Source organism: Magnetospirillum sp. UT-4 (genome assembly GCF_902729435.1).
GTDB lineage: Bacteria > Pseudomonadota > Alphaproteobacteria > Rhodospirillales > Magnetospirillaceae > Magnetospirillum.
Genome location: NZ_CACVCG010000038.1, coordinates 1 through 55,884, shown reverse-complemented (window position 1 = coordinate 55,884; position 55,884 = coordinate 1). Strand labels below are relative to the sequence as shown.

Annotated in this window: 50 protein-coding genes (1 of these 50 only partly in view); 30 read left to right on the top strand and 20 right to left on the bottom strand. The window is 71.1% G+C overall.

Annotated elements, in window-relative coordinates:
- The 7 genes from pstB to tsaD form a co-directional block, all read right to left on the bottom strand.
- Positions 1–496, bottom strand: the 5' portion of a protein-coding gene (pstB, locus tag MTBUT4_RS04180) for a phosphate ABC transporter ATP-binding protein PstB (RefSeq protein ID WP_173978406.1). 308 nt of this gene lie to the left of the window's left edge; the window shows 496 of its 804 coding nt (coding positions 1–496); the start codon lies at positions 494–496; its stop codon lies off the left edge, out of view.
- 73 nt (positions 497–569) lie between these two features.
- Positions 570–4,334, bottom strand: a complete 3,765-nt coding sequence (gene cobN, locus MTBUT4_RS04175; RefSeq protein ID WP_173978405.1) for a cobaltochelatase subunit CobN — start codon at positions 4,332–4,334, stop codon at positions 570–572.
- A gap of 187 nt (positions 4,335–4,521) precedes the next feature.
- Positions 4,522–5,532 (bottom strand): cobalamin biosynthesis protein CobW, encoded by a 1,011-nt coding sequence (cobW, locus tag MTBUT4_RS04170; RefSeq protein WP_173978404.1) that lies wholly within the window; start codon positions 5,530–5,532, stop codon positions 4,522–4,524.
- Positions 5,529–6,041 carry a bifunctional adenosylcobinamide kinase/adenosylcobinamide-phosphate guanylyltransferase gene (gene cobU / locus MTBUT4_RS04165; RefSeq protein ID WP_173978403.1) on the bottom strand — a complete coding sequence of 171 codons (513 nt, stop codon included), beginning with the start codon at positions 6,039–6,041 and terminating at the stop codon, positions 5,529–5,531. Before cobU ends, cobW begins: the two co-directional genes overlap by 4 nt.
- Entirely contained in the window at positions 6,041–7,198 is a 1,158-nt protein-coding gene (locus MTBUT4_RS04160) for an iron-containing alcohol dehydrogenase (protein WP_173978402.1), read from the bottom strand. The genes cobU and MTBUT4_RS04160 overlap by 1 nt, the downstream gene beginning before the upstream one ends.
- 10 nt (positions 7,199–7,208) lie before the next feature.
- Complete coding sequence (locus MTBUT4_RS04155) at positions 7,209–7,469, bottom strand: hypothetical protein (protein ID WP_173978401.1); 261 nt, start codon at positions 7,467–7,469, stop codon at positions 7,209–7,211.
- A gap of 4 nt (positions 7,470–7,473) precedes the next feature.
- Positions 7,474–8,529 (bottom strand): tRNA (adenosine(37)-N6)-threonylcarbamoyltransferase complex transferase subunit TsaD, encoded by a 1,056-nt coding sequence (gene tsaD / locus MTBUT4_RS04150; RefSeq protein ID WP_173978400.1) that lies wholly within the window; start codon positions 8,527–8,529, stop codon positions 7,474–7,476.
- A gap of 50 nt (positions 8,530–8,579) precedes the next feature.
- On the opposite strand from tsaD, the gene hemC reads away from it, so the two are divergent.
- From hemC to MTBUT4_RS04120, 6 genes are read left to right on the top strand one after another with little or no spacing between them, the layout of a single operon-like run.
- Entirely contained in the window at positions 8,580–9,521 is a 942-nt protein-coding gene (gene hemC, locus MTBUT4_RS04145) for a hydroxymethylbilane synthase (protein ID WP_173978399.1), read from the top strand.
- A gap of 6 nt (positions 9,522–9,527) precedes the next feature.
- The gene (locus MTBUT4_RS04140) at positions 9,528–10,259 is read left to right on the top strand and encodes a uroporphyrinogen-III synthase (RefSeq protein WP_173978398.1); all 732 of its coding nucleotides are present in this window, start codon (positions 9,528–9,530) and stop codon (positions 10,257–10,259) included.
- A gap of 9 nt (positions 10,260–10,268) precedes the next feature.
- A complete protein-coding gene (locus MTBUT4_RS04135; RefSeq protein ID WP_173978397.1) occupies positions 10,269–11,339 on the top strand; it encodes a mitofilin family membrane protein in 1,071 nt (356 codons plus the stop codon).
- Positions 11,336–12,649, top strand: coding sequence for a heme biosynthesis protein HemY (locus tag MTBUT4_RS04130; RefSeq protein ID WP_173978396.1), 1,314 nt, complete (start codon positions 11,336–11,338; stop codon positions 12,647–12,649). Before MTBUT4_RS04135 ends, MTBUT4_RS04130 begins: the two co-directional genes overlap by 4 nt.
- Complete coding sequence (locus MTBUT4_RS04125) at positions 12,646–13,362, top strand: M48 family metallopeptidase (protein WP_254434731.1); 717 nt, start codon at positions 12,646–12,648, stop codon at positions 13,360–13,362. The genes MTBUT4_RS04130 and MTBUT4_RS04125 overlap by 4 nt, the downstream gene beginning before the upstream one ends.
- On the top strand, positions 13,359–14,558 hold the full coding sequence (locus tag MTBUT4_RS04120; protein ID WP_173978395.1) for a multidrug effflux MFS transporter: 1,200 nt from the start codon (positions 13,359–13,361) through the stop codon (positions 14,556–14,558). The genes MTBUT4_RS04125 and MTBUT4_RS04120 overlap by 4 nt, the downstream gene beginning before the upstream one ends.
- Here the strand turns inward: MTBUT4_RS04120 and MTBUT4_RS04115 are convergent, their stop codons facing one another.
- Complete coding sequence (locus MTBUT4_RS04115; RefSeq protein WP_173978394.1) at positions 14,559–15,191, bottom strand: NYN domain-containing protein; 633 nt, start codon at positions 15,189–15,191, stop codon at positions 14,559–14,561. It abuts the gene before it with no gap.
- A 314-nt stretch (positions 15,192–15,505) separates the two neighbouring features.
- Positions 15,506–17,629 (bottom strand): transglycosylase domain-containing protein, encoded by a 2,124-nt coding sequence (locus tag MTBUT4_RS04110; RefSeq protein ID WP_173978393.1) that lies wholly within the window; start codon positions 17,627–17,629, stop codon positions 15,506–15,508.
- Between the two features lie 104 nt (positions 17,630–17,733).
- Here MTBUT4_RS04110 and MTBUT4_RS04105 point away from each other — a divergent pair, with 104 nt between their 5' ends.
- A complete protein-coding gene (locus tag MTBUT4_RS04105) occupies positions 17,734–17,934 on the top strand; it encodes an Arc family DNA-binding protein (RefSeq protein WP_173978392.1) in 201 nt (66 codons plus the stop codon).
- Between the two features lie 31 nt (positions 17,935–17,965).
- Here MTBUT4_RS04105 and MTBUT4_RS04100 read toward each other — a convergent pair whose 3' ends face one another.
- On the bottom strand, positions 17,966–18,724 hold the full coding sequence (locus MTBUT4_RS04100) for a serine/threonine protein phosphatase (RefSeq protein WP_173978391.1): 759 nt from the start codon (positions 18,722–18,724) through the stop codon (positions 17,966–17,968).
- Positions 18,725–18,790: 66 nt separating this feature from the next.
- Positions 18,791–19,246, bottom strand: coding sequence for a xanthine phosphoribosyltransferase (gpt, locus tag MTBUT4_RS04095; protein WP_173978390.1), 456 nt, complete (start codon positions 19,244–19,246; stop codon positions 18,791–18,793).
- 154 nt (positions 19,247–19,400) lie between these two features.
- Here gpt and MTBUT4_RS04090 point away from each other — a divergent pair, with 154 nt between their 5' ends.
- The gene (locus tag MTBUT4_RS04090; RefSeq protein WP_173978389.1) at positions 19,401–20,984 is read left to right on the top strand and encodes a gamma-glutamyltransferase; all 1,584 of its coding nucleotides are present in this window, start codon (positions 19,401–19,403) and stop codon (positions 20,982–20,984) included.
- A 22-nt stretch (positions 20,985–21,006) separates the two neighbouring features.
- On the top strand, positions 21,007–21,225 hold the full coding sequence (locus MTBUT4_RS04085) for a hypothetical protein (RefSeq protein WP_173978388.1): 219 nt from the start codon (positions 21,007–21,009) through the stop codon (positions 21,223–21,225).
- Here the strand turns inward: MTBUT4_RS04085 and MTBUT4_RS04080 are convergent.
- The 3 genes from MTBUT4_RS04080 to MTBUT4_RS04070 are packed head-to-tail and all read right to left on the bottom strand — an operon-like array spanning position 21,201 to position 25,488.
- On the bottom strand, positions 21,201–22,643 hold the full coding sequence (locus MTBUT4_RS04080; protein ID WP_173978387.1) for an ATP-binding protein: 1,443 nt from the start codon (positions 22,641–22,643) through the stop codon (positions 21,201–21,203). The genes MTBUT4_RS04085 and MTBUT4_RS04080 overlap by 25 nt on opposite strands.
- Before the next feature lie 14 nt (positions 22,644–22,657).
- Positions 22,658–24,955, bottom strand: a complete 2,298-nt coding sequence (locus MTBUT4_RS04075) for an NADP-dependent malic enzyme (RefSeq protein WP_173978386.1) — start codon at positions 24,953–24,955, stop codon at positions 22,658–22,660.
- A gap of 14 nt (positions 24,956–24,969) precedes the next feature.
- Positions 24,970–25,488 carry a hypothetical protein gene (locus MTBUT4_RS04070; RefSeq protein ID WP_173978385.1) on the bottom strand — a complete coding sequence of 173 codons (519 nt, stop codon included), beginning with the start codon at positions 25,486–25,488 and terminating at the stop codon, positions 24,970–24,972.
- A gap of 174 nt (positions 25,489–25,662) precedes the next feature.
- Here MTBUT4_RS04070 and mutS point away from each other — a divergent pair, with 174 nt between their 5' ends.
- From mutS to MTBUT4_RS04020, 10 genes are all read left to right on the top strand, one after another.
- Positions 25,663–28,275: a DNA mismatch repair protein MutS gene (gene mutS / locus MTBUT4_RS04065; protein ID WP_173978428.1), complete on the top strand. Its 2,613-nt coding sequence runs from the start codon at positions 25,663–25,665 to the stop codon at positions 28,273–28,275.
- A gap of 267 nt (positions 28,276–28,542) precedes the next feature.
- Positions 28,543–31,308, top strand: coding sequence for a [protein-PII] uridylyltransferase (locus tag MTBUT4_RS04060; protein ID WP_173978384.1), 2,766 nt, complete (start codon positions 28,543–28,545; stop codon positions 31,306–31,308).
- A 46-nt stretch (positions 31,309–31,354) separates the two neighbouring features.
- Positions 31,355–32,902, top strand: coding sequence for a murein biosynthesis integral membrane protein MurJ (gene murJ, locus MTBUT4_RS04055; protein WP_173978383.1), 1,548 nt, complete (start codon positions 31,355–31,357; stop codon positions 32,900–32,902).
- Positions 32,903–32,971: 69 nt separating this feature from the next.
- A complete protein-coding gene (trpS, locus tag MTBUT4_RS04050) occupies positions 32,972–33,970 on the top strand; it encodes a tryptophan--tRNA ligase (RefSeq protein ID WP_173978382.1) in 999 nt (332 codons plus the stop codon).
- Positions 33,971–33,981: 11 nt separating this feature from the next.
- Positions 33,982–34,929, top strand: a complete 948-nt coding sequence (locus MTBUT4_RS04045) for a DUF2333 family protein (protein ID WP_173978381.1) — start codon at positions 33,982–33,984, stop codon at positions 34,927–34,929.
- Positions 34,930–34,986: 57 nt separating this feature from the next.
- A complete protein-coding gene (locus MTBUT4_RS04040) occupies positions 34,987–35,718 on the top strand; it encodes a TIGR02186 family protein (RefSeq protein ID WP_254434730.1) in 732 nt (243 codons plus the stop codon).
- 5 nt (positions 35,719–35,723) lie between these two features.
- Positions 35,724–36,206: a universal stress protein gene (locus MTBUT4_RS04035; RefSeq protein ID WP_173978379.1), complete on the top strand. Its 483-nt coding sequence runs from the start codon at positions 35,724–35,726 to the stop codon at positions 36,204–36,206.
- A 112-nt stretch (positions 36,207–36,318) separates the two neighbouring features.
- Positions 36,319–36,864 carry a NifU family protein gene (locus MTBUT4_RS04030; RefSeq protein WP_173978378.1) on the top strand — a complete coding sequence of 182 codons (546 nt, stop codon included), beginning with the start codon at positions 36,319–36,321 and terminating at the stop codon, positions 36,862–36,864.
- A 529-nt stretch (positions 36,865–37,393) separates the two neighbouring features.
- Positions 37,394–38,065, top strand: a complete 672-nt coding sequence (locus MTBUT4_RS04025; RefSeq protein ID WP_173978377.1) for a lipid-binding SYLF domain-containing protein — start codon at positions 37,394–37,396, stop codon at positions 38,063–38,065.
- Between the two features lie 19 nt (positions 38,066–38,084).
- Complete coding sequence (locus MTBUT4_RS04020; protein ID WP_173978427.1) at positions 38,085–39,524, top strand: cobyric acid synthase; 1,440 nt, start codon at positions 38,085–38,087, stop codon at positions 39,522–39,524.
- Positions 39,525–39,637: 113 nt separating this feature from the next.
- Here MTBUT4_RS04020 and MTBUT4_RS04015 read toward each other — a convergent pair whose 3' ends face one another.
- Positions 39,638–40,810, bottom strand: a complete 1,173-nt coding sequence (locus MTBUT4_RS04015; RefSeq protein ID WP_254434729.1) for a penicillin-binding protein activator — start codon at positions 40,808–40,810, stop codon at positions 39,638–39,640.
- 131 nt (positions 40,811–40,941) lie between these two features.
- Here MTBUT4_RS04015 and rsmI point away from each other — a divergent pair, with 131 nt between their 5' ends.
- The 8 genes from rsmI to MTBUT4_RS03975 all read left to right on the top strand — a co-directional run bounded on the left by rsmI (position 40,942) and on the right by MTBUT4_RS03975 (position 48,271).
- A complete protein-coding gene (gene rsmI / locus MTBUT4_RS04010) occupies positions 40,942–41,892 on the top strand; it encodes a 16S rRNA (cytidine(1402)-2'-O)-methyltransferase (protein ID WP_173978375.1) in 951 nt (316 codons plus the stop codon).
- The gene (locus MTBUT4_RS04005; protein WP_173978374.1) at positions 41,889–42,272 is read left to right on the top strand and encodes a YraN family protein; all 384 of its coding nucleotides are present in this window, start codon (positions 41,889–41,891) and stop codon (positions 42,270–42,272) included. Before rsmI ends, MTBUT4_RS04005 begins: the two co-directional genes overlap by 4 nt.
- Positions 42,273–42,333: 61 nt before the next feature.
- Positions 42,334–42,936 carry a BON domain-containing protein gene (locus MTBUT4_RS04000; protein WP_254434728.1) on the top strand — a complete coding sequence of 201 codons (603 nt, stop codon included), beginning with the start codon at positions 42,334–42,336 and terminating at the stop codon, positions 42,934–42,936.
- 4 nt (positions 42,937–42,940) lie between these two features.
- Positions 42,941–43,753, top strand: coding sequence for a tetratricopeptide repeat protein (locus MTBUT4_RS03995; RefSeq protein WP_173978372.1), 813 nt, complete (start codon positions 42,941–42,943; stop codon positions 43,751–43,753).
- 17 nt (positions 43,754–43,770) lie between these two features.
- Complete coding sequence (gene gshB / locus MTBUT4_RS03990) at positions 43,771–44,736, top strand: glutathione synthase (RefSeq protein ID WP_173978371.1); 966 nt, start codon at positions 43,771–43,773, stop codon at positions 44,734–44,736.
- Between the two features lie 221 nt (positions 44,737–44,957).
- A complete protein-coding gene (locus tag MTBUT4_RS03985) occupies positions 44,958–46,481 on the top strand; it encodes a YifB family Mg chelatase-like AAA ATPase (RefSeq protein ID WP_173978370.1) in 1,524 nt (507 codons plus the stop codon).
- A 104-nt stretch (positions 46,482–46,585) separates the two neighbouring features.
- On the top strand, positions 46,586–47,902 hold the full coding sequence (locus tag MTBUT4_RS03980) for an NAD(P)/FAD-dependent oxidoreductase (RefSeq protein ID WP_173978369.1): 1,317 nt from the start codon (positions 46,586–46,588) through the stop codon (positions 47,900–47,902).
- A 15-nt stretch (positions 47,903–47,917) separates the two neighbouring features.
- A complete protein-coding gene (locus tag MTBUT4_RS03975) occupies positions 47,918–48,271 on the top strand; it encodes a DUF5368 domain-containing protein (RefSeq protein ID WP_173978368.1) in 354 nt (117 codons plus the stop codon).
- Between the two features lie 7 nt (positions 48,272–48,278).
- Here the strand turns inward: MTBUT4_RS03975 and dapB are convergent, their stop codons facing one another.
- Genes dapB through MTBUT4_RS03960 form a run of 3 tightly spaced genes read right to left on the bottom strand, consistent with a single transcriptional unit; the run spans position 48,279 to position 49,635 of the window.
- On the bottom strand, positions 48,279–49,076 hold the full coding sequence (gene dapB, locus MTBUT4_RS03970; protein WP_173978367.1) for a 4-hydroxy-tetrahydrodipicolinate reductase: 798 nt from the start codon (positions 49,074–49,076) through the stop codon (positions 48,279–48,281).
- Positions 49,077–49,093: 17 nt separating this feature from the next.
- On the bottom strand, positions 49,094–49,390 hold the full coding sequence (locus MTBUT4_RS03965; protein ID WP_173978366.1) for a CcdB family protein: 297 nt from the start codon (positions 49,388–49,390) through the stop codon (positions 49,094–49,096).
- The gene (locus MTBUT4_RS03960) at positions 49,390–49,635 is read right to left on the bottom strand and encodes a type II toxin-antitoxin system CcdA family antitoxin (protein WP_173978365.1); all 246 of its coding nucleotides are present in this window, start codon (positions 49,633–49,635) and stop codon (positions 49,390–49,392) included. The genes MTBUT4_RS03965 and MTBUT4_RS03960 overlap by 1 nt, the downstream gene beginning before the upstream one ends.
- A 231-nt stretch (positions 49,636–49,866) precedes the next feature.
- On the opposite strand from MTBUT4_RS03960, the gene MTBUT4_RS03955 reads away from it, so the two are divergent.
- Both MTBUT4_RS03955 and MTBUT4_RS03950 read left to right on the top strand, forming a co-directional pair.
- Positions 49,867–50,046, top strand: a complete 180-nt coding sequence (locus MTBUT4_RS03955; protein ID WP_173978364.1) for a hypothetical protein — start codon at positions 49,867–49,869, stop codon at positions 50,044–50,046.
- A 15-nt stretch (positions 50,047–50,061) separates the two neighbouring features.
- Positions 50,062–51,603 (top strand): hypothetical protein, encoded by a 1,542-nt coding sequence (locus MTBUT4_RS03950; RefSeq protein ID WP_173978363.1) that lies wholly within the window; start codon positions 50,062–50,064, stop codon positions 51,601–51,603.
- Between the two features lie 9 nt (positions 51,604–51,612).
- Here the strand turns inward: MTBUT4_RS03950 and dnaJ are convergent, their stop codons facing one another.
- Positions 51,613–52,749 (bottom strand): molecular chaperone DnaJ, encoded by a 1,137-nt coding sequence (gene dnaJ, locus MTBUT4_RS03945; RefSeq protein ID WP_173978362.1) that lies wholly within the window; start codon positions 52,747–52,749, stop codon positions 51,613–51,615.
- A 96-nt stretch (positions 52,750–52,845) separates the two neighbouring features.
- Positions 52,846–54,765, bottom strand: a complete 1,920-nt coding sequence (dnaK, locus tag MTBUT4_RS03940) for a molecular chaperone DnaK (protein ID WP_173978361.1) — start codon at positions 54,763–54,765, stop codon at positions 52,846–52,848.
- Positions 54,766–54,945: 180 nt separating this feature from the next.
- Between dnaK and MTBUT4_RS03935 the strand changes: the two genes are divergently transcribed.
- The gene (locus MTBUT4_RS03935; RefSeq protein ID WP_173978360.1) at positions 54,946–55,815 is read left to right on the top strand and encodes a DUF1848 domain-containing protein; all 870 of its coding nucleotides are present in this window, start codon (positions 54,946–54,948) and stop codon (positions 55,813–55,815) included.
- Positions 55,816–55,884: the final 69 nt, after the last annotated feature.

Sequence of the window (55,884 nt, the reverse complement as noted above, 5' to 3'; positions counted from 1 at the left end):
CCGACAGGCCGGTGGCGCGGTCGTGCAGGCGGTCCTTGACCTCGTGCCACAGCCCGGCCCGCTCCAGCGCCCGCTCCACCGCCTCGTCGAGATCGGCCTTGCGCGCGAACAGGCCGTGGATGCGCGGGCCGAAGGCGACGTTGTCGTAGATGGATTTGGGGAAAGGATTGGGCTTCTGGAACACCATGCCGACCCGCATGCGCAGCAGCACCGGATCCAGCGCGCCGGGGCCGTAGAGCGGCTCGCCGTCCAGCGTCACCATGCCGCCGACGCGGGCGCCGGCGACGGTGTCGTTCATGCGGTTGAGGCAGCGCAGGAAGGTGGACTTGCCGCAGCCCGACGGCCCGATCAGGGCGGTCACCCGGTTGCCGGCGATGTCGAGGTCGATCCCGTTGAGCGCCTGCTTGGCGCCGTAATGGACCGTCACTCCGCGCGCCAGGATCTTGGCATCGGTCGCCAGGTTTTCGGCCAGGGTCGGGGCATCCAGCATGGTCATGTGTCTTCCGTCAGCCTGTACAGGGTAGCACCTATACCGACGCGCTGCATGGCGCAACGCAAAACAAAAACCGTCACATTTCCCGGTCCAGCAGGGTCCGCAGGCTGTTGCGCCGCGGGCTCCACATGCGCCGCGCCATCGCCTCGCGCAGGCGGGCGCGGATTTCCTCGAGGGCGGCCGGGTTGTTGTCGGCCAGGAATTGCGCCACCCGCTCGTCCCCGAGATAGGCCTCGGCCACCAGATCGAAGTGGTGCGGCTTGACGGCGCGGGTGGTGGCGGCGAAGGCGAACAGGTAATCCACCGTCGCCGCCATCTCGAAGGCGCCCTTGTAGCCGTGGCGCATCACCCCCTCGATCCATTTGGGATTGGCGGCGCGGCCGCGCACCACCCGGGCGATCTCCTCCTCGAGGGTGCGGATGCGCGGGGATTCGGGGCGCGAATGGTCGGGATGATAGACCGCCGGGGCGCGGCCCGAGGCATGTTCCACCGCCGCCGCCAGGCCGCCCTCGAACTGGTAGTAATCGTCGGAATCGAGCAGATCGTGCTCGCGGTTGTCCTGGTTCTGCACCACCGCCTCGATGCCGGCCAGGCGGTGGCGCAGCAGGTCCTGTCCGGCCGCGCCCTCGGAGCCGCCGCCATAGACCCAGCCGCCCCAGGCGATATAGGCCTCGGCCAGGTCGCCCGGGCCGCTCCAGCCCCGCTCGTCGATCAGCGCCTGCAGCCCGGCGCCGTAGGCCCCCGGCTTGGAGCCGAACACCCGCGCCGCCGCCCGATCCGCGCCCAGCGCCGCGGAATCGGCCCGCACGCGGGCGGCCAGCGGGTTGACGTCCTCGGGCTCATCCAGCGCCGCCACCGCGCGCACCGCCGAATCGAACAGGTTGATGAGGTCGGGGAAGGCGTCGCGGAAGAAGCCCGAGACCCGCAGCGTCACGTCCACCCTCGGCCGGTCGAGCAGACCCGCCGGCATCACCTCGAACCCGGTGACCCGGCGCGAGCCGACATCCCAGCACGGCCGCACCCCCAGCAGCGCCAGTCCCTGCGCGATGTCGTCGCCGCCGGTGCGCATGTTGCTGGTGCCCCAGGCGGTCAGGCCGATGCTGCGCGGCCAGTCGCCGTGTTCCTGCAGGTGGCGCTCGACCAGCAGCTGGGCCGATTTCCAGCCCAGGCTCCAGGCCGCCGGGGTCGGCACCGTGCGGGTGTCGACGGAATAGAAGTTGCGCCCCGTCGGCAGCACGTCGGGCCGGCCGCGGGTCGGCGCCCCCGACGGGCCGGGCGCCACGAAGCGGCCGTCCAGTCCCTTCAGCAGCGCGGCGATCTCGGCGGCGCCGCAGCAATCCACGGCCGGAGCCAGGCTGTCGCGGAGTTGGGCCAAAACTGCGGCGGTGGCGGTCCAGGCGGGATCGCAGGGTTGCTCACCGGCCACCAGGGCGCGGGCCAGGGCCTCCAGGCGTTCCACCGTGTCCCCGACAGTTCGCCAGGCGGCCCCCCCACCCCGACCCTCCCCCGCGAGGGGGGAGGGGGTAATGTCCTTGAGCCCTCCCCCCTCGCGGGGGAGGGTTGGGTGGGGGGGTGGCTCCGCCAGCACCCGCGGTCGGGCACCCTCCCAGGCATCCCCCAGCACGCAATCGAGCGGATCGAAGGCGAGCCCGAGATCGGCCGCCAGCGCCCGCAGCAGCGAGGAATCGCCGGGCGCGCCGCCGCGCGGCACCCGGGCCAGCGCCACCAGCAGGTCGGTGCGCTGGTCGCCCTCGGGCGACAGGCCGAAGACGTGCAGGCCGTCGCGGATCTGCAGCTCCTTCAGCTCGCACAGGTGGTTGTCCAGCTTGGCCAGGGCGGTATCGGCATCGTCCCGGGCGTCGATGCCGAGATCGGCGTCGAGGCCGGACACCGAGGCCAGCGACAGGATCTCGCGCTTCAGCACGGCGAGGCGGCGGGGGTCGAGGCCGGCCGCCTCGTAATATTCGTCCACCAGCCGCTCCAGCTCGCGCAGGGGGCCGTAGCTCTCGGCCCGGGTCAGCGGCGGCGTCAGGTGGTCGATGATCACCGCGCCGGTGCGGCGTTTGGCTTGCGTACCCTCGCCGGGGTCATTGACGATGAAGGGATAGAGGTTGGGCAGCGGCCCCAGGCAGGCGGCGGGATAGCAGGCGGCCGACAACGCCAGCGCCTTGCCCGGCAGCCATTCCAGATTGCCGTGCTTGCCCATGTGGATCACCGCGTCGGCGGCGAAGTCGCGGCGCAGCCAGGCGTGGAAGGCCAGGTAATTGTGCGGCGGCACCAGATCGGGGTCGTGGTAGCTGGCGGCCGGATCGACGTTGTAGCCGCGGGCCGGCTGGATGCCCACCGCCACCTTGCCGAACCGTATGACTGAAATCACAAAGGCGCCGCAGGTCACCTCGCCGGGGCGGAAGAACGGGTCGCCCTCGGGCGGTCCCCAGCGCTCGCGCACCGCCCGCTGCACCGGCTCGGGCAGCTCGGCGAGGAAGCTCATGTAGTCGGGCAGGGCCAGGCTTTCGCGCACCTCGCGCCCGGCCAGCGCCCGCCAGTCGTTGGTCGGCCCGGCCTGCAGCAGCTCGACCAGGGCGTTGCCGTCGGCCGGGATATGATTCAAGTCATAGCCCGCCGTGGCAAGGGCGCGCAGCACCTGGATGGTCCCCGCCGGGGTGTCGAGGCCGACGCCGTTGCCGAGGCGGCCGTCACGGTTGGGATAATTGGCCAGCACCATCATCACCCGGCGTTCAAACGGGGCCTTGCGCCGCAGCCGAGCCCAGGCGGCGGCCAGGGCGGCGGCATGGGCGACGCGGTCGGCCACCGGGGCGTGGCGGGCGAGGTCGCATTGGGTATTGGGATCGCGCAAGGCGGCCTTGAACGACACCGCCCCGGCCAACAGGCGGCCATCGACCTCGGGCAGCGCCACGTTCATGGCGATGTCGCGCGGACCCAGGCCCCGCGTGCCGTCGCGCCATTCGGCCTCGGTCCCGGCCGCCAGCACCACCTGCAGCACCGGGCAATCGGCGCCAGCGAAGGGCGTATCCTCGGGCCGGCCCGGCGCGGCGACGGCGAAGCCGGTGGCGTTGACCACCACGTCGGGGGCGAAATCGGCCAGCACCTCTTCGACCACCGCCGCCGAGGCCGGGTCCTTCAGGGAATGGACGAACAGCCCCACCGCGTCCAGCCCCTCGGCGGCCAGCGCCGCCAGCAGCGCCTCGACCGGGGCGGTGTCGCCGGCCAGCGCCAGGGCGCGGTAGAACACCACCGCCGCCGCCGGCCGGGACGGGTCGCGGGTCTGGCGCCACCTCGTGTCGGGCCAAAGACCGGCGGGCGGCAGCGGCGCCGGCTCGCGCCATTCGCCGGGGCGGCCGATCAGGCCGCCGGCGAAGGCCAGGAACTGCGCCGCGTTGGCCGGGCCGCCGAAGGCCAGATAGCGCCACAGCCGGGTGGTGCTCTCCTCGGGCAGGGTGCACTCGCGGGCCAGGTCGGGATCGGGCTTGTCGTCGCCGGGCAGCAGCGCCAGCGCGATATTGGCGCGGCGGCAGGCGGCGGCGATCTGCTCGATGCCATAGGGCCAATAGGACCGCCCGCCCAGCAGCCGCACCACCACCAGCCGCGCCTTGGCGATGACCGCGTCCACGTACAGGTCCACCGACATGTGGTGGCCCAGCCGGCCGAGATTGGCGAGCCGCAGCTGATAAGGCGCCCCCGCCTGCCCATGGGCGGCGGCCAGCGCCGACAGCTCGGTGTCGGCGGCCGACAGCACCACCACCTCGCCCGGGCTCTGGCCGAGATCGATGGCTTCGCTTCCGTCGCTGATGGTGCCGGGCTGGGCGGCTAACAGGTGCATGGAATCAGCGCTTCCCGAGAGTTTTGGTGAGCGGCCAATGCCCAATAGCAACACGGATGGACGCCGATACGGCTTCGCCTCCCATGGATGGGCACGGATGACGATCCGATGTCCGTGCCCATCCGTGCCGATCTGCGTTCATTCGTGTTGCTGCCGGGTGCTGGTCACACATGCTGGCCCTGGCCGATCACGGAACAATAAGGGCCTCGATGGCGGCCCGGTCCAGCCCCCGGGCGCCGATCACCACCAGGCGGCTGAGGCGTTCCTCGCCCGGTTTCCACGGGCGGTCGAACCAGCGCTCGATGCGGGTGCCGACCGCCTGCACCACGGCGCGGGCGGCCTTGCCCTCCACCGCCAGGAAGCCCTTCAGGCGCAGGATGTCGTGGCCGGCGATAGCGGCCAGCAGCCTGGCCTCCAGCGCGTCGGCGTCGGCCACTTCCGGCAGGGTGACGGCGAAGCTTTCGAAATCGTCGTGGTCGTGGCCGTCCTCGGCGTCGTGATGGCTGGGCCGGGCGGCCAGATCGTCCTCGGCCGCCGCGTCGAGGCCCAGGACGACCAGCGGATCGACGGCGCCGCGCTGGGTGCGCACCACCTTGACCCCGGCGCGCAGGCGGCCCGAGACCTCGGCCAGGGCGGCGGCGTAGCCGTCGGCTTCCACCAGATCGGCCTTGTTCAGCAGCACCAGATCGGCGCAGGCGAGCTGGTCGGTGAACACCTCGTCCAGCGGGTTGTCATGGTCGGGCCGCGCCATGGCTTCCGGGTCGTCGGCGAAACGCCCCGCCGCCACCGCCCCGGCATCGACCACCGCCACCACCCCATCGACGGTGACGCGCGAGCGGATCTCCGGCCAGTGGAAGGCCTTGACCAGCGGCTTGGGCAGCGCCAGGCCGGACGTTTCGATAACGATATGGTCAGGCGGATCGGCGCGGTCCACCAGCTTCTGCATGGTCGGCAGGAACTCGTCGGCGACGGTGCAGCACAGGCAGCCATTGGCCAGCTCGACGATGTCGTCCTCGCGGCAGCCCGCCACCCCGCACGAGGCCAGCAGGTCGCCATCCACCCCGACATCGCCGAACTCGTTGACGATCAGGGCGATGCGGCGGCCCCGATTCTCGGCCAGCAGGTGGCGCACCAGGGTGGTCTTGCCCGCCCCCAGGAAGCCGGTGACGATGGTGGCGGGAATCTTGCGGCGGCTCATGATTGGTCCTTCAGAATGAGGGGAAGGCCGGCGGCGACGAATACCACGCGGCGGCAGGCCTGGGCCATGCGCTGGTTGACCCGGCCCTGGTGGTCGCGGAAGGCGCGGCCCAGGGCATTGTCCGGCACCAGCCCGAGGCCGACCTCGTTGGAGACCAGCACCACCGGTCCGGCCGGGTCGGCCACCACCTCGGCCAGCTTCTCGGTTTCGGCGGCGACGTCGCGGCCGGCATGCATCAGGTTGCTGATCCACAGGGTCAGGCAGTCCACCAGCACCGGCCGCCGGGGATCCAGGTGGCGGTCGAGGGCTTCGGCCAGCTCCAGCGGTTCCTCGACGGTGGTCCAGTCGGGGCCGCGGCGGCGGCGATGGTCGCCGATGCGCGCCGCCATCTCGTCGTCGAAGGCCTGGCCGGTGGCGAGGTAGAGGGCGGGGCCGCCGGCCAGCAGCCCCTCGGCATGGGCGCTCTTGCCCGAGCGGGCACCGCCCAGGACCAGGGTCGAGAGGGCCATCAGGCCGCGTCCAGGATGCGCCGGACCATGGCGGCATCGACGCCGCCATCCTCGCCCAGCGGCAGGGCGCCGCGCGCCTCCAGCCGGCCGGCGATGATCTCGGGGATGTCGGCGGCGACGCCATAGGCGGCCAGGCCGGTGGGCACCCCCACCGAGTCGAAGAAGGCGCGGGTGCGGGCGATGGCCTGGTCGATGCGGGTTTCCTCGTCAGCCTCGCTCAGGCCCCACACCCGCGCCGCGAACTGCAGCAGCTTGGCCCGTTTGGCCTGGCGCCGCACCGCCACCACCCCCGGCCACACCGCCGCCAGGGTGCGGGCGTGGTCGATGCCGGTCAGCGCCGTCAGCTCGTGGCCGATGTAATGGGTGGCCCAGTCCTGCGGCACGCCCTGGCCGATCAGCCCGTTCAGCGCCATGGTGGCACACCACATCAAATCGGCGCGGGCGGCGTAATCGGGGGGAACCGCCATGGCCCGGGGCGCCACCTCGACCAGGGTGGTCATCACCGCCTCGGCCAGGCGGTCGTTGAGCGGCGAGGCGCCGGTCACCGTCAGATACTGCTCGAGCACGTGGACGAAGGCATCGACGATGCCGTTGCCGAGCTGGCGGGCGGGCAGCGAAAAGGTGGTTTCGGGGTCGAGCACCGAGAATTTCGGCGTCACCAGCGGCGAGCCGAAGGCCAGCTTCTCCCGCGTCGCCTCGCGGCTGATGACGGCGTAGGCGTTCATCTCGGACCCGGTGGCCGGCAGGGTCAGCACCACCCCCAGCCCGGCGGCGGCCTCGACCTTGGCGTGGCGGGCCAGGATGTCCCACGGCTCACCCGCGAAGGGAATGGCGGCGGCGATGAACTTGCAGCCATCGGCCACCGAGCCGCCGCCCACCGCCAGCACGAAATCCAACTTCTCGGCGCGGGCCAGCGCCACCGCCCGCATCAGCGTCTCGTAGCGGGGATTGGGCTCGATGCCGCCGAACTCGACGAAGGGATGGCCGGCCGCCCGCAGCGCCGCCACCACCTGTCCATGCACCCCGTTGGCCTTGATCGAACCGCCGCCGTAAGCCAGCAGCACCCGGGCGCCCGAAGAAATCTCGCGCCCCAGGGCGGCGATCTGGCCCTTGCCGAACAGCAGCTTCACCGGGTTGTGGAAGACGAAATTGTCCATGAAAGATCTCCTAGAAGCTCACATCGGTGGGGTCGATGCCCCAGGAATCGGTGCGGGCCGCCAGTCGCAGCGCGATGCGCTTGATGTCGGTCTCGGCCTCGCCGGCATTCTTCCATTCGAAGCGCAGCGTGCCCAGCGCCTCGAACACCGCGGTGACGCGGAATTTCGGCGGCAGGTGCAGGCGGGCCAGTTCGGCCATGGCCTCCTCGAAGGCCTGGGTCCAGTCCTCGGGCATGGGCGGCACCTGGGCGATCAGCCAGGGATAGAGCATGGCCTTACGCCTTCACGCCGGCGCCGCGCGCCTTGGGGGCGCCGGGGTCGAGGGGCCAGCGCGGACGGGGGGCGAAGTCCAGGGGATCGGTCAGGCAGAGGCGCAGCCGCTCGATGCCGGCCCAGGCGATCATGGCGGCGTTGTCGGTGCACAAGGCCAGCGGCGGCGCCAGGAACTCCATGCCGGCCTCCGCCGCCGTGGCGGTCAGGGCCTGGCGCAGGGCGGTGTTGGCGGCGACGCCGCCGGCCACCACCAGGTGGCGGCCCTCGGGCCAGCGCTCGCGGAACAGGGCGATGGCGCGCCGGGTGCGCTCGGCCACCGACTCCGCCACCGCCGCCTGGAAGCCGGCGGCGACGTCGGCGGCGTCGCGCTCGCCGAGCGGCCGGGGCAGGCCCTCCACCAGCAGCCGCACGGCGTTCTTGAGCCCCGAGAACGAGAAGTCGCAGCCCGGCCGGCCCTTCATCGGCCGCGGCAGGGCGAAGCGGGCGGGATCGCCGGTCTGGGCCGCCCGCTGCACCGCCGGGCCGCCGGGATAGCCGAGGCCCAGCATCTTGGCCACCTTGTCGAAGGCCTCGCCGGCGGCGTCGTCGATGGTGGTGCCCAGCCGGCGGTACGCGCCCACCCCCAGCACCGCCAGCAGCTGGCAATGGCCGCCCGAGACCAGCAGCAGCAGATAGGGGAAGGCGATGGACTCGGTCAGCCGGGCGGTCAAGGCGTGGCCTTCCAGGTGGTTGACCGCCAGGAAGGGCTTGCCCGCCACCAGGGCGATGGCCTTGGCGGTCATCACCCCCACCATCACCCCGCCGATCAGGCCGGGCCCGCCGGTGGCCGCCACCGCGTCCAGTTCGGCGAAGGACAGCCCGGCCCGCGCCATCACCCCGGCGACCAGACGGTCGACGTGCTCCAGGTGGGAGCGGGCGGCGATCTCGGGCACTACGCCGCCGAACGGGCGGTGTTCCTCCAGCTGCGACAGCACCAGCTCGGCCAGGATCGCGCGGTCGTCGCGCACCAGGGCCGCCGCCGTCTCGTCGCAACTGGTCTCGATCCCGAGCACGATCAAATGCGTTTCCCCTTTCCAGAACCGGCAGCATTTCCTACAACAGCCGGACCATGAGCGACACACCTATCCTCACCATCGGCACCCGCGGCTCGCCCCTGGCGTTGGCCCAGACCGTTGAGACCCGCGACCGCCTGGCCGCCGCCTGGCCCGAGCTGGCCGCGCCCGGCGCCATCGCCATCCAGGTCATCCAGACCACCGGCGACCTGGTGCAGAACCGCCCGCTGGCCGAGATCGGCGGCAAGGGCCTGTTCACCAAGGAGCTGGACGAGTCCATGCTGGACGGCCGCATCGACCTGGCGGTCCATTCCATGAAGGACGTCCCCACGGTGCTGCCCGACGGCATCGTGCTGCCCTGCGTGCTGCCGCGCGAGGACGTGCGCGACGCCTTCATCTGCCTGAAGGCCAGGACCCTGGCCGAGCTGCCGGCCGGCGCGGTGATCGGCTCGGCCTCCTTGCGCCGCGCCGCCCAGATCCTGCACCGGCGGCCCGACCTCAAGGTGGTGAATTTCCGCGGCAACGTCCAGAGCCGCCTGCGCAAGCTGGGCGAGGGTGCGGTCGACGCCACCCTGCTGGCCATGGCCGGGCTGAACCGCCTGGGCCTGGCCCGGCACGCCGCCTCGGCGCTGGAGCCCGAGGAGATGCTGCCGGCGGTGGCCCAGGGCGCCATCGGCATCACCTGCCGCGGCGGCGACGAGCGGGCGCACCGCTTCCTCGCCGCCCTCAACCACGGCGCCACCATGATCCGCATCACCGCCGAGCGCGCCTTCCTCGCTCGCCTCGACGGCTCGTGCCGCACCCCCATCGCGGCGCTGGCCGAGCTGGATGGCGGGTCGTTGCGCTTCCGTGGCCTGATCGTCAGCCCCGACGGCGCCACCGTGCACGCCACCGCCCGCGCCGGCAGCGCCGCCGATGCCGCCGCCATGGGTGACGACGCGGCGGCCGAGCTGGCGGCGGTCGCCGGTCCCGGCTTCTTCGACTTCAAGAACGGCTAGACGCCCATGCGCGTCCTCGTCACCCGCCCGCGCGAGGATGCCCAGGAGGTGGCGCGGGAGCTGGAGACGCGCGGGCATGCGGTGGTGACCGAGCCGCTGCTGGACATCGTTCCCATTGCCGGCGCCGTGGTGGAGGTGGACGGGGCGCAGGGCATCCTGGTGACCTCGGCCAACGGTATCCGCGCCCTGGCGCAATCCTGCCCCGACCGCGCCCTGCCGGTGTGGGCGGTGGGCGATGCCAGCGCCCGGGCCGCCCGCGATCTGGGCTATGCCCGGGTGGAAAGCGCCGGCGGCGACGTCGAGACCCTGGCCGCCCTGGTCGCCGCCCGCTGCGATCCCGCCGCCGGCCCCTTCCTGCATGCCGCCGGCAGCGTCACCGCCGGCGACCTTTCGGGCCGGCTAAGCGGGTCGGGCTTCGCCGTCCGCCGCCTGGTGCTTTACGAGGCGCGCACCGCCGAGGCGGTCTCGCCGACCCTGGCCGCCGCCCTGGCCGCCGGAGAGATCGACCTGGCGCTGTTTTTCTCTCCCCGCACCGCCGCCACCTTTGCTACCCTTGTCGCCCGGGCGGAGCTGTCCGGACATGCCGGGCGCATCCGCGCCTATGCCCTGAGCCCGGCGGTGGCGGAAGCGCTGGCGGCGCTTCCCTGGGCGGCCGTGCGGGTGGCCGCCGCTCCGACCCAGGCCGCCATGCTGGCGGCCATCGACGAAGATTGCGGCCCGCGCGGCCGTCCTGCCTAGGACTTGCCCATGAGCGACACCGACAAGCCGGAAGCGGCCCCCCCCGAGACCAAGCCCGAGGACGCCGCCGTAACCCCGGTCCCGCGGACCCGCAAGACGCCCTGGGGCGCGGTCGGGCTGGCCGTGCTGGTGGCCGCCGGGCTTGGGCTGGGTGCCGTTACGTGGCCGCAATGGAAGCATCTGGTGCCGGCCGACGGGTCCGCCCGGCCCGGGGCGGCCCCGGTCGCCGCGCCGGTTGCGGCCCTCGACCAGGTCAAGGCCGAGCTGGCCGCCACACGAGACGATCTGCGCCGGCTGGAGGCGCGTCTGGCCGGCGCTTCCCCCGCCGAGTCCGGGTCGCTGGAGACCCGCCTGGCCGCCACCGAGCAGGCGGTGCAGGCGCTGGCGGCGCAGCCGCCGGTCCCCGTCCGCCTGGCCGGCGAGGTCGAGGCCCTGGCCACCCAGCTGGCCGAGCTGAAGCGCGTTACCGCCGACGCCGCAATGGTGCTGCGGCTGACCGACCGGGTCGAGAAGGTCGAGGCCGAGATGCGCGACCTGCAGGCGCGGCGTTCGTCGGCCGCCGCCCTGCTGCTGGCGGTCGGGCAGCTGCGCGAGGCGCTGGCCAAGGCGCTGCCCTATGATGCCGAGCTGCGCGCCCTGAAGGCGCTGGCCGGCCAGGATGCCGAGATCGCCGCCGCCGCCGAAATCCTGAAGGAGCGCGCCGCCGCCGGCATTCCCACCGCGGCGACGCTGCAGACCCGCTTCCACGCCATGGCCGCCGCGCTGGTGCGCGCCGAGGTGCTGCCCGCCGATGCCGGCTGGGTGCGCCAGACCCTGGACCGGCTGGCCAGCCTGGTCACCATCCGCCGCGAGGACGGCGCCGCCGCCGGCGCCAGCCCGGCGGCGGTGGTCGCCCGCGCCGAGGCGCGCCTGGCCGAGGGCGATCTGGCCGGCGCCGCCGCCGAGGTGGAGGGGCTGGACGGCGCCGCCGCCGAGATGGCCGCGCCCTGGGCTGCCGACGCCCGCGCCCGCATCGCCGCCGACCGGGCGGTCTCGGAACTGGCCGCCCATGTGGTGGCCCAGGTGGGTGCGCGGCAATGAGACCGGTCCGCCGCCTGCTGGGCTTCGTCCTCGTCCTCGCCGTCCTGGTCGCCGCCGCCGTGTGGCTGGCGGACCGGCCCGGCGCGGTGACCATCCACTGGCTGGGCTGGCGGGTGGATACCAGCGTCCCCGTGCTGATCGCCGCCATCCTGGCCGCCGTGCTGGCGGTGGCCGGCGTGCTTAAGGCGGTGCGGGCGGTCCTGGCGGCGCCCGGCCGGCTGCTGGCGGCGCGGCGCGGCCGGCGCACCCGCGACGGCTATCGGGCCCTGTCCGATGGCCTGGCGGCGGTCGCCGCCGGAGATCGCAAGGCGGCGCGCAAGCTGTCCCACCGGGCCGACCGGCTGCTCGCCGACCAGTCCCTCACCGGTCTGCTGGCGGCCCAGGCGGCCGAGTTGTCCGGCGATGTTGCGGAAGCGGAACGACGCTTCGGGGCGATGACGGCGCGGCAGGAGACCGCCTTCCTCGGCCTCAAGGGGTCGATGGAGCTGGCGCTGAAGCGCGGCGACCGCGACCAGGCGCTGGATTTCGCCCGCCGCGCCTGGGCGCTGGGGCAGCCCGCCGACGGGCTGGCCGCCACCCTGTTTCAGCTGCAGGCCCGCGCCGGCCAGTGGGCCGAGGCCGAGGCTACCCTGGACGAGGCCAAGAAGCGCGATTGCCTGTCGGGCGCCGACCTGCTGCACTACCGGGCGCTGGCCCTGCACGAGCGCTCGGTGCTGGCCGAGGCCGAGGGCCGCGCCGACGAGGCGCTGGCCGCCGCCGTCAAGGCCCACCAGGCCGATCCCATGCTGGTGGCGGCGGCGGTGCGCGCCGCCCGCCTGCTCCACCGCGCCGGCAAGGAGCGCAAGGCGGCCCAGGCCATCATCACCACCTGGCAGGCCGCCCCCCACCCGGCCCTGGTCGAGGCCATGGTGGCACTGGCCCCGGCCGAGACGCCGCTGCAGCGGGTCAAGCGCATCGACCGGCTGGTCAAGGCCAACCCGGACGCCGTCGATGGCCACGTCGCCCTGGCCGAGGCCGCCCTGGCCGCCAGGCTGTGGGGCCAGGCCCGCACCCATCTGGCCCTGGCGGTGGAGAAGCGGCCCACCGCCGGAACCTATGTGCTGCTGGCCCGGCTGGAACGCGAGGAGGGCCGCGACGAGGCCGCCGCGCAGGCCTGGCTGGGCCATGTCGCCGGCGCCCCGCCCGAGCCGGCCTGGCTGTGCTCGGCCTGCGGCAAGGGCACCGACGGCTGGGCGGTGAGCTGCCCGCACTGCCACGCCCTCGACAGCCTGGACTGGCGCCAGCCGCTGCTGGCGCTGCCGCCGGCGTGACCGCCGGCCTGGAGATCGACCAGGTGGACATCGACCTGGGGGGGCGGGTGGTCGCCGTGACCCTGCGCCGCTCTGCGCGGGCGCGGCGGATGGCGCTCAAGGTCGATCCGGCCAACGGCGCCGTGCTGGTGCTGCCGCCCCGCATCGCGCCGGCCGAGGCCCGCCGCTTCCTGTCGCAGCACCGGGTCTGGCTGGCCGAGCGGCTGGCCCGCCTGCCCCGAGCGCTGCCGCTGGCCGACGGCGCCCAGGTGCCGCTGCTGGGCCGGCCCCATCTGGTGCGCCACCAACCCGGCCTGCGCCGCGGCGTCTGGGTCGAGGACGGAGTCCTCAACGTCTGCGGCCGGCCGGAACACCTGCCCCGCCGCGTCACCGACTTCCTGAAGGCCGAGGCGCGCCGGCTGATGGTGCCACAGGCCCACGACCTCGCCGCCCGCATCGGCAGGACTCCGGGCCGGGTGTCGGTGAAGGATACCCGCTCGCGCTGGGGCAGCTGCTCGGCCCGCGGCGACCTCGCCTTCTCGTGGCGGCTGGTGATGGCCCCCGACTGGGTGCTCACCTATGTGGTCGGCCACGAGGTGGCGCATCTGGCCGAGCTCAACCATTCCCCCGCCTTCTGGCGGGTGGTCGATACCCTGGTCGGCGATCCCGGCCCGGCCAAACGCTGGCTGAAGGCCCACGGCCCGGCCCTGCACCGGGTGGGGGCCAGCCCGTGACCGCCCGCCCCGCCCCCACCTCGTTCGCCGTCACCGCCCTGCTCACCGCCCTGGTGGCGTTCGGGCCGGTCTCCACCGACCTGTACCTGGCCTCGCTGCCCGACATGGCCCGCGACTTCCATACCGGAATCGAAATGGTCCAGCTGACCCTGTCGGTGTTCCTGGCCGGCTTCGCCGTCGCCATGCTGGCCTATGGGCCGCTGTCGGACCGGTTCGGACGGCGCCCGGTGATCCTGGGCGGGGTGGTGGTCTATCTGGCCGGCAGCGCCGCCTGCATCCTGGCCGGCAGCATCGAGCAGCTGATCGCCGCCCGCTTCCTGCAGGCGCTGGGGGCCTGCTGCGGGCCGGTGGTGGGCCGCGCCGTGGTGCGCGACGTCTATCCCCGCGAGCAGGCGGCCCGGGTGCTGTCCTACATGGCCTCGGCCATGGCCCTGGCCCCCTTCGCCGCCCCCATCGCCGGCGGCTGGCTGCATTCGCTGTTCGGCTGGCGCGCCAATTTCGTGGTGCTGGCGCTGTTCGGGCTGGGCCTGCTGGTGGCGGTCTGGCGCCTGCTGGACGAGACCAATGCCCACAAGGACCGCCAGGCGCTGTCGCCCGCCGCCATGCTGGGCAATTACCGCCGGCTGCTGGCGGACCGAAGGGTGCTGGGCTACGTGCTGACGGTGGCGCTGGGCTTCGCCGGCATGTTCACCTTCATTTCGGCCTCGTCCTTCGTGATCATCGACGTGCTGGGCCTGCCGCCGGCGCTGTTCGGCCTCGGCTTCGCGGTGGTGATCGCCGGCTATGTGGCCGGCGCCTTCGTGGCGGGAAGATGGACCCACCGCCTCGGCCTGGATCGCGCCATCGCCCTCGGCACCCTGGGCTGCGCCGGCTTCGGGGCGCTGGCGGCGGGGCTGGCCTGGGGCGGGGTGTCGGCGATGCCCGCGGTGCTGCTGCCGCTGATGGGGTTCTTCTTCTCGGCCGCTTTGGTGCTGCCCAACGCCACCGCCGGCGCCATCGCGCCGCACCCCGGGATGGCCGGCACCGCCTCGGCCCTGGTCGGCTTCATCCAGATGGTGGCCGGCTCGGCCGCCGGCTGGCTGCACGCCGTGCTGTTCGACCACTCGGGCCGGCCGCTGGCGACCCTGGTGCTGCTGTTCGGCGTGGGCGCCTGGGCGGCGTTCCGGAGATTGGTGCGCAGGGCACCGACCGATTGATCAGGCCGGCGGGTCGTATTCCACCGGGCGGGTGGCGACCAGATTGCCCCCCGCATCGGTGATGATGCGGGGCATCAGGCAGCGTTCGACATGGGCGGGGGTAATCTTGGCCTTTGTGGTCGCGGCCTGAATCAGCTCGGAACTGTGCGGCCGGTGCGGCGGGGCAATGACAGTGATCTTCTTGTTGGGAAAGTGGGAAAGCACCAGACGGACAGCCGGGGCGATGTCGGAATCTCCGGTCACCAGGAAGGCGTGGTCGTAAAGGTCCCTGTAGGCCTGATCGAGCAACGCCAGGGCGATGTTGACGTCGGTTTCCTTTTCTTCATGCCCGACCGACCTGTTTTTACAGGCCGGACACCAACGCGTCTTGTCCTTGAAGTGGCCCATGACAGGCGTCGCACCCATGGCCTGGATGGCGGCTACGTAGGCCCGGTGGCGCTTCGCGCTATCGGGGCGCCACGTCGCATAGGCGGAAAAATAAAACAGGTCGTCGAGCTGCTGGGATCTTGTTCCTATAAAACATCTGGCCAGCCCCATCAGATCGACCCATTTGAGATGAGGGCGGCCAAGGCCGTCGATGGCGTGGTACAGGTTGAACCCGTCCACGAAGCAGATGACCCGCTCCTTCTCCATCGCTTCCCCCATAAAAATAAAACCCCACGGGCCGGAACCCGTGGGGGCCGCTGGGCGAACCATGCGGGATGATGTGAATTCAATATATCATCAGCAGCCCGGATTCAATAGCGATTTTGGTGTCCCATCCGCATAGGGCTGGTTGTTTCGATATTCTGGCATAGCCCCGAAAGGCGCCCGGGGACTCGCTGGGACTCGGAGCTGGCGGTCCGCAGGGGGGGTGGCGGCGCGTGGCCTCACGGCCCCCAGGAGGCCCGGAAATCGCGGCGGCAGGGCATTGTCGGGGCGGTCCGGGATAGGATGCCCCTCCTACTCTACCGCCCGAACAGCGAATTAAGCAGTCCGTCGATGGCATCGCCGATGGCGTGGACCGGGTTGCCTTCCGCCGAGGCCTCGGGCCAGTCGCCGGCGGTGCCCTCGGTGCCTTCGGCGACGGGGGGCGGCTCGGGGGTGAGCAGCGGACGGGCGGGCAGGCCGCGATGGGCGGCCAGCATCACCGACTTCCACAGCCGGGCGGGCAGGCCGCCGCCGGTGACCTTCTTCATGGCGTGGCGCTGGTCGTCGTTGCCCAGCCACACCCCGGCGACGTAATCGGCGGTGAAGCCCATGAACCAGGCGTCGCGGTAATCCTGGGTGGTGCCGGTCTTGCCGGCCGCGGGACGGTCGAGGCGGGCGGCCTTGCCGGTGCCCTCGGCGATCACCGCCGCCATCAGCTCGTGCATGCTGGCCAGCGGCTCGCCCTGGACCACCTGGCCGAAGCCGCCGCCCTGGCGGCTCCACAGCACGTGGCCGTCGGGGTCGGTGATGCTGTCGACGCCGTAGGCGCCGATGCCGAAGCCGCCATTGGCGAAGGCGGCGAAGGCGGTGGTGAGATCGAGCAGCGTGGTTTCCGAGGTGCCCAGCGCCAGCGAGGCGTCGGTCCTGAGCTCCGACTGGATGCCCATGCGCTTGGCCAGGGCGATCACCCGCGACGGCCCGACCTCCTCGATCAGGCGGACGGCGACGGTGTTGGTGGACTGGGCGAAGGCGTGGCGCAGGCTGACCGGCCCCTCGAAGCGGCCGTTGTAATTGCCCGGCTTCCAGTTGCCCAGCTTGATGGGGGCGTCGTCGAACACGTCGTGCGGGCGGAAGCCCAGTTCCATGGCTGCCAGGTAGACGAACGGCTTGAACGCCGAGCCGGGCTGGCGCAACCCTTGGGTGGCGCGGTTGAACTGGCTGTCGTCGTAGTCCTTGCCGCCGGTCAGGGCGCGAACGGCGCCGTCGGGGCTCATCACCACCACCGCGCCCTGGCCGGCGCCGGCCTTGGCCCCGGCACCGTCGAGCATGGCCTTCAGCTCGGCCTCGACCTTGCGCTGCAGGCCGATGTCCAGGGTGGTGCGGACGACGATGTCGCGGCCCTGCACCTCGCCCATGCCGTCGAGATGGGCCATCACCCAATCGGCGAAGTAGCGCCCGGCCGGCAGCGGCCGCCTGACCGCCTGGGCGGCGCCCGACAGCGCCGCCAGTTCGGCGCTCTTGGCGTCGAGATAGCCGGCCTCGACCATGTTGCCGAGCACCTCGACGGTGCGCCGGTGACTGGCCTCGGGGTTGTTCAGCGGGCTGTAACGGCTGGGCGCCTTCAGCAGGCCGGCGATCACCGCCGACTGGTAGAGGCCGAGCCGGCCCGCCGGAACGTCGAAATAGCGCTTGGCGGCGGCATCGACGCCGAAGGTGCCCGAGCCGAGATAGACCCGGTTGAGATACAGGGTGAGGATCTGGTCCTTGTCGAAGCGCTGCTCGAGCCACAGCGCCATCAGCAGTTCCTGGACCTTGCGCTTGAGGGTGCGGTCGGGGGTAAGGAACAGGTTCTTGGCCAGCTGCTGGGTGATGGTGGAGCCGCCCTGCACCACCCGTCCCGCCCGCAGATTGGCGAAGGCGGCGCGGGCCAGCCCGAACATGTCGAGACCGAAATGGCTGCGGAAGCGGCGATCCTCGGTGGCCAGCACCGCCTGCACCACGGTGGGCGCCATTTCGGCCAGTTCGAGCGGCTGGCCGTAGAGGTCGCCGTAGGCGGCGAAGGTCTCGCCGTCCACCGAGACGAACTGCACCGAAGGCCGCCTTGTGGCGGCGGTGACCTTGTCGATGTCGGGAAGATCGACGGCGTAATAGGCGATCAGGGCGCCCAGCAGCACGCCGGCCCAGATCAGCGCGGTCAGTGACCACACCAGCAGCCGCCGCCCCCATCCGCCGCCGCCGCGGGGCTTGCGCTCGCGACGGGGCCTGGGCTGGCGCCGCGGCGGCCCGTCGCCCGGCCCGTCGCCGCCGCCTTTCCGGCCGCCGCCGCCGGTGCGGCCATTGCCGCCGCCCCCGCCGCCGCTGGGCAGCAGGCGGTCGGCGGGATCGATCTCCAGCGACAGGGCGGCGCGGGATCCGCGCGAAGGGGGGGTGGTGGTGGGCATGGGGGTTTCTAGCACGGGCACCCCGGCTCTCGGAACTGGCAAGCGGGAGACATTGGTTGTAGACTTCCGGCATTCGGAAAGACCGGGCGACGAAGGATCAATGCATGGACACCCTGGCGGTCACCATCCCCGGCGAGATCCGGGAGCGGCTCGCGAAGCTGGCCGAGGAGACCGGGCGCAGCCTGGACGAATGCCTGACCCTGGCGGTGGTCGAGTTCGTCGAGAACTGGGAAATCCATCTGAACGACCTGCATCAGATCGACGAGAACGAGGCGCGGGCGGTGCTGAAGGCCGCCAACGATTGAAGCCTCGCCGCCGATTGCGGCGGATTTCGGGTTATACCTCCACCATCAGCGGCCGGTAGCCCTCGTTCTCGGGGGCGCCGCGCTGATTGCTGACCATGCGGGTGCGCCCCAGCCGGTAATCGCAATCCCAATGGGAATGGCCATGGACCCAGATTTCGGGTCCGTGCGCCTCGATCAGCGCGTCGAGCCCGGTGACCGAGGCGGTGGTCGGCACGTGCTCGGGCCGCAACGCCTTCAGGCTGCGGGCGGTGGGCAGATGGTGGGTGACCACCAGGGTGGTGCCGTCGAACGGCGTGGTCAGCGCGCGTTCCAGGAATGCCGCCGAGGCGCCGCTCCAGGCCCGGGTCTGGGCCGGAACCAGCGCCACGCCTCCGGGGCCGCGGCCGTTCTTGTAGTCGGGCATGGAGGCCGCCGCCTTGGCCATGGCGCCCTCGGGGTCGCCGGTGAGCGCCCAGTCGGTCCACAGGGTGCAGCCCAGCACCCGCAGGCGGCGGCCGGCCAGCTCGAACACCACCTCGTCGTCGTGCAGGAAGGCGAGGCCCGGCACCCGCGCCGCCGCCGCCCGCAACTCGCCGTGAGGATCGGCCCCGCCCTTGTGGTGCCAGTATTCGCGGTTGCCGGCGACATAGACCGCCGGCCGTCCGTGCAGGTGGTCGGCGATCCACGCCACCCCCTCGCCGCCCCAGCCGATGTCGCCGGCCAGCACCACCAGGTCGGCCTCGAAGGGCGGCGGCGCATAGGGGCCCTTCTCGACGTGGAGATCGGACAGGATGGCGAGGCGTATGGTCATGGCCGGCGCATATTAGAGAAATTTGAACTTGGCGCCAGCCGCCTGTGCGGGTAGTTGGTGGAGAGTTCACTCCGCCGGGTCGGTCTCCCACGGGAACACCACCCAAACGTCCTGGTCGAACTCGGCGACGAAGCAATCCACCAGCGCCCGCCCGGCGGGCTTGGCGTACAGGGTGGCGATGCGGGCGCGCGGCAGCATGGCGCGCACCAGCCGGATTGTGTCGCCGCTGTCGACGAGATCGTCCACCACCAGCCAGCCGGCACCGTCGCCGGTGACTCCCTTCAGCACCTCGAGATCACCTTGGGCGCGGCCCCGGTAGCTGGCGACGCAGACGGTGTCGACCAGACGGATGTCGAGCTCGCCGGCCAGGATGGCGGCCGGCACCAGGCCGCCGCGGGCGACCGCCACCAGGCCGCTGAACGGCCCGAGGGGGCGCAGCCGGGCGGCCAGCGCGCGGGCGTCGCGGTGGATGTCGTCCCAGGTCAGCGGCAGCGTGGCGGCGAAGCGTGTGTCCGGGCTCATGGCGGCTCCTGTCGTCCCGGATTAGACCCGAGGCGGCGGCGGCGCTCAAGCCTGGAGCATCGCTGCCCTGGATCATCGCCGGACTGGAACATCGCTGGACGGGGGCGCCCGCTTTCCGCAATATCGCGGGCCACGGCTTTCGGACGGAAGGGACATGCCCAACACCCCCATGGCCCGGCGCGGCATGGTCGCCTCGCCCCACCACCTTGCCTCGCAAGCCGGACTGGCGGTGCTGCGCGACGGCGGCAACGCCATCGAGGCGGCGCTGGCCACCGCCGCCGCCGCCGCGGTGCTGCTGCCCCATGCCTGCGGCCTGGGCGGCGACGGCTTCTGGCTGATCGCCGAACCGGGCAGGCCGCCCATCTCCATCGACGGTTCGGGTTCCGCCGCCGCCGCCGCCTCTCCCGAGCTGTTCCGCGGCCACGGCCTGGAAGCCGTGCCGGCGACCGGCCCGCTGGCCGCCATCACCGTCGCCGGGGCGGTATCGGGCTGGCAGCTGGCCCTCGACCTGTCCGAGCAATGGGGCGGCGGCATGCCGCTGGAGCGGCTGTTCGAGGATGCCGTCCACCACGCCCGCGCCGGCTTCGCCATCACCAGCGGCCAGGCCGCGGCGGCCGCCGCCAATTTGGCGGTCCTGAAGGCGACCCCTGGTTTCGCGTCATCGTTCCTGGGACGCAACGACAATATCGCGGCGGGTGCGGCCATGACCCTGCCGGCGCTGGCCGACACCCTGGAGCGTCTGGCGGCGGCGGGGCTGGACGATTTCTACCGCGGCGCGGTGGCGCGCGCCGTCGCCGAGGATCTGCGGCGCGCCGGCTCGCCGCTGAAGGCCGAGGATTTCGCCCGCCACCGCGGCATGCGCCGCCGCCCGCTATCGCTGGGCCTGGCCGCCGGCACCGTGCACGCCACCGCGCCGCCGACCCAGGGGCTGGCGGCGCTGATCCTGCTGGGCCTGCTCGAACGCCGCGGCTGGCCGCCGGCCGGCACCTTCGGCTGGATCCAGGCCCTGGCCGAGGCCGCCGGCGCCGGTGCCCGGGTCCGCGACACCCACCTGGCCGATCCCCATCGCATGGCGGTGCACGCCGCCACCTACCTGTCCGATCACGTGCTCGACCGCATGGCCGCCGAGGGCGATTCCGCCCCCGAGGCACCCTGGCGCGGCGGCGCCGGTACCGAGGCGGCGTGGGTCGGCGTGGTCGACGGCCAGGGGCGGACGGTGTCGTGCGTCCACGGCCTGTTCGGGCCGTTCGGCGCCGGGGTGGTGCTGCCGGCCAGCGGCATCGTCTGGCACAATCGCGGCGCCGCCTTCGGTCTCGACCCCGCCCGCGCCGACGGGCTGGAGCCGCGGCGGCGGCCGCCGCACGGGCTGGCGCCGCTGCTGGCGCGGCTGAAGGACGGGCGCCTGCTGGCCTGGGGCGGCTCGGGCGGCGACGGGCTGCCGCAGGTGCTGGCCCAGTTGTTCGGCCGCGCGCTGGCCGAGAGCACCCCGGCCGACGGCAACGGGCTGCAGGCGGCGGTGTCGGCCCCGCGCTTCGCGCGGGCCGGCAAGCGCCTGTGCCTGGAGGACGGCTTCACCCCCGATCTGGCCAAGGCCCTGGCCGAGGGCGGCTGGGCCATCGATCCGCTGCCGCGCGGCGGTGCGGCGCTGGGACAGGCGGGCATCCTGCTGCGCCGGCCTGACGGCATCATCGCCGGCGCCGCCGATCCGCGCGGCGACGGCGCCGTGGCCGGATGGTAACCATAACGGAGAAGGAACAATCATGGCCGACATCATGATGGCCGCCATCGACCGAGGCGAGGCCGGGGAGCGTCAGGTTTTCCATACCGGGGTCTCCACGGTCGGCCAGGGCGGCGACGATTATCTGTGCGGCCATTGCGGGCGGCGGATGGTGCACGCCATGGACCTGACGCGCATCGAGGTGCCCATGGTCTATGAATGCGGCGGCTGCGGCGGCTACAACGTCCTGCCGGAAAGCTGAGCGCGCCCCGGCGCCTCGGGTTCGGCCAGCGGCAGATAGACCGAGAAGGTGGAGCCCTGGCCGGGCACCGAATCCACCACCAGCGTGCCGCGGTGGCGGTTGACGATGTGCTTGACGATGGCCAGGCCCAGGCCGGTGCCGCCCAGCTTGCGCGACCGCGCGGTATCGACCCGGTAGAAGCGCTCGGTGAGGCGCGGCAGGTGTTCCTTGGCGATGCCCTCGCCGTGGTCGCGCACCGCCAGCAGCGCCGCGCCGCCGGCCGCCAGGGCGGGCGCCGCCGACGGCGGCAGGCGTTCGGCCCGGGTGAGGCGGACCTCGACGGCGGTATTGTCGCGACCGTACTTGACGGCGTTGTCCAGCAGGTTCTGGATCACCTGGGCCAGTTCGTCCGGCTGCCCCACCACCAGCCCGGCGGCCGGGTCGGCGGCCAGGGACAGGGTCATGCCCTTGGCTTCCGCCAGCGGCCGCATGGCCTCGATGCCGCCATGGGCCAGGCGGGCGATATCGACCGTGCCGGTCGGCGGCGAATGCTCGTTCAGCTCGATGCGTGACAGGCTCAAGAGGTCGTTGACCAGCCGGGTCATGCGCGAGGCCTGGTCGTGCATGATGGCGAGGAAGCGCTCGCGCGCCTCGGAATCGTCGCGGGCCGGGCCGCGCAGAGTCTCGATGAAGCCCAGCAGGGTGGCCAGCGGGGTGCGCAGCTCGTGGCTGGCATTGGCGACGAAATCCGCCCGCATCTGCTCGATGCGCCGCACCTGGGTGAGGTCGTGCAGCGCCAGGATGGCCACCGAGCCGTCGGGAGCGCTGATGCCGATGCGTTCGACCCGGACCAGGAAGACCCGCTCCACCGGCACCGGCAGGGTGAATTCCGCCTCGCGCCCCGTGGCCCCCGCCAGCACCGAATCCGTGGCCTCGAGCACCGTCGGCGCGCGCAGCACCACCGCCAGGTCGCGGCCGCCGATGTCGCGCCCGAACACCCGCCGCGCCGCCTGGTTGTAGCGCACCACCCGGCGCTGCTCGTCCAGCAGCACCAGCGGATCGGGCAGGGTGTCGAACAGGGTCTCGTTCCAGCGCGCCGCCGCCGCCAGCTCGCCCTCGCGCGCCTGCCACACCCGGCGCAGCTGGATGATGGCGGCGGAAACGTCGCCCAGGGTGGCCTCGGACCGGCATTCGGGCGGCGGCGCGTCCACCCCGGCGCCCAGCCGGCGCACCCAGGCCTGCAGGCGCGCCAGATCGGCAAGATAGGGGCGCACCAGCAGCACCGTCGCCGCCAGCACCGCCAGCCACGCCGCCATCGCCGCCAGCGGCGACAGCCGCGCCAGGGCCACCAGCACCGCCAGGGCGAGCGCCGCCGGCACGGACAGCAGACCGGCGGCGAGGATCACGCGGGAGGGACGGATGGGCGGGCGGGCGTTCATGACGGGCCTTCGCGCTACGGGCCGATGGCGTCGTAGCAGGCCAGCACCGCCATGTTGACCATGTCGTTGACGGTGGCATCCATGGCGGTGATCTGGATCGGCTTGGCCAGGCCGGTCAGGATGGGGCCGATGACGGTGCCGCCGCCCAGCTTCTGCATCAGCTTCCAGCTGATGTTGGCGGAATGCAGGCCGGGCATCACCAGCACGTTGGCGGGACCGGACAGGCGACAGAACGGGTAGTGCCGCAGCAGATCGGCGTCGAGCGCCACGTCGGCGGCCATCTCGCCGTCATATTCGAAATCCACCTGGCGCTGATCGAGGATCGCCACCGCGCTGCGCACCCGGCCGGTGGGATGGCTGGCCGGGTTGCCGAAATTGGAGAACGACAGCAGCGCCACCCGCGGCTCGTAGCCCATGCGGCGCACCTTGGCCGCCGATTGGACGGCGATGTCGGCGATCTGCTCGGGACCCGGGGTCTCGTGCACGGTGGTGTCGGCGATGAACACGGTGCGCCCGTGCGCCACCATCATGTTGAGACCCATCAGCACCTCGCCGGGCGCGGGGTCGATGACCCGCTTGATCTCGTCGAAGGCCTGCCAGTAATTGCGGGTCAGCCCGGTGACCATGGCGTCGGCGTCGCCCTCGGCCACCATCAGGGCGCCGAACACGTTGCGCTCCTGGTTGACCAGGCGCTGGGCGTCGCGCAACAGCGCGCCCTTGCGCTGCAGCCGGCGGTACAGGGCCTCGGTGTAATGGTCGCGCTTGGCCGAGATCCTGGCGTTGACGATCTCCAGGCCCTCGACGGTGGGCAGGCCGATGCGGCGCATGGTGTCGTGGATGCGCTCCTCGCGGCCCAGCAGCACCGGCACGCCATAGCCGGCATTGAGGAAGGCCAGCGCGGCGCGGATCGACTTCTCCTCCTCGCCCTCGGCGAACACCACCCGCCTGGGATTGGCCCGCACCTTCTCGGCGATGGCCTGCAGGCTGGCGGCGGTGGGGTCGAGGCGGGCCGACAGCTCCTTCTTGTAGCCGGCCATATCGACGATGGGGCGGCGCGCCACCCCCGAATCCATGGCCGCCTTGGCCACCGCCGGCGGGATGGCGGCGATCAGGCGCGGATCGAACGGCACCGGGATGATATATTCGGGACCGTAACGAAGCCGGCGCCCGGCATAGGCGGCGTCCACCTCGTCGGGCACGTCCTCGCGCGCCAGCTGGGCGATGGCCTTGGCGGCGGCGATCTTCATGGGCTCGTTGATGGTCCGCGCGCGCACGTCGAGGGTGCCCCGGAAGATGTAGGGGAAGCCCAGCACGTTGTTGATCTGGTTCGGGTAATCCGACCGGCCGGTGGCGACGATGGCGTCGTCGCGGACCGAGCGCACCTCTTCCGGGGTGATCTCGGGGTCGGGATTGGCCATGGCGAAGATGATCGGGCGCGGGGCCATGGCCGCCACCATCTCGGGCGTCACCGCCCCCTTCACCGACAGCCCCATGAACACGTCGGCGCCGGCCATGGCCTGGTCCAGGCTGCGTGCCTCGGTCGGCACCGCGTGGGCCGACTTCCATTGGTTCATGCCCTCGGTGCGGCCCTGCCAGATGACGCCCTTGGTGTCGCACAGGACGACATTGTCGTGGCGCACCCCCATGGCCTTGATCAGCTCGACGCAGGCGATGGCGGCGGCGCCGGCGCCGTTGACCACCACCTTGACCTCGGCCAGCGTCCGCCCGGTGAGGTCGAGGGCGTTGATCAGCCCGGCGGCGGCGATGATGGCGGTGCCGTGCTGGTCGTCATGGAAGACCGGGATGTCCATGATCTCGCGCAGGCGGCTTTCGATCACGAAGCATTCCGGCGCCTTGATGTCCTCGAGGTTGATGCCGCCGAAGGTGGGGCCGAGGAAGCGCACGCAATTGACGAATTCATCGACGTCGCGGGTATCGACCTCGAGGTCGATGGAATCCACGTCGGCGAAGCGCTTGAATAGCACCGCCTTGCCCTCCATCACCGGCTTGCCGGCCAGCGCCCCCAGATCGCCCAGGCCGAGCACCGCGGTGCCGTTGGAGATCACCGCGACCAGATTGCCCTTGGCGGTATAGTCGTAGGCCAGCGAGGGGTCGCGGGCGATGTGCAGGCAGGGAAAGGCGACGCCCGGCGAATAGGCCAGCGACAGGTCGCGCTGGGTGGTCATGGGCTTGGTCGGCACCACCTCGATCTTGCCCGGCCGCCCCGAGGCGTGCATGAGCAGGGTCTCGCGCTCGAGGCTGGCCTGGGCGTTGGCCTCGGCCTCGATGCCGGGGGTGGAGTGCTTGGTCATGGAGGAGGGTCCCGTCAGGCCGGCTTGCGTTCGAACACGTGGATGTTGGCGCCGCCGGCCGCTTCCAGCACGGCACGGGCCTTGTCCTCCTTCAGCTGGTCCTCGGCCAGGACCCACAGGATGACGCTGCCGGCGGCCAGGGCGCGGGCGAAGCTTTCGGAATCGGGAATGGCGGCCAGCTCGTCCAGCAGTTCCTTGATCGCCACCCCGCCGACCCCGGCGGCCACCAGTCCGGCCAGCGCGGCACCGACCGGGCCGGCGGCCAGGGCGATCAGCCCGGCGGCGACCAGCGGGCCTTCGTACTTGACCTCGCCCACCAGCGCGACCAGCGAATCCTTCCACGAACGACCCTCGCGGCCGGCGGCGTCCAGCGAATCGTGCGACGACAGCACCGAGAGATCGGAGCGGGTGAAGCCGGCCTTCAGCAATTGGTCGACCGCCTGCTGGAAATGCTCGCGGTCGGCGAAGGTGGCGACCACTTCGCGGGTCTCGGGCTCGCGGGTCTGGGGGGCATGCGGATCGGGTGCGGGCAAGGCGGCCTCCTGCCATGGGCGGGACGGCCATTGTGCGCCATAGCCGCCCCGCAGGGAAGGGGGAGAGGGGTTGCACCGCCATGACATCGTGGTAACGTGCCGCGTCCTCAAGCCCAGCAGCGGACCGCCCCCGTGAGCGCCGAAATTCCGGACGTGCCTGCCGACGCGACGCCGATGATGGCCCAGTACCTGGCCATCAAGCGGGCCCATCCCGACTGCCTGCTGTTCTACCGCATGGGCGATTTCTACGAGCTGTTCTTCGACGACGCGGTGCAGGCCTCGGCGGCGCTGGACATCGCGCTGACCAAGCGCGGCAAGCACCTGGGCGAGGACATCCGCATGTGCGGGGTGCCGGTGCGCTCCTACGAGATGTACCTGTCGCGGCTGGTGCGGGCCGGCTTCAAGGTGGCCATCGCCGAGCAGACCGAGGACCCGGCCGAGGCCAAGAAGCGCGGCGCCAAATCGGTGGTGGCGCGCGACGTCATCCGCCTGATCACCGCCGGCACGCTGACCGAGGACAATCTTCTCGACGCCCGCGCCCACAATTACCTGGCGGCGGTGGCCGAGGCGCAGGGATCGCTGGGCCTGGCCTGGGTCGAAATCTCCACCGGCGAGTTCGCGCTGCAGCCCTGCCGCCCCGACCGGCTGGCGGCGGCGCTGGCCCGCCTCGCCCCCGGCGAGCTGCTGGTGCCCGACCGGCTGCTGCAGGCCGAGGGGCTGTTCGAGGTGTGGGGCGACTGGAAGCAGGTCCTGACCCCGCTGCCCTCGGCCCGTTTCGATTCCGAGAACGCCCGGCGGCGGCTGGAGGCGCTCTACGGCGTCGGCGCGCTGGACGGCTTCGGCGCCTTCTCGCGGCCCGAGCTGGCGGCCGGCGGCGCCCTGGTCGACTATGTCGAACTGACCCAGAAGGGCAAGCTGCCGCGCCTCGCCATCCCGCGCCGCATGGCCGAGGGGGCGGCCATGGAGATCGACGCCGCCACGCGGCGCAACCTGGAGCTGACCGAGACCTTGACCGGCCAGCGCAAGGGCTCGCTGCTGGCCACCATCGACGAGACCGTCACCGGCGCCGGGGCGCGGCTGCTGGCCGCCCGCCTGGCCGCGCCGCTGACCGACCCGGCGGCCATCGACGAGCGCCTGGACGCCGTCGCCTTCTTCGTCGAGCACGGCGCGGTGCGGGCGGATTTGCGCGAGGCCCTGCGCCGCTGCCCCGACATGGAGCGGTCGCTGTCGCGCCTGGCCCTGGGCCGCGGCGGGCCGCGCGACCTCGCCGCGTTGCGCGACGGCCTGGGCCAGATCCCGCACCTGCGCGCCGCCTTGGCGCGGCCCGCCCTCGACGCCCCGCCCGCCGCCATCGCCGCCGCGGCGCGCGAACTGGGCGAGCATTCGGCCCTGGTCGACCGCCTCACCCGCGCCCTGGCCGACGACCTGCCGCTGGCCGCCCGCGACGGCGGCTTCATCCGCCCCGACTACCATGCCGGGCTGGACGAGCTGCGCACCCTGAAGACCGAGGGCTTCGGCATGCTGGCCCGGCTGGAACGCCGTTACGCCGACGAAACGGGCGTCGCCAGCCTGAAGATCCGCCACAACAACATCATCGGCCACCATATCGAGGTGCCGGCCAGGCAGGCCGACAAGCTGGGCGAGCCGTTCATCCACCGCCAGACCATGGCCAACGCGGCGCGCTACACCACCTCCGACCTGATCGAGCTGGCCGGCAAGATCCAGGGGGCGGCCGAACGCACCCTGGCCGTCGAGCAGCAGCTGTTCACGGATCTGGTCGGCGAGGTGCTGGCCCGCGCCGCCGCCATCGCCCTGGCCGCCGGGGCGCTGGCCGCCCTCGACGTCGCCGCCGCCTTGGCCGAGCTGGCCGAGGTGCGGCGCTGGACCCGGCCGCTGGTCGAGGACGGCCCGGCCTTCCACATCAAGGGCGGCCGCCACCCGGTGGTCGAGGCGGCGCTGGCCGCCCAAGGCGGGCCGGCCTTCGTCGCCAACGACTGCGACCTGGGACCCGACCAGTGCCTGTGGCTGGTCACCGGCCCCAACATGGCCGGCAAATCCACCTTCCTGCGCCAGAACGCGGCCATCGCCATCCTGGCCCAGACCGGCGCCTTCGTGCCGGCCGAGGCCGCCCGCATCGGCGTCGTCGACCGCCTGTTCAGCCGTGTCGGGGCGGCCGACGACCTGGCGCGTGGGCGCTCCACCTTCATGGTCGAGATGGTCGAGACCGCCGCCATCCTGAACCAGTCCGGCGAGCGCGCCCTGGTCATCCTGGACGAGATCGGCCGCGGCACCGCCACCTTCGACGGCCTGTCCATCGCCTGGTCGGTGGTCGAGCACCTGCACGAGACCAACCGCTGCCGCGCCCTGTTCGCCACCCATTACCACGAGCTGACCAGCCTGACCGCCCGCCTGCCCCATTTGTCCTGCCACCAGATGCGGGTCAAGGAATGGCAGGGCGACGTGGTGTTCCTGCACGAGGTGGCGGCCGGCGCCGCCGATCGCTCCTACGGCATCCACGTCGCCCGCCTGGCCGGGCTGCCGGCGGCGGTCGTTGCGCGGGCGGAAGAGGTCCTGGCGGCGCTGGAAAAGGGCGAGCAGGGCAGCGCCGTCGCCCGCCTCGCCGACGACCTTCCCCTGTTCGCCGCCGCCCGCCCGAAACCGGCCCCGGCTGCCGCGCCCGGCCCATCGCCGCTGGAGGAGAGGCTGCGCGCGGTCAACCCCGACGAACTGACGGCGCGGGCGGCGCTGGACCTGGTCTATCAGCTGAAAGGGTTGCTGGGGGGATAGGGGGGATAACGATCTCCCCCAATCGGCCGCCGTCTCGCCGCGGACAGGGTGAGTTGACCACAGAGACACAGAGACACAGAGGATTCACAGAGAAAAACAAGAATATCCCTCTGTGCCTTCTCTGTGTCTCTGTGTCTCTGTGGTTAACCCCCATATCCGCCCGCACCCCGTCAGCCGCATCCCACCGTCGACCCGTTCCAAAACGTATGGTACGGCGCGGAAATCCGGTCCTATAATCCGCGGTTCGCGCCCCATATCCGGTGAATCATGACCAAGCTTCACGCCCAGCGCGCCATCATCGACCGCCGCGCGCTGATCCTCCGGCTGGCCGAGGTGGCGCAGTCCGACCTGCCCAAGATGAAGCGGCGGGGCAAGGTGCTGGAGACCTTCAAGGAGGCGCTGAATTCGGGGCGCGCCGAGGTGCGCCGCCGCTTCGACGAGCGCGGCCACGGCGCCGAGACGGTGCGCGAGAACTGCTTCCTGATCGACCAATTGGTGCGCGCGGTGCACGATTTCGCCGCCGAGCACGAATTCCCCCAGGGCATCCGCACCGCCGCCGAAGCCTTGAGCCTGGTGGCGGTGGGCGGCTACGGCCGCGGCGAGCTGTCGCCCCAGTCCGACATCGACCTGCTGTTCCTGACCCCCTACAAGCGCACGCCCTTCCACGAGCAGATCGTCGAGTTCGTGCTGTACATGCTGTGGGACATGGGCCTGAAGGTCGGCCACGCCACCCGCTCGGCCGATGAATGCGTACGCCTGGGCAAGGGCGACCTCACCATCCGCACCGCGCTGCTGGAGATGCGCTGGATCTGGGGCGACCAGCCGCTGTTCTTCGACCTGCAGGAGCGTTTCCGCACCGAGATCATCGCCGGCTCGGGCGAGGAGTTCGTCGAGGCCAAGCTGGCCGAGCGCGATTCCCGGCACACCCAGATGGGCGACACCCGCTACGTGCTGGAGCCCAACGTCAAGGAGGGCAAGGGCGGCCTGCGCGACCTCCACACCCTGTACTGGCTGGCCAAGTACCTGTACCGGGTCAAGGATATCGGCGAGCTGGTCGACATGGGTGTGCTGTCGAAGGAGGCCCGCCGGCGCTTCGACAAGGCGCAGGGCTTCCTGTGGACGGTGCGGTGTCACCTGCACTACCTGACCGGACGGCCCGAGGACCGCCTGACCTTCGACGTCCAGCCCGAGATCGCGGCCCGCATGGGCTATGGCGACCGCGCCGGCTCGCGCGGGGTCGAGCGCTTCATGAAGCACTTCTTCCTGGTCGCCAAGGATGTCGGCGACCTCACCCGCCTGTTCTGCGCCCTGGCCGAGGAGCAGCAGAAACGGAAGCCCCGCCTGCATCTGGGCCGGCTGCTGTTCCTCAAGCGCTCGCGCATCGAGGGGTTCGAGCTGGACGGCGACCGCCTGACCGTGGCCGCCGCCGACCAGTTCCAGAAGGAGCCGGTGGCGATGATCCGCCTGTTCCATGCCGCGCTGGAAAGCGGGGTGGACATCCATCCCAAGGCGCTCGACCTGATCCACCGCAACCTGAAGCGCATCGACGCGCATCTGCGCGACGACCCGGCGGCCAACCGGCTGTTCATGGACATCCTGACCAGCCGCCGCAACCCGGCGGTGGCCTTGCGCCACATGAACGAGGCCGGGGTGCTGGGCCGCTTCATCCCCGATTTCGGCCGCGTCGTCGCCCAGATGCAGTACGACATGTACCACGTCTACACCGTCGACGAGCACACCCAGCACGCCATCGGCATCCTGCACGCCATCGAGGCGGGCGAGCTCAAGGAGGAGGCCCCGGTCGCCACCGAGATCATCCACAAGGTGGGCTCGCGCCGGGCGCTCTACACGGCGGTGCTGCTGCACGACATCGCCAAGGGCCGCAACGGCGACCATTCGGTGCTGGGCGCCGAGGTCGCCATGAAGCTGGGGCCGCGCCTCGGCCTCTCGGACGCCGAGACCGAAACGGTGGCGTGGCTGGTGCGCGAGCACCTGACCATGAGCCGCATCGCCTTCAAGCGCGACATCTACGATCCCCAGACCATCGCCGATTTCGTCGCGGTGGTGCAGTCGCCCGAGCGCCTGCGCCTGCTGCTGTGCCTGACCGTGGCCGACATCCGCGCGGTCGGGCCGACGGTGTGGAACGGCTGGAAGGCCGGCCTGCTGCGCGAGCTGTACCTGCGCGCCGAGGAGGTGATGCTGGGCGGCCTCGCCGATGGCGGCCGCGCCCACCGCGTCGCCGCGGCGCAGGCGGCGCTGCGCACCGAGCTGGCCGCCACCGGCTGGCCCGAGGCCGACATCGAGGCCCATCTGGCGCGCGGCTATCCCAATTACTGGACCAGCTCCGACACCGCCACCCAGCTGCGCCACGCCCGCCTGGTGCGCGAGGCCGAAGGCTCGGGCGCCCCGCTCACCGTCGACAGCCACGTCGACCGCTTCCGTTCCGTCACCGAAATTACCGTCTACACCAGCGACCATCCCGGCCTGTTCTCGCAGATCGCCGGGGCCATGGCGGTGTCGGGGGCCAACATCGTCGATGCCAAGATCGTCACCCTGGCCAACGGCATGGCGCTCGACACCTTCTGGATCCAGGAGAACGACGGCGGCGCCTTCGACAGCCCGGCCAAGCTGGCCAAGCTGTCGGCCGCCATCGAGCAGGTGCTGTCGGGCCGCATGCGGCTGGACCGCGAGCTGGCGGCGCGCAAGGGCAAGCTGCCCAGCCGCGCCTCCGTGTTCAAGGTGCCGCCCCGGGTGCTGGTGGACAACAAGGCGTCGTCGACCCACACCCTGATCGAGGTCAACGGCCGCGACCGCCCCGGTTTGCTCTACGACCTCACCGCCGCCATGACCCGCCTCGGGCTGCAGATCCACTCGGCCCACATCTCGACCTACGGCGAACGGGTGGTCGATGTGTTCTATCTGAAAGACGTGTTCGGCCTGAAGGTGGAGCACGGCCGCAAGCTCGACCAGGTCAAGGACGCCCTGATGAAGGCGCTGGAGGACCCGGCGGCGCCGGCCAAGGCGGCGGAGTGAGGGGCCCTTTGTCCTGATTTAACTTTTCTCCGGTACACCCGTTTTCATGTCGCTCGTCCGCTCCATCGCCACCGTCGGCGGCTTCACCATGCTGTCGCGCATCACCGGGCTGATGCGCGAGATGATGATCGCCCATTTCATGGGGGCCGGCGGCATCGCCGACGCCTTCTTCGTCGCCTTCCGCCTGCCCAACCTGTTCCGCTCGCTGTTCGCCGAGGGCGCCTTCAACGCCGCCTTCATTCCGCTGTTCACCGCCCGCCTCACCAAGGACGGCGAGGCCGAGGCGCGCAGTTTCGCCGAGCAGGCCTTCGGGGTCATGGCGCTGGTGCTGGCGGCGGTGGTGGTGGTGATGGAACTGGCCATGCCGTGGGTGATGTGGGGCCTCGCCCCCGGCTTCGCCGACACCCCGGGCAAGCTGGCGCTGGCGGTGGATCTGGCCCGCATCTGCTTTCCCTATCTGCTGTTCATCTCGCTGACCGCGCTGCAGGCCGGGGTGCTCAACGCGCTGGGCCGCTTCGCCGCGGCGGCCGGCACGCCGGTGCTGCTGAACCTGGTGGCCATGGCCGGGCTGTGGGCGCTGACCCCGGTCACCGAGACCCCCGGCCACGCGCTGGCCTGGGGCACCTTCGCCGCCGGCATCATGCAGTTCGCCTGGCTGGCGATCGTGGTGCGCCGCGCCGGCATGCCGCTGAGGCCCTGGAAGCCTCGCTTCAGCCCCGAGATCGGCGTGCTGGCCCGGCGCATCGTGCCGGGCGCCATCGGCGCCGGGGTCTACCAGGTCAACCTGGTGGTCAACACCATCATCGCCTCGACGGTGGCCGACGGCGCCGTCAGCTACCTCAACTATGCCGACCGCATCAATCAGCTGCCGCTGGGGGTGGTGGGCATCGCGGTGGGCACCGCGCTGCTGCCCCTGCTCACCCGCCAGCTCAAGGCCGGCCAGTACGGGGCGGCCCGCGACAGCCAGAACCGCGCCGCGGAATTCGCCCTGCTGCTGACCCTGCCGGCGGCGGCCGCGCTGATCGCCATCGCCGCCCCGGTGGTCCGCGTGCTGTTCGAACGCGGCCAGTTCGGCCCGGCCGAGACGGCGGCCACCGCCCAGGCGCTGATGGCCTTCGCCCTCGGCCTGCCGGCCTATGTGCTGGTCAAGGTGCTGGTGCCGGCCTTCTTCGCCCGCGAGGACACCCGCACCCCGGTGCAGGTGGCCGGTGCCGCCATGGCGCTCAACATCGTCCTCAACCTGGCCCTGATCGGGCCGCTGGCCCATGTCGGCATGGCCCTGGCGACGGCGCTGTCGGCCTGGTTCAACGTGGTGGTGCTGGCCCTGATCCTGAAGCGGCGCGACCTGTTCGCCATGGATTCCCGGCTGTCCTCGCGCGCGCCGCGAATTCTGGCGGCGGCGGCCGTCATGGGCGGGCTGCTGTGGGCGGGGCGGCTGCTGGCCTGGCCGCACGCGCACGGCCTGATGCTGTCGATCCTGGTGCTGGCCGGGCTGGTCGTCCTGGGCCTGGCCGCCTATGCGGTGCTGGCCCATCTGCTGGGCGCCACCCGCTGGTCCGAGGTGAAGGCGTCGCTGAAGCGGCAGCGTCCTTGACTCCAAGCCGGGTTCGGGCATAGCTGACGCGAATTTCGCCCTTCGGGTCCTGACGGAGCACCCACACCCATGAGCCGCATCTTTTCCGGCGTGCAGCCCACCGGAAACCTCCATCTCGGCAACTATCTCGGCGCCATCCGCAACTGGGTGCGGCTGCAGGACCAGTTCGAGTGCATCTTCTGCATGGTCGACCTGCACGCCATCACCGTGTGGCAGGACCCCAAGGAGCTGACCCGCAACACCCGCGAGGTCGCCGCCGGCATGATCGCCGCCGGCGTCGATGCCGAGAAGCACATCGTCTTCAACCAGTCCATGGTGCCGGCCCACGCCCAGCTGGCCTGGATCTTCAACTGCGTCGCCCGCATCGGCTGGCTCAACCGCATGACCCAGTTCAAGGAGAAGGCGGGCAAGCACAAGGAGAACGCCTCGGTCGGCCTGTACGCCTATCCCAACCTGATGAGCGCCGACATCCTGACCTACAAGGCCACCCACGTGCCGGTGGGCGAGGACCAGAAGCAGCACCTGGAACTGGCCCGCGACACCGCCCAGAAGTTCAATTCCGATTACGGCGTCGAGTTCTTCCCCATCCCCGAGCCGCTGATCCTGGGCGCCGCCGCCCGGGTGATGAGCTTGCGCGACGGCACCAGGAAGATGTCGAAGTCGGACGAGAGCGACTATTCGCGCATCAACATGACCGACGATGCCGACACCATCGCGCTCAAGGTCAGGAAGGCCAAGACCGACCTGCATCCCATGCCCGCCGCCCTGGGCGAGCTGGACGAGCGGCCCGAGGCCTCGAACCTGCTGGGCATCTACGCCGCCCTGTCCGATACCGACAAGGAGGCGGTGATCCAGCGCTTCGCCGGCCAGCAGTTCAGCGCCTTCAAGCAGGAGCTGATCGACCTGGCGGTGGCCACCCTGGGTCCCATCAACGCCGAGATGAAGCGGCTGATGGCCGATCCCGGCCATATCGACGCGGTGCTGAAGCAGGGCGCCGAGCGCGCCGATGCCATCGCCCGGCCGATCCTGGCCGAAATCTACGACATCGTCGGCTTCCTCAAGCCCTGACGGAGACGCCCATGTCCGACGCCCCCCAGAGTTCCGGCCACGCGCCCTTCGCGGTGCGCCCCCGTTGGTGGTGGCTGGCGCCCGGGCTGGTGCTGGCGGTGGTTCTGTATTACGCCGTCGGCATGCGCCTGGCCCATGTGGTCGATGCCGACCCCGATTTCGCCCCCGGCCCGGTGGCGGCGGGCCAGAGCCGCGCCGCCGCCATGGCGGCGCAGCTGATCTTCCGCGAAGTCGACCGCCATCGCTGGGTGGCCAACGACCCGTTCTTCCAGCCCTCGGCGGTGCTGGACGACATGCCCGCCTTCCAGATCGGCATGGTCGGCGCCATCGAGCGCTTCGCCCGCACCCTCGACGGCCTGGCCGCCGATGCGGGCGGCGGCCCCGACGCCAACCTGGCCCGCGCCGCCGGCCTGCTGAAATATCCCGGCCGGGTGTGGATGTTCGACCCGCGCACCTCGTGGGCGCCGACCGCCTCGAGCGAGAAGCAGTACCGCTCCGCCGCCCGCGACCTGGTGCTGTTCAACGACCGCCTGCAGGCGGGCGAGGCCCGCTTCGAGCGCTCGCCCGAGGCCCTGGCCGCCCTGCTGGCGGCGGCCCGCGACGACCTCGACGCGCTGGCCGAAACCGCCCATGCCCATTCCGAAGCGGTGTCCTGGCCGCTGTTCGACGGCGACGCCGACGACCTGTTCTTCGCCGCCCGCGGCCGCGCCTATGCCTGGTCGCTGCTGCTGCGCGAGCTGGGATGGGATTTCGCGCCGCTGCTGGCGCAGCGCGACCTCGGCAGCGAATGGGGGGCGATGCTGGACTCGCTGCGCGCCGCCGCCCGGCTGGACCCGGTGGCGGTGTTCGCCGCCCGCCCCGATGCCACCTTCCTGCCCAGCCATCTCGCCGGCCAGGGCTTCCTGCTGTTGCGCGCCCGGGCGCAAACGGCGGACCTCGCCGCCGCCCTCTCGCGCTGATCCCCCCCACGCCCCCACATGAGGGGGCAGGGATGGGGCGGTGGAGATGGCGTACCGGTGTTAAGGCGGCTGGTCTTCCTTTTCCTTCTTGCCAGCACGGCCCCGGCCGGGGCCGCCGAGCCGCTGGTGGCCGATCTGTCGCGCCATCTGGTGGCCATCACCACCGGCTTCGCCGGCACCGACGTGCTGCTGTTCGGCGCGGTGGCGGGCGAGGGCGACGTGGTGGTGGTGGTGCGCGGCCCCGCCCGCACCGAGACGGTGCGGCGCAAGCAGCGTCGCGGCGGCATCTGGATCAACAGCGGCCATGCCGAGATCGCCGGCGCCCCGGCCTTCTACCGCGTCGCCGCCACCCGCCCGCTGGCCGAGGTGGCGCCGCCGGCGCTGCTGCAGAGCCACGCCATCGGCCTCGAGCACCTGGACCTCGACATCCGCCCGGCGGATTCCTCCGCCGAGCCGCACGAGTACCGCGCCGCCCTGGTCCGCCTGAAGCAGCGGGCCGGGCTCTACGGCGACCATGTCCAGGATATCGGCTTCCTCGGCCAGCGGCTGTTCCGCGCCGACATGCACTTTCCCGCCAACGTCCCCACCGGCACCTACCTGGTCGAGGTCTATTACCTGGTGGACGGCCGGCTGGCGGGAACCCAGACCACGCCGCTGGTGGTCTCGAAGATCGGTCTCGGCGCCCAACTCCACGATTTCGCCCATCGCCGCGCCGCCGCCTATGGCGTCGCCGCCGTGCTGCTGGCGGCCGGCGGCGGCTGGCTGGCCGCCGCTTCCTTCCGGAGGTAGCCGCCATGCCGGAGTCCAGCGCCCGCGCCGGCCGCGTCTTCCTGGTCATGGTCGATGACAGCGCCGAGGTGCGCGCCGCCATGCGCTTCGCCTGCTGCCGCGCCCGCCACACCGGCGGCCGGGTGGCGCTGCTGCGGGTGATCGAACCGACCGAGGCGCAGGACTTCGTCACCATCGGCGACCTGATGCGGGCCGAGGCCCGCCAGGAGGCCGAGGACCTGCTGCAGGAGCTGGCCGCCCAGGTCAACGAGATGTCGGGGCAATTGCCGGTGCTCTATGTCCGCGAGGGCATCCCGCGCGACGAATTGCTGCGCCTGATCGCCGAGGAACCGGACATCTCGGTGCTGGTGCTGGCCGCCGCACCCGGCCCCCGGGGACCCGGCCCGCTGGTCACCGCGCTGACCGGCAAGCTGTGCGGCATGATCCGGGTGCCGCTGACCATCGTGCCGGCCGGCCTGGGCGACGACGGCATCGACGCCATCGCATAGAAAGTGCCGACACCATCGCGTGCCCGCCTCAACCCCCCGATACCTTGACTCCCGGCCGTCCCCGGTCCATTTACCTCTTTCGAACCGCCGCCGACACTGAAGGACCGAGAGCATGTTCATCCAGACCGAACCCACTCCCAATCCCTCGACCCTCAAGTTCCTGCCGGGGCGCGAGGTGATGGGCCGCGGCACCGCCGATTTCGCCGCCGCCGACCGCGCCGCCAACTCGCCGCTGGCCACCCGCCTGTTCGCCATCGACGGCGTCGCCAGCGTGTTCCTGGGCGGCGACTTCATCACCATCGGCAAGGACGGTGCCGTCGAGTGGTCGGTGCTGAAGCCGCAGGTGCTGGCCGCCATCATGGAACATTACGCCTCGGGCGAGGCGGCGGTGGAAGGCGGTGCCGAGACCGATTCGGGCGAGGGCGACAGCGAGACCGTGCGCCAGATCAAGGAGCTGCTGGACACCCGGGTGCGCCCGGCGGTGGCCCAGGACGGCGGCGACATCATCTTCCGCGCCTTCGAGGACGGCATCGTCTATCTGCACCTGCAGGGCGCCTGCTCGGGCTGCCCCAGCTCGACCGCGACGCTGAAGCACGGCATCGAGAACATGCTGAAGTACTACGTGCCGGAAGTGGTCGCCGTGCAGGCGGTGGCGTAACGGTCAAACTTTCGTTCGTCATGCCCGGGCTTGACCCAGGCATCCACGCCTCTCCGCCACTCCAACGATGGTGCTGGGGCACAATGTGGATCGCCGGGTCGAGCCCACGGCTGTCCGGTTTAATTTTCGGATTGCCTTCTGGAGCCCTTGGTGACGGCTGCGTCCAGGGTGATGTTGGCGGAAGCGGACAGATTACCCTCGCCCGCCTGCGGGAGAGGGAGGGACCCGTCGCGCCAGCGACGGGAGGGAGAGGGCGCGCGCCGTCAGGTGCGCTTCGCGACAGCGAAAGCGCTGGTTTCTCCAGGTCTTGGGCGCGCCGACGCGCGCCGCCCTCACCCCGGCTCGCTGGCGCTCGTCCCCCTCTCCCGCAAGCGGGCGAGGGGGGCAATTGCCAGCCGAAATTTAAACCGGACAGCCGTGGGTCGAGCCCGGCGATGACGTCTGGGGTGAGGACCAGGCACGCGGGAATTAACCCGTTCGTAAGGCGAAATGTGCTTCGCCTTACGGACGGCTTTCCCGGAGGTGCCGCATGATCCGTATCCTCGTTGCGCTGCTGCTGGCGGTGGGCGTCGCGGCCAAGCCGGCGGCGGCCGAGCCTGCGGCCGAGACCACCCGCATGGTCGCCAAGGCGGCCACCAGCATCGAGCGCCTGCGCCGCGATCCGCAGCTGCAGGGCGACATCGACGCCCTTCTCGCCCGCGCCCGCGCCGTGCTGATCGTCCCCGACCTGGTCAAGGGCGGCTTCATCATCGGCGCCGAATACGGCACCGGCGTGCTGCTGACCAAGGGCGGCGACGGACGCTGGTCGGGCCCCGCCTTCTATTCCGTGGCCTCGGGCTCGGTCGGGCTGCAGATCGGCCTGCAGGATGCCGAGACCCTGTACGTCATCATGAGCGAGGGCGGCCTGAAGGCGGTGATGGACAACCGCTTCAAGGCCGGTGCCGGCGCCGGGGTGGCGCTGGCCCATGTGGGCGCCGGCGCCTCGGCCGCCACCACCACCCATGCCGGGGCCGACATCTACGCCTTCAACAAGGCGGTGGGCGCCTATGGCGGCGCCACCCTGGACGGCTCGGGCATCCTGCCGCGCCACAGCTGGAACGCCGCCTATTACGGCAACAATCCGGCGCCCGAGGACATCCTGATCGCCCGCAGCGTCGATTCGCCGCAGGCCGACCGTCTGCGAGATGTTCTTGGACGATAAGGGCCGCATCCCCGCCCTGATGCTGCAGGGCACCGGATCGGATGTCGGCAAGTCGCTGCTGGCCGCCGGGCTGTGCCGCGCTTTGGCCCGGCGCGGCCTGAAGGTGCGCCCGTTCAAGCCGCAGAACATGTCCAACAACGCCGCGGTGACCGCCGATGGCGGCGAGATCGGCCGCGCCCAGGCGCTGCAGGCGCGAGCCTGCTTCGTCGCCCCGGCCAGCGACATGAACCCGGTACTGCTGAAGCCGCAGACCGACATCGGCGCCCAGGTGGTGGTGCAGGGCAAGGTCTTGGGCAACGCCACCGCCCGCGACTACCACGCGCTCAAGCCCACCCTGCTGCCCCGGGTGCTGGAGAGCTTCCGCCGCCTGGCCGCCGAAGCCGATCTGGTCATGGTGGAAGGGGCCGGCAGCGCCGCCGAGGTCAACCTGCGCGCCGCCGACATCGCCAACATGGGCTTCGCCGAGGCCGCCGATGTGCCGGTGGTGCTGGTGGCCGACATCGACCGCGGCGGCGTCATCGCCAGCATCGTCGGCACCTGGGAGCTGCTGCCCGAGGCCGAACGCGCCCGCCTGAAGGGCTACGTCATCAACAAGTTCCGCGGCGATCCGGCGCTGTTCCGCCCCGCCCTCGACCTCATCGCCGAGCGCACCGGGCTGGCTTGTTTCGGCATCGTACCGTGGTTCCCCGAGGCCGCCCGCCTGCCCGCCGAGGACGCCGCCTCGCTGAGGGCCGGCGCCGGTACCGGCGCGCTGCGCATCGCCGTGCCGCGCCTGTCCCGCATCGCCAATTTCGACGATTTCGACCCCCTGGCCGCCGAGCCGGACGTGCGCCTGTCCTTCGTGGCGCCGGGAAGCCCCATCCCCGCCGATGCCGATCTGGTGATCCTGCCGGGGTCCAAGGCCACCGTCGCCGACCTGGCCTTCCTGCGGGAGCAGGGATGGGACATCGACATCCTGGCCCATGCCCGCCGCGGACGCCCGGTACTCGGCATCTGCGCCGGCTACCAGATGCTGGGTCGGATGGTGTCGGACCCGCTGGGCGTCGAGGGCCCGGCCGGCGGCTCCGCCCCCGGCCTGGGGCTGCTGGACGTCGCCACCGAGATGGCCGGCGACAAGGTGCTGGCCGAGGTGGCGGGCACCGACCGCGCCGGCCGCCCGGTCAAGGGCTACGAGATGCACATGGGCCGCACCCATGGCCCCGACGCGGCACGGCCCTTCCTCACCCTGGCCGGGACGCCCGACGGCGCCGTCTCGCCCGATGGACGGGTGATGGGCTGCTACCTGCACGGCCTGTTCGCCTCGGATTCCTTCCGCGCCGCCTTGCTGGAGGGGATCAGGCCCGGCCGCGACGGCGGGCTGGCCTATGAGGCCCTGGTCGACCAGGTGCTCGACCGCCTGGCCGACCACCTGGAGGCCCACCTGGACGTCAAGGCGCTGGTGGATGTGGCGGGGATATAGCACCATTCCCCTTCGTCATGCCCGGACCTGATCCGGGCATCCATGCGGACGCACGTGGATCGCCGGGTCAAGCCCGGCGATGACGAAAAGGGAGAGCAGGAAGAGGACCGCCTCTACTGCCCCACCGGATTGAAGCTGGTCGGGGCCGGACCCACCTCGCGCGGGCCGGCGCGGGTGACCTCGCGCACCGCCAGGCCGCGGTCGTTGCTGCCATCGGGGAGCAGCCGGAACAGCCCGTCGACGCCGGCGAAGCCGCCCGGATTGGTGATGTTGGCGGTGCTGAAATCGAGGTTCTGGCGCGACAGCGCCGCCGCCAGGGCGGTGGCGTCGTAGGCCGACGAGGCGAGGATGCCGACCTTGGCCGGCAGCGGCCCGAAGGCGGCGGCGTAGCGGCTCTCGAACTCCTGGTGGGCGGCGGTGGGCGGGGCGGCGTACCAGCCACCCTGCAGCGACGGCTCGACCGCCAGCCTGGGATCGTCCCACAGCATGGTGCCGAGGAAGCGGACATCGCCGGGATCGACCTCGAAATAGGTCACCAGCGAGGCCACCGAGCGCAGCCGGGTGCCCTCGTCGGGCAGCATCACCGCGTCGAAGGGGGGCGGCTGCACCGGCTGGGTCTTGTCCCTGGCATGGGCGGCGGCCCGCCGCTCGGATTCGGTGAAGCGCTTGACCGTCTGGGTGGGGTCGGCGGCGGGGTCGTAGAATTCCACCTTGACCACCTGGCCGCCCTGGGCCGCCACCGCCTCGCGGAAGGCGTCGGCGACGGTGCGGCCGTATTCGTCGCTGCGCGCCAGCAGGGCGAAGCGTTCCTTGCCCTGCTGGCGGGCATGGGCGACCACCCGGGCCACCTGCGAGCGCGGCAGGAAGCCCAGCGTGTAGATGCCCTGGCCGATGGCGGTGCGGTCGGTGGTGAAGGCCAGCACGGGCACCGCCGCCTCGCGCGCCACCTGGGCGGCGGCCTTGACCTCGGGCGAGAACAGCGGCCCCAGCACGATGTCGGCGCCCTGGGCCACCGCCTGGCGGGCGGCGGCGGCGGCGCCCTCGGGCGTGCCCCTGGTGTCGAGCGGAATCAGGTTGAGGCGCTGGTCGCCGACCTCGAACAGCGCCAGCTGGGCGGCGTTGGACATGGCTTGGCCATAGGCGGCGTAGCTGCCGGACAGCGGCACCAGCAGGGCGGCCCGGACCTCGTCCTTGTCGGCCATGGCGGCCGGCGGGGCGGGAAGCGGCGCGGCGGGAGCCGGCGCGGCGGGGGCGGCCGGCGGCACCGGCGCCCCGGGCAGCTGCACCTGCGGCCGTGCCCCCGGCGGCGCCTGGACCGGAGGGGTCGATGGCGCCGTGGTTTCGGCGGGCTTGGTTCCGCGCAGCCAGGGTGGTAAATCTGAAGATTGACAACCGCTCAGCAGCAGGGCCGCCACCAATGGCAAGGCAGCGACACGGCGCCACCGCGAAAGCATCGGGCGCACGGACATCCTCCAAGGAAACCACCACGGCCGAGCCGGAGGGTAGTCCGCCCAAGGCCGGAAGGCAACCGCCGCCGGGCCTGTCGCTGGTGGCCACCCCCATCGGCAACATGGGCGACATCACCCTGCGCGCCATCGAGACCCTTCGGGGTGCCGACCTGGTGGCCTGCGAGGATACCCGCGTCACCGGCAAGCTGATGGTCCGGCTGGGGCTGGAACGCCCGCTTTTCGCCTATCACGAACACAACGCCGCCACCGCCGGACCCGAGCTGATCCTGCGCATGAAGGCCGGAGCCCGGGTGGCGCTGGTCTCGGATGCCGGCACGCCGCTGGTCTCGGACCCCGGCTACCGTCTGGTCCGCGCCTGCGTCGCCGAGGGGGTGGCGGTCACCGCGGTGCCGGGGGCGTCGGCGCTGGTCACCGCGCTGCAGCTGTCGGGCCTGCCCACCGAGCGCTTCCTGTTCGCCGGCTTCCTGCCGTCCAAGGCCAGCCAGCGGCGCCAGGTGCTGCGCCAGATGGCCGAGGTGCCGGCCACCCTGATGGTCTATGAATCGCCCAAGCGGCTGGGCGAGTCCCTGGCCGACATGGCCGCCATCCTGGGCGCGCGCGAGGCGGCGGTGGCGCGCGAGCTGACCAAGCTGCACGAGGAGGTGGCACGCGGCGACCTGTTCGCCCTGGCCAACCGCTATGCCGAGGCCCCGCCCAAGGGCGAGGTGGTGGTGGTGGTGGCCCCCCCGGGCGAGCCCGAGCCGGCCGCCGAGGAGGACCTGGAGGCGCGGCTGAAGCGGGCGGTGGCCGACGGCGCCAGCGTGCGCGACGCCGCCGCTTTGGTGGCCGCCGCCACCGGCCATCCCCGTCGCGAGGTCTATGCCCGCGCCCTGGCGCTGCTGGACGGCGGCAAGGGGTGAGCGCCTCGGCCGCGCGCCAAAGGGCCCTTCGGCGCGGCCGGACCGGCGAGGCGCTGGCGGCGTGGTGGCTGCGCCTCAAGGGCTATTCGGTGCTGGCCCGCGGCCACGCCACCGGGCGCGGCACCGGTGCCGGCGAAATCGACCTGGTGGTGCGCCGCGGCGGCGTGCTCGCCTTCGTCGAGGTCAAGGCCAGGGCCGCCATGACCGACGCGCTGCACGCCGTCACCGCCAACCAGCGCCGCCGCATCGCCCGCGCCGCCGAGGCCTTCCTCGCCCGCCGGCCCGACCTGACCGCCTGCACCATGCGTTTCGATACCGTGATGGTCGCCCCCTGGCGGCTGCCCCGGCACATCCCGAACGCCTGGCGGATGGATGCTTGAGGGGCGCCCCGCCCCGCCGGTACACTGGAGTCCCTGTGGAGCCCCTGAAGAGGACCGCGCCGTGACGCACTCGCCCTTGATATCCGCCTGTGCCGCCCTCGCCTTGGCCGGGCTGCTGTCCGGCTGCGCCGGCGCGGTGATCGGAGCCGGCGCCACCGCCGGCGTCGCCGCCGCCGAGGAGCGCGGCCTCGACGGCGCCGTCGAGGACACCCGCATCCGCACCGAGATCAACGATCTGTGGTTCCGCCACGACGTCGAGATGTACCGCAAGGTGACCCTGGCCATCTCGGAGGGGCGGATATTGCTGACCGGCCTTGTCCCCACCGACCAGGCCCAGGCCGACGCCGTGCGCCTGGCGTGGCAGGCGGCCGGGGTCCGCGAGGTCTACAACGAGATCCAGGTGCGCCCCGCCGGCTCCGGCCTGATCGACGACAGCCGCGACGTCTGGATCCAGCAGGAGCTGAAGGCCCGGCTGCTGTTCGACAAGGAGGTCCGCAACATCAACTACACCGTCGACGTCACCGATGGCGTGGTCTACCTGCTGGGCATCGCCCAGAGCGAGGCGGAGCTGCAGCGGGTCATCGCCCATGCCCGCGAGCTGTCCCACGTCAAGGGGGTGATCAGCCACGTCCGGCTGAAGACCGACCCCCGCCGCAACGGCTGAGGCCATGCGGGCGAGCGGCCGCGCCCTGCGTCAGCGCCTGGCCGCCATGGCCGGAAGCGGCGACGCCGCCGGCCTGGCCGAGGCGGCGCTGCTGCTGGCCTGCCTGGAGCGCGGCGACGATCCCGCCCCGGGGCTGGCGGTGCTGCAGCCGCTCACCCGCGGGCTGGCGGCGGGAACCGGGCTCGACGCGCCGGCCCGCGCCGGTCTGCTGGTCGAACACCTGTTCGTCGGCCACGGCTTCCACGGCGGCGGCGACGAGGACGAACCAGACCTCGCCTGGCTGCTGGAGCATCGCCGCGGCGGCCCCGAGGCGCTCGGCATCCTGTGGCTGGAGGCCGCCCGCGGCGCTGGTTGGAGCGCCGAGGCGCTGGCCTTTCCCGCCCATTTCCTGGTGCGCCTGACCGACGACTCGGGCGGAAGGGCCATCATCGACCCTTCGGGCGGCGGCCGCGTGCTGGAACCGCCCGACCTGCGCACCTTGATGAAGCTGCGCACCGGCCTGGCCGCCGAGATGACCCCCGACCTGTTCCGCCCGCTGTCGGATCGCCAGATCCTCTTGCGGCTGCAGAACGAAGCCAAGCTGCGGCACCTGCGCCGCGGCGACGTCAGCGCCGCGCTGGCGGCGGTGGAGGCGGCCCTGCTGTTCGCCCCCGACCAGGATCTGCTGTGGCGCGAGGCCGGGCTGATGCACATGCGCCTGGACCATCTGGCGGCGGCGGTGGCGGCGCTGGAACAGTTCATCGCCCGCACCGGCAGCGGCCCGGCGCGCCTGCGGACCCAGCAGCTTGTCCAGGAAATCCGCGCCCGCATGGGCTGAAGCGGAGGAGAAAAGCCATGAGCCTTGCCGTCGCCATCCAGATGGACCCCATCGAGGGCATCGACATCAACGCCGATTCCACCTTTGCCCTGGCGCTGGAGGCGCAGCGCCGCGGCCACGCCCTGTTCCATTACCTGCCCAGCGCCCTGGCGCTGAAGAACGGCCGGGTCTCGGCCTGGGTGCGGCCGCTGTCGGTGCGCCGGCAACCGGGCGACCACGCGGTGCTGGGCGACCCGCAGCTGGTCGATCTGGCCACCATGGACGTGGTGCTGATGCGCCAGGACCCGCCCTTCGACATGGCCTACATCACCGCCACCCACCTGCTCGAGCACATCCACCCGGCGACCCTGGTGGTGAACGATCCGGTGCATGTGCGCAACGCTCCGGAAAAGCTGCTGGTCACCCACTTCCCCGGGCTGCTGCCGCCCACCCTGATCACCGCCGACCGCCGCCAGATCCTGGATTTCCGCGCCGAATACGGCGACATCGTGCTGAAGCCGCTGTTCGGCAACGGCGGCGCCGGGGTGTTCCACGTCACCCCCGGCGACGAGAACCTCAACAGCCTGCTGGAGCTGTTCACCCAGCTCTACCGCGAGCCGGTGATCGTGCAGCAATACCTGCCCGAGGTGCGCGAGGGCGACAAGCGCATCATCCTGGTGGACGGCCAGCCGGCCGGCGCCGTCAACCGGGTGCCCAAGGCCGGCGAGGCGCGCTCCAACCTGCATGTGGGCGGGCGGGCCATGAAGGCGACGCTGACCCAGCGCGACCGCGAGATCTGCGAGGCCATCGGCCCCACCCTGCGGGCCCGCGGCCTGGTCTTCGTCGGCATCGACGTGATCGGCGGCCACCTCACCGAGATCAACGTCACCTCGCCCACCGGCATCCAGGAGATCGACCGCTTCGACGACATCTGCATCGAGGCCCAGATCTGGGACGCCATCGAACTGCGCCACGCCTCCACCGCCGCCGTGCCCACTGCCTGAGAAATCAAGGGGTTGGCGGCGGCACCAACACCGTTTGCAGTTGACGGGCCGTGCTGCCTGCAAATGAAGTTGGGTCTTTAACTGCAAATTCAGGTGCAGCCCCCGCCGCCGCCCCGCCCTGTTGCGCTCTGGCAACATCCGGGCAGATGAAAACCGCCCCTGGCCGACACCGCCCGCCGATTGTATGCTGCGGCTCGCCGGAGAGGGGAAAAACACAGCCGATGACCACCCACGCGCCCACCATCGCCTTTTCCGGCATCGACTGCCTGGAGATCGACGTCCAGGTCCAGGTGGCAGGCGGGTTGCCGGCCTTCACCATCGTCGGCCTGCCCGACAAGGCGGTGGGGGAGAGCCGCGAGCGGGTGCGGGCGGCGTTCAATTCGCTGGGGCTGGCGCTGCCGCCGAAACGGATCACCGTCAACCTGGCCCCCGCCGATCTGCTGAAGGAGGGCAGCCATTTCGACCTGCCCATCGCGCTGGGCCTGCTGGCCGGCATGGGGGTGCTGCCGCCCGACGAGGTGGCCGGCTATGTCAGCCTGGGCGAGTTGGGCCTGGACGGCTCGCTGGCGGCGGTGTCGGGGGTGCTGCCGGCGGCCATCGCCGCCTCGGCCGCCGGACGGGGCCTGATCTGCCCGGCGGTGCAGGGGTCCGAGGCGGCCTGGGCCGGCGACCTGGAGATCCTGGCGGCGCCGTCGCTGCTGGCCCTGGTCAACCATTTCAAGGGCATGCAGGTGCTGGCCCGGCCCGAGCCGAAGCTGGCCGAGGACGACCCCGATCCCCTCGACCTCAGGGACATCAAGGGCCAGGAATCGGCCAAGCGGGCGCTGGAGGTGGCGGCGGCCGGCGGCCACAATTTGCTGATGATCGGCCCGCCCGGGTCCGGCAAGTCCATGCTGGCGGCCCGCCTGGCCGGGCTGCTGCCGGCGCTGGAGCCGGCCGAGGCGCTGGAGGTCAGCATGATCCATTCGGTCGCCGGGCACCTCGCCGACGGCCGCCTGCTGCGGCGCCGCCCCTTCCGCGATCCCCATCATTCCGCCTCGGTCCCGGCGCTGGTGGGGGGCGGCTCCAGGGCCAAGCCGGGCGAGGTGTCGCTGGCCCATAACGGCGTGCTGTTCCTGGACGAGCTGCCCGAGTTCCAGCGCGGCGCCCTGGAGGCCCTGCGCCAGCCCCTGGAATCGGGTCGCGCCAGCGTCGCCCGGGCGGCCGCCCACGTCACCTATCCCGCCCGGGTGCAGCTGGTGGCGGCGATGAATCCGTGCCGCTGCGGCTATCTCGGCGATCCCGCCCAGGCCTGCAGCAAGGCGCCCCGCTGCGGCGCCGAATACCAGTCGAAGATCTCGGGGCCGCTGTTCGACCGCATCGACCTGCATGTGGAGGTGCCGGCGGTCAACCCGGCCGATCTGTCGCTGCCGCCGCCGGCCGAGGGCTCGGCCGAGATCGCCGCCCGCGTCGCCGCCGCCCGCGCCGTCCAGGCCGAACGGCTGGCCGCCCTGGCGCCGGGCCGGGGATGGCGCACCAATGCCGAAGCCGACGGCGAGACCCTGGAGCGCATCGCCGCCCCCGATGCCCCGGGCCGCGCCCTGCTGACCGAGGCGGCCGAGCGTATGCGCCTGTCGGCGCGCGGCTATCACCGGGTGCTACGGGTGTCGCGCACCCTGGCCGATCTCGACGGCGCCGAGGGCGTGCGCCGCCTCCACGTCGCCGAGGCGCTGTCCTACCGCCGGCTGGTGCCCGGACGGTCTTGACGATTCACATTGTTTGCAAGAGCAAACAGCCGTTAGCATATGAGCCATGACTCATGTACTAACGTCACCAGGATGCAGTCGCATCCGGTGGCCGGAGCCTGCCCATGACCACCCACCTCGACCGCCGCCGCTTCCTGAAACTCGGTGCCGCCGGCCTGGCCGCCCTTCCCGCCCTGCCGGGAACCGGGGCCAAGGCCGCCACCAAGGTGTCCACCAGCGCCCATATCGTCATCGCCGGAGCCGGCGCCGCCGGCCTGGCCGCCGCCTCCCGCCTTGCCGAGCGGCTGGAGGGGGCGCGCATCACCATCATCGACGCCCGCAAGGAGCACTATTACCAGCCGGGCTTCACCCTGGTGGCCGGCGGCCTCAAGCCCGAGGGCTACGTCACCTCGGCCACCCGCGACTACCTTCCCGCCTCGGTCCGGTGGATCGAGGAGCGCGTCGCCGAATTCGACCCCGAGGGCAACAAGGTGGTGACCGAAGGCGGCCAGTCGGTGGGCTATGACGCGCTGATCGTCGCCACCGGCCTGCAGCTGGATTACGGCGCCGTCGCCGGCATGGAGGTGGACCGCATCGGCCGCGACGGGCTGGGCAGCGTCTATGCCGGCCCGGGCGCGGCGGCCGCCACCTGGCAGGCCATGTCGCGCTTCGCCGACCAGGGCGGCCGCGGCCTGTTCCTGCGCCCCAACACCGAGATGAAATGCGCCGGGGCGCCGCTCAAATACGCCTTCATCACCGACGATTATCTGCGCCGGCGCGGCAACCGGTCCAAGGCCGAGCTGGTCTATGCCGCCAACAACAAGGCGCTGTTCAGCGTGCCCATCGTGTCCGAGAAGGTGCGCATGCTGTTCCGCGACCGCGCCATCCAGACCCGTTACGACCACGTCATGACCGCCATCGACCTGGGGGCCAAGGTGGCCACCTTCAGCACCCCCACCGGTCCGACGGAGATCGGATACGACTTCATCAACGTCGTGCCGCCCATGCGGGCGCCCGAAGCGGTGCGCGCCTCGCCGCTGCCCTGGCAGGGCGGAGCCTGGGCCGCCGATGGCTGGATCGAGGCCGACAAGGCCACCCTGCGCCATCCCCGCTTTCCCAACGTCTTCGCGGTCGGCGACGTGGCCGGCGTGCCCAAGGGCAAGACGGCGGCCAGCGTCAAGTGGCAGGTGCCGGTGGCGGTGGACCACCTGGTCGCCCAGCTGCAGGGCAAGACCTCGGATTCGGTCTACACCGGCTACACCTCGTGCCCGCTGATCACCCGGCTGGGCCGCGCCATGCTGGTGGAGTTCGACTACGACAACAACCTGACGCCCTCGTTCCCCGGTGTGATCGCGCCGCTGGAGGAGCTGTGGATCACCTGGGTGATGAAGACCATCGCGCTGAAGCCGACCTATCTCGCCATGCTGCGCGGCCACGCCTGAGGACGGAGACGAACCATGAGCAGTTTCGACCCCATCGTGTTCTTCTACGTCTTCAACGAGATGCTGGGCCCCGTCCTGTGGGTGCTGGTGGCGCTGGCGGTGGCCGGCATCGCCGGCTTCCTGACGGTGCTGCTGCGCGAGGGCAGCATCGACAGCCGCCGTCTGGTGCGCGCCGAGCTGGCCGGCCTGGCCGGCGGCGTCGCCGCCCTGGTGCTGATGGCCAAGGTGACGCTGTCGGGCTTCACCGATGCCGGCGGTCCGGTGGACTGGCTGCTGGTCGGCCTGATCTGGGGCATCGGCCTGGCCGGCACCACCATCCTGGTCTACGCCGTCCTGGGCCTGACCGGCGGACGGCGGATCGACACCTGAGCGGCCCCTACAGTCCCAGCACGTCGCGCATGGTGTAGAGGCCCGGCGGCTTGCCGTGGGCCCACAGGGCGGCGCGCACCGCGCCCTTGGCGAAGACGGCGCGGCTGGAGGCCTTGTGGGTGAGCTCGACCCGCTCGCCCTCGGCGGCGAACATCACCGTGTGATCGCCGACCACGTCGCCGCCGCGCAGGGTGGCGAAGCCGATCTCGCCGCGGGGACGGGCGCCGGTATGGCCGTCGCGGCTCTTGCACCAGACGCCGTCCAGCGCCACGGCGCGGCCCTTGGCCGCCGCGCGGCCCAGGCCGAGGGCGGTGCCCGAGGGGGCGTCGACCTTGTGGCGATGGTGCATCTCGACGATTTCGATGTCGTAATCGTCGCCCAGGATGGCGGCGGCGCGCTCGGTCAGGGCCATCAGCAGGGTGATTCCGACGCTGAAATTGGGGGCGTAGACCACCGGGGTGCGGTCGGCGGCGGCCTGCAGGTGGGCCTCGGCGTCCTTCGACAGGCCGGTGGTGCCGACCACCAGGACACGGCCGGTCTCGGCCGCCAGGGCGGCGTGCAGCACGGTGGCGGCGGGGGCGGTGAAGTCGATGACCGCGTCCGAGGTCTCGAACAGCCGGCGCGGATCGTCGCCGATCAGCGCATCCAGGTCGCCGCGCCCCAGCAGCTCGCCGGCATCGCGCCCGACCGCGTCCGAACCGGGGCGCTCGGTGCCGCCGGCCAGGGCGCAGCCCTCGGCCGCCAGCACCGCCTCCATCAGCATCCGCCCCATGCGCCCGGCGCAGCCGACGATTCCGATCTTCATTGGTTCAGTCCTTCTTGTCAGATGCCGGTGAACAGGAAATCGAGGGCGGCGATGATCTCGTCGCGGTGCGATTCAAGGGAATGGACGCAGTCCGTGAAATGTGCCCGGGGAATGGCGGCAAGCAGGTTGGTCACCAGCACATAGCTCTGGCCGTCCAGATCGAAGATCGGCTGAAGGTGGCGCATCGGCCTCTCCCAGTCGTCCGCGGGATAAAGCGGGGCTGCCACGACGGCATTGAAATGGTTGATTGAATCATCCTGAAGGATCAGGAGGTGCGGCCCGGATCGCGGGCGATAGACGTCGAACTGGCGCATCAGAACATTCGCAGCCCGTCGCTCCACAGGCCATGCTTCTCCAGCCAACGATTCTGGCTCTCGATGGCCTCCTTGTTCTCCTCGTACCAGGCCTTGGCCTTGGCCTCGCGCACCAGCCGCGCCAGCTCCTTCTCCAGGGTCTGGCTGAGGTTGATGCCCAGCGCCTTGGCCTGGGCCAGCAAATCCTCGTTGACGCTGACGTTGCAGGCCTTGCGCGGAGCCTTGGGATCGAACAGGGCGTTCATGGCACATCCCCATGGGTCATGCGCATAGGATATGCGCATATCGACCTGAATTCCAAGCCCCGGCCAACGCAGGCCGACGGCATGGGAGCCTAGGTGTCCTGCAAAAACAAAGGGCGGTGGGCTCCCAATCCGGCTTGCGCTTGTTGACTCAGACCAGTACCCTGTGCTAAGCGCACGCCTCGGAAGCGTTATGCATATATTTGGTTGTGATTCTGCGACAAGGATTGGTGAATGGCCGATTTCGTACTTGAGGCGTCCACGAGCGACTCCGCCGCTATCGACCAAGAGGCGACGTTGAACGAAATCAGCTTTTCGTGGCAGATAGACGAGACCGCGCTGGATGAGTTGCGAGCAATCGACAAGAGTCTGCAGGAAACCGTGCTAAAAAGCACATCTCTGGCTCTGCGCTAGAAAGCAGGGGCCGGCATGGGCACAAGTGTGCGATGGACTTCCATCAGTGATGGTAATTCCATCGAGAACTTCCTCAGAGATAAGGCCGATATTAAGCTGGACGCAGCCACAAAACGGGTGTGTGACCATCTTCGCACCTTGGGCGTCCGTAGCTGCGTGCTTGAAATGGGATACCTCGATAAAGATTTCTCGCATGATTTCTCAGCCTTCTACGCTCACACATTTCGAAGCAACACGAAGGAATGCCGTCGCATGCATTTCTTCGCTCTGGACGTCGCCGAGCGTCTCAGGCCGCACCAGACCGAAATGTGGCGCTGGGCGGAAGTCGTGGGCGAGGACGGAATAGAGTCCTATCTCGGCTTCATCGTTCTGCGGCCGCTACAGCACGCCCCGCTCGGGCGCACCAACCTCCGGCCGCCGCCCCAGAAGCCTGGGGTTCCGCGAACAGTCCTGGTGTCCCCTCACGAGGCGAACCTGCTTGGCCAGCGCATGAAAATTGAATGCATGCCATTCATCCAACAGGATGCCAAGGTCGGCGCCTGCGCGCAGGCAGCGATGTGGATGGCCGGCCGCTACAACCACTGTCTCCGGCGCGAAGGCTGGCATTCGGTCGCCGACATCACCCGCTTCGCAACCGACCCCATCGATGCCTCGCTGAGTACGGGCCTGCCGGCCGGTGCCGATGGTCTTCGGCTCGACCATATCGCTCGCGCATTCCGGCGGATGGGATATCAACCACAGACGTTTGCGGTGAAATCCGATGCGGTCAGGCCGATCGAAATAGTCGCCCGCTACGTGGACTCCGGCATACCGCCGGTCCTCGGGCTTGACCTCGGTGAACCGGTCGGCCATGCGGTCACGGTGGTCGGCATGGAGTTCCATCCGCACATGCCCGCCTCCGCGAGGTCCGTCGGCGACTGTGTACGGTCGTTCCTTGTTCATGATGACCAGCGGGGCTGCTACCTTCGCCTCTATGCGCGGGCAAGCGATGCCGATCCCAATGACCCGGATGCCCTGAATACTGTGACGGACGGTACGCGCCGCTGCCTGACGGTAGAGGACAATTTCAGCAGTATGATAATCGCGCTGCCGAGCAAGGTGTTCCTTCCCGGCGAGAAGGCCGAGACTGCGGCGGCAGGCCTGTTCCGCAGCGCCATAGCCCAGAACGGTGGCGCCGGCTCTAAGCTCAAGGCTCTTTCCGACGCCGCCGCATGGGTTAATGAAGGCCTCATGGTGCGCACCTATCTGACCACGGGGGAGAGCTACAAGCGATCAATCGCCCGCGCCAAGGGTATGCCCCCCACTTGGCGCAAGGAGATACTCCTGACTGCCTTGCCTCGCTATGTCTGGGTCAGCGAGATGCGCCCGAAGACGGCAGGTATCGAGCCGTTAACCGCCCCTATGGTTGGACACGTTGTGATCGACGCCACTTCGGCCAGCCCGGAATATGCAGGTCTTATCACCGCAATTCCTGGCCTCATGTTTCCCTACGGTAAGGGCACACCCCAACGGGACTTGGCGGGCGAGAGCTATTCGTTTCCAAAGCCGGAATGGTGACGGTACGCCCTACTCCGTCAGATCCTTCCACAGCTCCTTCACCTTGGCGAAGAAGCCGTGGCTTTCGGGGCTGTGGCGGCCGGCTTCGGTGGTGTCGCCGGCTTTTTCGAACTCGCGCAGCAGTTCCTCCTGGCGCGGGGTCAGGCGGACCGGGGTTTCGACCATGGCCTGGATGAACATGTCGCCGCGGGCCGGGCTGCGCAGCACGCTCATGCCCTTGGATTTGAGGCGGAACTGGTTGCCCGGCTGGGTGCCCGGCGGGATGGTGACCTTGGTCAGGGTGCCCTCGATGGTGGGGACCTCGATGGTGCCGCCCAGGGCCGCGGTGACCATGGGGATGGGGACGCGGCAATAGATGTTGGCGCCGTCGCGCTGGAACAGGCGGTGCGGCTTGACCGTCAGGAACAGGTAGAGGTCGCCCGCCGGGGCGCCGCGCATGCCGGCCTCGCCCTCTCCGCCCAAGCGGATGCGGGTGCCGTCCTCGACCCCGGCCGGGATGTTGACCGACAGGGTCTTGTCCTTGCGCACCCGGCCCTGGCCGCCGCAGGTGCGGCAGGGGTCCTTGATGACGCGGCCCATGCCCTGGCAGGCCGGGCAGGTGCGTTCGATGGTGAAGAAGCCCTGCTGGGCGCGGACCTTGCCGGCGCCGTGGCAGGTGGGGCAGGCGACCGGCTGCGAGCCGTCCTTGCCGCCAGTGCCGTTGCACGACTCGCACTGGGCCGAGGAGGGCACGGTGATGGTGGCGGCCTTGCCGGCGAAGGCCTCCTCCAGGCTGATTTCCATGTTGTAGCGCAGGTCGTTGCCGCGGCCCGAGGCCTGGCCGCGCCGGCCGCCGCCCATGAAGTCGCCGAACATCTCCTCGAACAGGTCCGAGAAGCCGCCCGAGAATTCGAAGCCGCCCGGGCGCCCGCCGCCGCCGCCCTCGAAGGCGGCATGGCCGAAGCGGTCATAGGCGGCGCGCTTCTGGTCGTCCTTGAGGACGTCGTAGGCCTCGTTGATCTCCTTGAACTTCTCGGCCGCCGTCGGGTCATCCGGATTGCGGTCCGGATGGTACTGCATGGCCAGCTTGCGGTAGGCCTTCTTGAGATCGTCCGCCGAGGCGCCGCGTTCGACGCCGAGGGTCTCGTAGTAGTCGCGCTTGCTCATGCGGTCTCGATTGGCCTGGTCACGGACGACCGCCCCGGGGAAGGATCGCTTCCTCCGGGGCGGCGATGGCACATCTCAAGGCTGGCAGCCCCTACCCTACTTGGTCTTCTTGTCGCCGTCGACTTCCTCGAAGTCGGCGTCGACCACGCTGCCGTCCTGGCCGGCGGCGGCGCCGTCAGGCTGGCCCTCGGCGCCGGCGCCGCCGGCGGCCTCCTGGGCCTTGTACATGGCTTCGCCCAGCTTCATGGACGACTGCATCAGCACTTCGGTCTTGGCCTTGATGGCCTCGGCATCGTCGCCGTCCATGACCGCGCGCAGGGCGGCGATGTCCTTCTCGATCTCGGACTTGAGGCCGGCCCCGGCCTTGTCGCCGAATTCCTTCAGGCTCTTCTCGGTGGTGTGGATCAGCGAGTCGGCGTGGTTGCGGGCCTCCACCGTCTCCTTGCGCTTGCGGTCGTCGGCGGCGTGGGCCTCGGCCTCCTTGACCATGCGGTCGATGTCGGCATCGTTGAGGCCGCCCGAGGCCTGGATGCGGATCTGCTGTTCCTTGTTGGTGGCCTTGTCCTTGGCCTGGACGTTGACGATGCCGTTGGCGTCGATGTCGAAGGTGACCTCGATCTGCGGCACGCCGCGCTGGGCCGGCGGAATGCCCATCAGGTCGAACTGGCCCAGCATCTTGTTGTCGGCGGCCATCTCGCGCTCGCCCTGGAAGACCCGGATGGTGACCGCGGTCTGGCTGTCCTCGGCGGTGGAGAACACCTGGGACTTGCGGGTGGGGATGGTGGTGTTGCGGTCGATCAGGCGGGTGAACACGCCGCCCAGGGTCTCGATGCCCAGCGACAGCGGGGTGACGTCGAGCAGCAGGACGTCCTTGACCTCGCCCTTCAGCACGCCGCCCTGGATGGCGGCGCCGATGGCCACCACCTCGTCGGGGTTGACGCCCTTGTGCGGCTCGCGGCCGAAGAATTCCTTCACCACCTCCTGGATCTTGGGCATGCGGGTCATGCCGCCGACCAGGATCACCTCGTCGATCTCGCTGGCCTTGAGGCCGGCATCCTTCAGCGCCGCCTTGCAGGGCTCGACGGTGCGGGCGACCAGGTCCTCGACCAGGGCCTCCAGCTTGGCGCGGGTGAGCTTGATGTTGAGGTGCTTCGGCCCGGCCGCGTCGGCGGTGATGAAGGGCAGGTTGACCTCGGTCTGCATGGAGGACGACAGCTCGATCTTGGCCTTCTCGGCGGCCTCCTTCAGGCGCTGCAGCGCCAGGCGGTCGCCGCGCAGGTCGATGCCCTGCTCCTTTTTGAACTCGTCGGCCAGGTAGTCGATGATGCGGGCGTCGAAATCCTCGCCGCCCAGGAAGGTGTCGCCGTTGGTGGACTTCACCTCGAACACGCCGTCGCCGATCTCCAGCACCGAGATGTCGAAGGTGCCGCCGCCCAGATCGTAGACCGCGACGATGCCGGTGCCCTTGCGCTCCATGCCATAGGCCAGCGCGGCCGCCGTCGGCTCGTTGATGATGCGCAGCACCTCGAGGCCGGCGATGCGGCCGGCGTCCTTGGTGGCCTGGCGCTGGGCGTCGTTGAAATAGGCCGGAACGGTGATGACCGCCTGGGTCACCTTCTCGCCCAGATACGACTCGGCGGTTTCCTTCATCTTCATCAGGATGTAGGCCGAGACCTGGCTGGGGCTCTGCTTGCTGCCCTGGGCCTCGACCCAGGCGTCGCCGTTGTCGCCGTTGACGATGTGATAGGGCACCAGGTTCATGTCCTTCCTGGTGATCGGATCGTCGAAGCGGCGCCCGATCAGGCGCTTGATGGCGAACAGGGTGTTGGTCGGGTTGGTCACCGCCTGGCGCTTGGCCGGCTGGCCGACCAGGCGCTCGCCGGAATCGGTGAAGGCGACCATGGAGGGGGTGGTGCGCATGCCTTCGGCGTTCTCGATGACGCGGGCGGACTTGCCCTCCATCACCGCCACGCAGGAATTGGTGGTGCCGAGATCGATGCCGATGACTTTGCTCATGTCTTCCTCTTGACTTTGGCCGGCCCCAGCGGTCCTGGAACTCGCGGCAACCGCCGGGACCCCCGGAAGGGTGAAAATGGATCAACCAAGCTGATGAGGCGCCTCGCGCCCACCGGCGTTATATAGGGTGGGGCCGGGGGCCTGCAACTCTCGGGGCGCCCGCCACCGGAATTGGATGGCATGATCGTTTCCGCCAGCTACCGCACCGACATTCCCGCCTTCTACGGCGCCTGGTTCCGCAACCGCTTCCGCGCCGGCTTCGCCCGCGTCGCCAACCCCTATGGCGGGCCGGAGTCGGTGGTGCCGCTGCGGGACGGCATCGACGGTTTCGTGTTCTGGACCAGGAACGCCGAGCCCTTTGTCGACGCCCTGCGCGAGGTCCGCGCCGCCGGCCTGCCCTTCGTGGTCAGCCACACCGTGACCGGCGGCGGCCGAGCCGTCGAGCCCTCGACGCCCGAGCCGGCGCGGGCGGTGCGCTCCATGCGGGCGCTGGCCGCCGAGTTCGGGCCGCGCGCAGTGGTGTGGCGGTTCGACCCCATCCTGCTCACCGACTCCGCCCCGGCCGAGGCCCAGCTGGAGACCTTCACCCGCCTGGCCGAGGCCCTGGCCGGCGCGGTGGACGAATGCGTCATCTCCTTCGCCACCCTGTACAAGAAAAGCATCCGCAACCTGAAGGACGCCGGCGTGGCGTGGAGCGACCCGCCCGACGACGAGAAGCGCGCCCTGGCCGGGCGGCTGGCCGAAGGGGCGCAGGCCGCCGGGATGCGCCTGACCCTGTGTTCCCAGGCGGATTATTGCGTGGACGGAACGACCCTGGCCGCCTGCATCGACGCCCAAAGGCTGGAGGACGTCGCCGCCGGCTGGGGCCTGGAGCGCACCATCAACGCCAAGATCAAGGGCAACCGCCCCGACTGCGCCTGTCATGAATCCCGCGACATCGGCGCCTACGACACCTGCCCCATGGGCTGCGCCTATTGCTACGCGGTGTCATCCCAGGCGGCGGCGAAGCGGCGGTATCGGGGGCATGATGCGGAGGGGGAGAGGTTGTAGGGGGGGGTTAGGATTTCAGCAACACGGATGAACCCGGGCGCCTGACGGCGCGCGCGGATGGACGGTGAT

What these genes read in the sequence shown, in the direction of transcription:
- cobN (WP_173978405.1), bottom strand. Translation starts at nt 4,334, where the DNA reads ATGCACCTGTTAGCCGCCCAGCCCGGCACCATCAGCGACGGAAGCGAA.
- cobW (WP_173978404.1), bottom strand. Translation starts at nt 5,532, where the DNA reads ATGAGCCGCCGCAAGATTCCCGCCACCATCGTCACCGGCTTCCTGGGG.
- cobU (WP_173978403.1), bottom strand. Translation starts at nt 6,041, where the DNA reads ATGGCCCTCTCGACCCTGGTCCTGGGCGGTGCCCGCTCGGGCAAGAGC.
- MTBUT4_RS04160 (WP_173978402.1), bottom strand. Translation starts at nt 7,198, where the DNA reads ATGGACAATTTCGTCTTCCACAACCCGGTGAAGCTGCTGTTCGGCAAG.
- MTBUT4_RS04155 (WP_173978401.1), bottom strand. Translation starts at nt 7,469, where the DNA reads ATGCTCTATCCCTGGCTGATCGCCCAGGTGCCGCCCATGCCCGAGGAC.
- hemC (WP_173978399.1), top strand. Translation starts at nt 8,580, where the DNA reads ATGAGCGACACACCTATCCTCACCATCGGCACCCGCGGCTCGCCCCTG.
- MTBUT4_RS04140 (WP_173978398.1), top strand. Translation starts at nt 9,528, where the DNA reads ATGCGCGTCCTCGTCACCCGCCCGCGCGAGGATGCCCAGGAGGTGGCG.
- MTBUT4_RS04135 (WP_173978397.1), top strand. Translation starts at nt 10,269, where the DNA reads ATGAGCGACACCGACAAGCCGGAAGCGGCCCCCCCCGAGACCAAGCCC.
- MTBUT4_RS04130 (WP_173978396.1), top strand. Translation starts at nt 11,336, where the DNA reads ATGAGACCGGTCCGCCGCCTGCTGGGCTTCGTCCTCGTCCTCGCCGTC.
- MTBUT4_RS04115 (WP_173978394.1), bottom strand. Translation starts at nt 15,191, where the DNA reads ATGGAGAAGGAGCGGGTCATCTGCTTCGTGGACGGGTTCAACCTGTAC.
- MTBUT4_RS04110 (WP_173978393.1), bottom strand. Translation starts at nt 17,629, where the DNA reads ATGCCCACCACCACCCCCCCTTCGCGCGGATCCCGCGCCGCCCTGTCG.
- MTBUT4_RS04105 (WP_173978392.1), top strand. Translation starts at nt 17,734, where the DNA reads ATGGACACCCTGGCGGTCACCATCCCCGGCGAGATCCGGGAGCGGCTC.
- MTBUT4_RS04100 (WP_173978391.1), bottom strand. Translation starts at nt 18,724, where the DNA reads ATGACCATACGCCTCGCCATCCTGTCCGATCTCCACGTCGAGAAGGGC.
- gpt (WP_173978390.1), bottom strand. Translation starts at nt 19,246, where the DNA reads ATGAGCCCGGACACACGCTTCGCCGCCACGCTGCCGCTGACCTGGGAC.
- MTBUT4_RS04090 (WP_173978389.1), top strand. Translation starts at nt 19,401, where the DNA reads ATGCCCAACACCCCCATGGCCCGGCGCGGCATGGTCGCCTCGCCCCAC.
- MTBUT4_RS04085 (WP_173978388.1), top strand. Translation starts at nt 21,007, where the DNA reads ATGGCCGACATCATGATGGCCGCCATCGACCGAGGCGAGGCCGGGGAG.
- MTBUT4_RS04080 (WP_173978387.1), bottom strand. Translation starts at nt 22,643, where the DNA reads ATGAACGCCCGCCCGCCCATCCGTCCCTCCCGCGTGATCCTCGCCGCC.
- MTBUT4_RS04075 (WP_173978386.1), bottom strand. Translation starts at nt 24,955, where the DNA reads ATGACCAAGCACTCCACCCCCGGCATCGAGGCCGAGGCCAACGCCCAG.
- mutS (WP_173978428.1), top strand. Translation starts at nt 25,663, where the DNA reads ATGATGGCCCAGTACCTGGCCATCAAGCGGGCCCATCCCGACTGCCTG.
- MTBUT4_RS04060 (WP_173978384.1), top strand. Translation starts at nt 28,543, where the DNA reads ATGACCAAGCTTCACGCCCAGCGCGCCATCATCGACCGCCGCGCGCTG.
- murJ (WP_173978383.1), top strand. Translation starts at nt 31,355, where the DNA reads ATGTCGCTCGTCCGCTCCATCGCCACCGTCGGCGGCTTCACCATGCTG.
- trpS (WP_173978382.1), top strand. Translation starts at nt 32,972, where the DNA reads ATGAGCCGCATCTTTTCCGGCGTGCAGCCCACCGGAAACCTCCATCTC.
- MTBUT4_RS04045 (WP_173978381.1), top strand. Translation starts at nt 33,982, where the DNA reads ATGTCCGACGCCCCCCAGAGTTCCGGCCACGCGCCCTTCGCGGTGCGC.
- MTBUT4_RS04035 (WP_173978379.1), top strand. Translation starts at nt 35,724, where the DNA reads ATGCCGGAGTCCAGCGCCCGCGCCGGCCGCGTCTTCCTGGTCATGGTC.
- MTBUT4_RS04030 (WP_173978378.1), top strand. Translation starts at nt 36,319, where the DNA reads ATGTTCATCCAGACCGAACCCACTCCCAATCCCTCGACCCTCAAGTTC.
- MTBUT4_RS04025 (WP_173978377.1), top strand. Translation starts at nt 37,394, where the DNA reads ATGATCCGTATCCTCGTTGCGCTGCTGCTGGCGGTGGGCGTCGCGGCC.
- MTBUT4_RS04020 (WP_173978427.1), top strand. Translation starts at nt 38,085, where the DNA reads ATGCTGCAGGGCACCGGATCGGATGTCGGCAAGTCGCTGCTGGCCGCC.
- rsmI (WP_173978375.1), top strand. Translation starts at nt 40,942, where the DNA reads ATGGCAAGGCAGCGACACGGCGCCACCGCGAAAGCATCGGGCGCACGG.
- MTBUT4_RS03995 (WP_173978372.1), top strand. Translation starts at nt 42,941, where the DNA reads ATGCGGGCGAGCGGCCGCGCCCTGCGTCAGCGCCTGGCCGCCATGGCC.
- gshB (WP_173978371.1), top strand. Translation starts at nt 43,771, where the DNA reads ATGAGCCTTGCCGTCGCCATCCAGATGGACCCCATCGAGGGCATCGAC.
- MTBUT4_RS03985 (WP_173978370.1), top strand. Translation starts at nt 44,958, where the DNA reads ATGACCACCCACGCGCCCACCATCGCCTTTTCCGGCATCGACTGCCTG.
- MTBUT4_RS03980 (WP_173978369.1), top strand. Translation starts at nt 46,586, where the DNA reads ATGACCACCCACCTCGACCGCCGCCGCTTCCTGAAACTCGGTGCCGCC.
- MTBUT4_RS03975 (WP_173978368.1), top strand. Translation starts at nt 47,918, where the DNA reads ATGAGCAGTTTCGACCCCATCGTGTTCTTCTACGTCTTCAACGAGATG.
- dapB (WP_173978367.1), bottom strand. Translation starts at nt 49,076, where the DNA reads ATGAAGATCGGAATCGTCGGCTGCGCCGGGCGCATGGGGCGGATGCTG.
- MTBUT4_RS03965 (WP_173978366.1), bottom strand. Translation starts at nt 49,390, where the DNA reads ATGCGCCAGTTCGACGTCTATCGCCCGCGATCCGGGCCGCACCTCCTG.
- MTBUT4_RS03960 (WP_173978365.1), bottom strand. Translation starts at nt 49,635, where the DNA reads ATGAACGCCCTGTTCGATCCCAAGGCTCCGCGCAAGGCCTGCAACGTC.
- MTBUT4_RS03955 (WP_173978364.1), top strand. Translation starts at nt 49,867, where the DNA reads ATGGCCGATTTCGTACTTGAGGCGTCCACGAGCGACTCCGCCGCTATC.
- MTBUT4_RS03950 (WP_173978363.1), top strand. Translation starts at nt 50,062, where the DNA reads ATGGGCACAAGTGTGCGATGGACTTCCATCAGTGATGGTAATTCCATC.
- dnaJ (WP_173978362.1), bottom strand. Translation starts at nt 52,749, where the DNA reads ATGAGCAAGCGCGACTACTACGAGACCCTCGGCGTCGAACGCGGCGCC.
- dnaK (WP_173978361.1), bottom strand. Translation starts at nt 54,765, where the DNA reads ATGAGCAAAGTCATCGGCATCGATCTCGGCACCACCAATTCCTGCGTG.
- MTBUT4_RS03935 (WP_173978360.1), top strand. Translation starts at nt 54,946, where the DNA reads ATGATCGTTTCCGCCAGCTACCGCACCGACATTCCCGCCTTCTACGGC.